The following is a 55,531-nucleotide window of genomic DNA, read 5'->3' as shown; positions in this document are numbered from 1 at the left end:
GCCTCCGGGTGGTTGTTTTTCACCGTGGAGCGCACCGTCACCACGTCCCCGTCCTGCAGGGCCATCTTCTCCGCGTCGGTCATAGTGTTCCCGTCTTCGTCCAAAAGCTCGGTGCTCACAAACTGGGGTTGGTAGTGGGTGTATTTGGTGGAGGAAAAGGTGCCGCCAACGCTGTACACCCTGTCCAGGCTATCGTGGTTGGATTTGGGCCAGCTACATGCGCCCATGATGGAAAGAGTGGCTTTTTCCTCATCTCCATGGGGGGTCTGATAGCTACACTCTGTTCCTCCAAAATTAATTGTCAGGGTTGAGGTTGACGCTTTATAACTTACAGTAAGTTTCTGTTCTCCGTTGAGTAAACTGTCGCTAAGTTTTGTCGTCGCACAGATGGTTTGATCTATATTGCTGGGGAAAAAAGTTATTTGTGTCCCATTGTTATATGTCAGATGAGCAACGCGCGCAAAGAAGCAATATGTAGAGCCTGATTTCAATGCTATATTGAGAGTGGTATAAGTCATTTGATCCATATATTCAATTGAAAAGTTGCCTTCAAACTGCCAGTCTGCGCGGAGAGAAACCATATTTTTACTATTTATAGTGCTAATAACCCCATTGTTGTCGGAATACCCCGGTGACCAGTGTGGTATAGCATAGCTGGTATCCGCTAGGTGCATATCATTTCCACTCACATATCCTCCGGGGAAGTTGCCATCGTCGTAGTTAAATATCTCTTCTAGAGTGTTGCTCCCCACAAACTCCGAGGAGCTGTCGCCCCCAGGGGCTTCCCCTTCCTCCCCGGCCAGGGCCAAAACGGGGGGCGACCCCAGGCAGAGCGCCGCCGCCAGCCCCAGCGCCGCCAGTCTGTACCAAGATGGCCTTTTCAAATGGTGCTTCATCTCCAAACACTTCCTTCAAAATATTTTCCATCTGCCTACAAGTGTACGGAAACTTCCATTCGGCCGAAAAAAATTGCATTTTCCCGGTAAATTTTTCTCCCGGCCGCTTTTTCTTGTCTTTCCCCTTCCAATAGTGTACGCTTATCTACAGAATGCGACAATGTTTTGCGAGGTGGAAAATGCAGGAAGATTTGACCTACCGACGCCTGGGCGCCCTCTTGCAGCGCGCCCAGCGGGGGGAGGAAGACGCCTTTCCCAAACTGTACCGGGCCACCGTCTACGCCCAGCTGGTGCAGGCAGAGCTGCTGCTCAAAAACCCCACCCTTGCCGAGGAGGCGGTACAGGAGAGCTACCTGACCCTCTACCGCCGCCTGCCCGAGCTGCACAGCCCCCAGGCGCTGGTGGCCTTTTTGAACCGCACCACCTACCTGTGCTGCCAAAATCTGCGCCGGGTGGAGAGCCGCCGGGCCGTGGGCGGGGAAGAGCTGTTGGCCCTGGTGTCCGATGAGGACTTGCAGGCCCAACCCGAGGAGCGCGCCCTCCAGCGGGAGCGGGAGGCCGCCCTGCGCCAAGCCATCCTCACCCTGCCCGACAGACAGCGCCAGGCGGTGGTGCTGCGCTACTACCAGCGCCTGCCCCTGCAGGCGGTGGCCGACCAGCTTGGCTGTTCCCTGAGCACCGCCAAGCGCCAGCTGCAACTGGCCCGGCAGAGCCTGCGCCGGCAGCTGCGGGGCTACCTGCCGGTCTTTCTCCCCCTGGGTTGGGCGCTGTCCCGCACCGCCGCCCAAGGGGGCGCTGCACTGCCCCAGCCGCCCCGGCAGCTGTCTCTCCCCCAGGCCGCCCTGGCCGGCGCCGGCGCCATCGGGCTGGCGGCGGGTCTGGCCCTGCTTCCCTGTCCAGACATCCAGCGGGTAGACAGTGTCCCCGCGGGCGGGGGCGCCCGGGTCACCGTTCAGGCCACCGGTGCGGCGCAGCTGGTGCTGCGCACCCCCCAGGGGGATCTGGCCTTTGCCGCGCTGGGGGCGGGGGAATACGCCCTCCCCGCTGCCCCGCCCGGACCGGCCACCGTGGTGGCCCAGGGCCGCAACGGCCGCCGGCGGGAAGTGGCTGTTCTGGTGGGGGACGGGGACACCAGCCCGCCCCAGCTGCGGGACTACTGGGTCGAGGGGGGGCGAGGGGCCGTCTCGCTGTCCGATCTCAGTGGGGTGGACTGGGACACCCTCTCCCTCACCGGGGCGGACGGAGCCGCTGTGCGCCCCGTCGCCCTCGACCGGGAGGCGGGCATCGCCTACTTCCAAATTCCCGACGGCCAGTACCGCTTCACCGTCTGCGACCTGCTGGGCAACCGGGCCGAAGGCCCCCTCTGGATGCAGCCGCCCGCCGCCGCGGAGGTGGAGTAGGCGCCGCCCCGTCCCCCACAAAAGAGAAGAGAGGACACCCGCCCGCTGGGCAGATGTCCTCTTTTCTCTTTTCCCCGCCGGCGGATCCCCCGTCAGGGGCGCAGACACGGGGGGATGGGCAGTGCGGGCGCTCGCCTGTCCTCTCCGGCGGGCCCGGTTGACAAACCTAGTCGGCCCAGTGGATGACCCCTTCCCGCCGGGGCTTGGCCGCCGGGGTCTCGGCCGGATGGCCCAGGGAGGCGACCCCCCAGACAATGTGCTCTGCCGGCACCCCAAAGCCCTGCAACACCGCGCGGACGCCGGGCTCGTCGCTGGTCTCCTTGAGCTGGTTGATCCAGACGCTGCCCAGCCCCAGGGAGTGGGCGGCCAGGAAGATGTTTTGCAGCGCGCAGGCGCAGTCGGCCAGGCCGTTGCCGTTTTCCCGGTCGTTGGAGGCCAGAATCAGCGCCGCCGGGCGGTACATGTCATACCCCTCTCTGCCCATGGCCTTCCCCACGGCCTCGCAGAGGGCGGCGATCTTCGCCCCGTCGGTGACGGCGGTGAACTGCCAGCTCTGCTTCCCCATCCCGCTGGGGGCGTAAGAGGCGGCCTGCAACAGGGTCTCCATCTCCTCCCGGGAGACAGGCTCCCCGGTGAATTTGCGGACGCTCCGCCGCTCCAAAATCGCTTTCAGCACTTCGTTCACAGCAATTTCCTCCTTTGCCTTCTCGGCTTTTTCTACGATCTCAGTATACTGCCGCCGCCAGGGGCGGTCAAAGGGCAGTTTGTAAACTTTTTCCCCGCCCTCCCTCCCCCTGGCACTTTTTTCAAAGGTGTGCTATACTGTCCCAAACTTGGCCTGGGCGCGGGGCCCGGGCCGGCCGCAAAAAAAGGAGGAATGCCTGTGTTTCGCCACTGGAAAGGGCTGCTGGCCGCCGGGCTGGCCGCCCTCTTGGGGGGAAGCGCTCTCTGGGCCCGCTTTGGGGAGACGGGCCGCCTGGTCCTGCGCCGGGAGGAAATCGCCCTTCCCGCCGCCACCCGCCCCTTTTCCATCGCCCTCTTTTCCGACACCCATCTGGGCCGCCACGGCGACGCCCAGACCCTGCGCCGGGTGGCGGATCTCATCGGCGAGCAGCAGCCCGACCTGGTGATCTTTGCCGGCGACTTTTTTGATTCCTATGACCGGGATCAGGCGCTGTTGGACCCGGACGAGCTGACCGCCATCCTGGCAGAGATCGAGGCGCCCTTTGGCAAATACGCCGTCTGGGGCAACCATGACCGGGGCGGCGGGGCCCACCGGGTCTATGGCGAATGGATGGAGCGGGGCGGCTTCGTCCTGCTGCAAAACCAGGCGGTACAGCTGCCCGAACTGGGTCTCACCCTGGGCGGGGTGGACGATGTGCTGCTGGGCCGCCCCGACTACCAGCTCCCCCTGGGGGATCAGCCCCTGCGCCTGCTGGTCTGCCACGAGCCGGGGCCCGCTGAAATCCGCTTTGACAGCGCCCACCTGATCCTCTCCGGCCACACCCACGGCGGCCAGGTGGGGCTGCCCCTGGTGCGCCGCCTCTTTTTGCCCCCCGGCTCGGGGTCCTATGCAAAGGGGAGCTACCCCCTGGGGGACGGCCGGTTTCTCCAGGTCACCAGCGGGGTGGGGGTCACCAAGGTGCCCGCCCGCCTCTTTGACCCGCCCGAGGTGGTGCTGCTGCAGGTCGTCCCCGGCTAAAAAGGCCCCCCGCAAAGCGCCCCCTTTTCCGCCCCCTTGGGCAGGGGCCGTCTCCGCCTTGGGGAGCGGCCGCCAGGGCACAACAGCCCGACAGCCGGGCGCTTTGCGCAGCAGAAAACGGCGCGGGCCAAAGCTGCGGGGGCGAGATCCCCCATTCCCGGCGGGAGACGGGGGAATCTCACCCCTTTTTAAGTCCCCCCTTCCCCCCCCCTTCTCCCGGGCGGGCCGTTTTCAAAGAGGGCTCCTTTTTTGTCCGCCGGCCGGCAACCATCCCGCGCCAGCCGGCGATCCAGCCGCCCTCTGGCCACCGGCAACGCCCCCGCCGGTCCCGGTCCACAGGGCCTCCCCCTCCGCCAAAGCAGCAGGTGGCACCACCCAAGGACAGGCGGGCAGATATGCCCCCTCACCGGCGGCGCGAACCGGTTTCGCGCCGCCTTTTTGCGCCCTTTTTTTGAGGGGAAAAGTGCTCCCTTGTCAGGCGGATCACCTGGGGGGAGAGCAGCAGCAGCGCCAATAGGTTGGGCACCGCCATCAGGCCGTTGAGGGTGTCCGACAGCTGCCAGACCGGCCGCAGCTCCACCGTGGCCCCCACCATGATCAGCACCAGAAAGACCACCCGGTACCAAAACACCGGCCCCTGCCGGCCGCGGCTGAGATAGGCCACGGCGCTCTCCCCGTAAAAGCACCATCCCAGCATCGAGGAGACGGCAAAAAACAGCACCGAAACGGCGATAAACCCGCTGCCCCAGCGCCCCAACACCGTGCCGAAGGCGGCGGTGGTGAGGGCCGCCCCGTCCAGCCCCGAGTCCCACATCCCGGTGGTGAGGATCACCAGGGTGGTGAGGGTGCAGGTGACAAAGGTGTCGGCAAACACCTCGAACATCCCCCAAAACCCCTGTTTGACCGGGCTGTCGGTCTCGGCCGCCGCGTGGGCGATGGGGGCGCTGCCCAGCCCCGCCTCGTTGGTGAACACCCCCCGGGCCACCCCGGTGCGCAGGGCGGCCTGCAGGGTGTACCCCACTGCGCCCCCCGCCGCCGCCCGAACGCCAAAGGCCGAGCGGAAAATCAGCCCAAAGGCCGGCCCCACCTGGTCGATATGTACCCCGATCACCCAGAGGGAGGCGGCGATGTAAAAGACGCTCATCAGGGGGACAAACTTTTCCGTAAAGGCCCCGATCCGCTGGAGCCCCCCCAGCACCACCAGGGCGCAGAGGACCATCACCCCCACCCCGGTGGCCCAGTAGGGGATGGAGAAGGACTGGCGCAGCGACTGGGCGATGGTGTTGGACTGGGTCATGTCCCCCATCCCGAAGGAGGCGCAGATGCACAGCAGGCAAAAAAGCCCCGATAGCCAGCCCCAGCCCCGGCCCAGCCCCTTTTTGATGTAGTACATCGGCCCGCCCCGGTGGGTGCCGTCGGGGCCGGTCTCCCGGTGGTGCACCGCCAGCACCACCTCGGCGTACTTGGTCATCATCCCAAAGAGGGCCGACAGCCACATCCAGAAGATGGCCCCCGGCCCGCCCAGGGTGAGGGCGGTGGCAATGCCGGCGATGTTGCCCACCCCCATGGTCCCGGCCAGGGCGGTGGTCATGGCGGCAAAGGGGGAGAGGTTCTGCCCCCTCCCCCGCTCCTTCTTTTCAAACAGGCTGCCCAGGGTGACCTTGCACATGTAGCCCAGTTTGCGCAGCTGCAAAAAGCCGGTGCGCCAGGTGAAGTAGACCCCCACCCCCACCAGCACCGCCAGCATCACCGGCCCCCAGACAAACCGGTTGACCGCCCCCTCCGCCGCCCAGAACCACCCCATTCGACCGTCTCCTTCCCGCGCCCACGGGCGCAGAGAATGGATATGCGGGAAAAACGCGGGCTATGCAAAAGCGCCGTTCCCCGCCGGCGCCCAGGCCATGGGGGCCCTTCTCCGCCAAAAAACGCCCTGCCGGCAAACCGTCTTGCCGGCAGGGCGCCCCTCTTCGGCCTATTTTCTCCACCGCTGGATCAGCAGCCGCCCCAATGCGCAGAAGGCAGCGCCAATGCCCAGCACCCACAGGTATTTGTGTTCCACAAGTTCCCAATTCACCTGGTATGCCGTGCCAAAGATCGTCCATTGGCTCTTTGCCGGTTCTTCCAGCATCTGCCCTGCGATGCCGTATCCCACCGAGATCATCAAAGGGATAGAGGTGGAGCGCAAAACAGCGATCAAAAAATAGCACAGCCCCCACATGAACACAATTTGCGCGCTGGTCTTTACCAAATGGACCAAAAATCCCCCGTCGGCCACAAGGAGGGATCCCCCCAACGCCCAGAGGTGAAAGAGGTACCAAATGAGGGTGGAAAAATCACAGGCGGTCCTCCTCCCCCTCTGTCCCATGTGCACAAAGAGCAGCTCGCTCCCCGCGCCCTCCACCTCCTCTTTGAGGGAAAGGCAGGGCCACCAAACGGCAAACAGGGCCCCCATCTGTTCCAGGTATCCGGCGGCCTCGACCAAACCGCCCGCCATCCCCTTTACCTGCTGGTAGGACAGCCAGCAGAGCAGGGGGAGCAGCCCCCACAGCGCCAGAGGCACCACAAAGTAGAGCTTTCCCATGGAGCGAAAACGAAGGTATAAAAGCTTCCCCATTCCAACAAGCCCCCTATACCTCTTTGATGATCGTCATGTAGCCGTCTTCCACCGTGGGCTCCGCCGGCTCTCCCCCCTCTACGGGGGCTGAAGAGAGCACCCGCAGGCGGACGCCGTCCCCCTCTTCCGACCGCTTTTCCACATAGCTCGCCGCCGGCAAATTGGCATTTTCGCAAACCCAAAACACCTTGTCCCGCGCCCATTCGCGCAGCCCGGAGTCCCTGCCCGAATAGGCGATCAGCCCTTCCTTCATCACCAGGATGTGATCGCAAAGGGCCTCCACATCCTCGACAATGTGGGTGGAGATGAGAATGGTCTTCTCCCGCCGAATAGAGGAAATGATATTTTTAAACCGCATCCGCTCCTCTGGGTCCAGCCCGGCTGTCGGCTCGTCCAACAAAATGACCTGCGGATCGCCCAAAATCGCCTGCGCAATCCCCATCCGCCGAATCATGCCGCCCGAAAAACTCCCCACCCGATCATGTAGGCGATCGCTGAGGTTGACCACTTCGGCACTTTTCTCAATTGCCTCCCGCTGCCTGTCTTTGGGAATATTTTTCAAAGTGGCAAAATACTCCAGCATGTTGTAGGCCTTCAGCTCTTTAAACAGGCCAAATTTCTGGGGAAGATACCCGACCCGGTTCAGAACCTCGCTGTGCTTGGCCAGGTCCAGCCCGTCATAGGCAATGACTCCGCCCTGCAAACGGTAAAGGCCCACCATACAGCGCATCAAGGTGGTCTTGCCCGACCCGTTGGGGCCCAGCAGGCCATAGACCCCCTCCCCCAGCTCCCCGTCGATCCCCTTGAGAACCGTCTTTTTACCGAATGATTTTTTGACCCCATCCAGCTTGATCACCGTCTACTCCCCCTTCATCAAGTCCTGTAAAAATGCCTTTGCGCTGCGGCTGTCCCCTTGATCGGTCATATATTGCCCGGCCGCACGGCAGAGGGTGTCCTCTCCCAACTGCTCCCTTGCCTGGATGAAAAGCCGGTATGCCTCCTCGTCCTCTCCCATAAAGCGCCAGGCCATTCCCATGCCGGCCCCGCCAAATTCCGATAGGAATACCTGCCGCATAGAGGGGTCAAAGAGATAGGAGACCGCCGTCGCAACTGTCCGCTTTTCCACATTGTCCCCCGCCAGCATGGGGACAAACTGAAACACACTGCCCCCCAGCCTGTTGCGCACCAACACGTGGTCGCTCATCTGCACATAGGAGGGGTGCCCCAGGGCATTGCCGTACTGGGTGATGTCCACGCAAAACAGGGGGGTGCGCTCCAAATACCCCGCCAAGTCTGTCCCCAAAGCCGCGTCCAGCTGATCGACCGCCGCCGCGTCCTCCTCACCAAACGAGGCATACCCGTGGTGGTACAGGGGGCGCACGATCGAAACGCCCCCTTCTTCCGCCTCCTCCAAAAAGCCCGCCATGATGGTGGGGCCGTTGCAGAGACCGCTGTACACCCCCTCCTCCACCTGGGGCAGAGAGAGGTAGAGCGGGTGCTTGCCGTAATGCAGCCGCACGGTAAACGGTTTTTCTTCATCCATGAGCGGCGCATAGATGAAATCGCCCGCATTTTCCTCCTCGTCCGGCTGAATGGAGAGCAGCCGGAATCCCTCCACCGGGTAATAGGGCACGTCCCCCGGCAGGTAGATGCCCTGGTTGTTGCTGTAAAAGGGCCCGGCGCTGCCGCCGTACTGCAGGGTGATTCGCTCTGTGTCCATGGCTTTGGACTTGTCCACCGTCAAGTAGTCGCCGTCCTGCGCAAAGGGAAGAGCGGTCCCATCTTCCGCCCGCACCTTTTTCACCCGGTAGCTGTGGTAGAGGGTGAACTTCAGTTCCTCTTCCCCCTCTGCATCTGCCAGCCCGAGAGAGGCGGTCATCCTCATCCCGTCGCCGACGCGCAGATCCAGGTCGTAGTCGGAGATGGAAAAGGCGGCCTTCTCCTCTTTTCCCCCGTTGAAGTAGTAGTAGCTGTAGGTGCTTCTCCCATCGATCCGGCTGTCCTGGGGAACGTAGCCCTGTTTTCCCAAAAAGGCCGCAAGACAAGAGAAGGAAAACAGCAGACATATACCGATTTTCCACCGTCTGTTTTTTATGGTTCTGGCCGCCAATAGATAGCAAAGCCCCAGCAATAAAAACAGCCAAAACCCACCTCGGGCAAGGCGATACCACTCGGTTGGAATTCCGTAAGTAGAATTGCTGACCAACCTCCCTATGTCTGCAATCGAAAAAAGATCTCTTAGCCAATACCCAATAGAACCCATTTTTACCTGGGAAACGAAAAGAGGATCATACAGCAACGTGGAGCCTACATATCCCCATAGTGCAATGACCGCGTATGACGGCAACCTGCCGACCCGCAATGCCAAAACAGTTCCCAAGGCAACGGCAACCGCTCCCGGCAGCAGAAGGTAGATGCCAACCGCAGCACAGAGATTTCCCGCTACCTGCCAGGGTATCCCCCCAACCAAAATAGCGCCATAGATGAGATAACCAGAAATATTGAAAACAGATAACAGCAACACTGTAGACAGTACCAGCATCTGACTCTTGATTGCCCAAAGAGCACCGTTCGGAACGACTTTTACTGTTTCCAACATATCTTGATTCTTTATCTTCCCCATATATTCATACGACAGAAAAGCCAAAAACAAAAAGGAAATAATTGGAACTTGCCGAAAAATGACCGCTGAAAAAGAGATCATATCATGGTCTTTTACCAGCGAAGAGAGGACAAATTCCATTCGTGCAGAAAGGAGCACATGCGGAAATAGCAAAATACAAAGAGTGCCAACCCACATCAGCGGAGAGTGAAAGAAAACAATAAAGCTATTTTTAATGGTGCGCGACATTTTTCTTTCCCCCTAGCTTTTATCTATATATGCAACGGGAGAGTTTGAGTTTCCTCAAACCCTCCCATCACAGTCTATCCAGTTACCAAGCGGCAATACTTGCCTCTCCTGAACTCTGATAACCAGCTGTATCGCACAGGATACTAATGCGGTACTCATCTTCGGTAACACCTTGTCCCGGGAAGTTGCCCGACTGTCCACCACTTAAATAGCGCGTATAGATGACGCCGTGGTTGAACCCGTTGACTACAATGTGATTAAGCGTAGACGAGCCAGAAGTATTCTGTCCGCTGGCATTCAGATTTCCATTTGGACTGAGATAACGTCCAATGGTTTGTTGTGAACCCTTTGCTTTGCTAATATTATAGTAATCATAGTACCTCGGCTGTACCTGCGCCAGTGCCACCGCCGAAACCGTCAGCACCATCACAAACGCCAAAAGGCCCGAAAAAACCTTCTTAAGACCGAACTTCTTCATTTTTCCCATCCTTTCCTCTCCGATACCCGTCAGCCTTCACTTACAGCCTACCTGGGCCGTTGGTAACACCTCCCTTTATTACCTGTATCTGTTATTATATTACCATAATTTCCTGTTTTGTAAATACAATTATATGCATATCTCTTTAATTGACAGTTTTAAACGCGCAATTTATGCAATATATATATTTTTATATAAATATAAAAAATAAGTTTATAAATCATTCAACTATCCTTCTTGTTATGCTATACTGAAGTTGCACAAATGGCTGCTTCCATCTGTAAAAGGGGGGACTTTCTGTGAATAAGAAGAGGGTATGCACCTGTATTACAGCCGTCCTGCTCGCCGTCTGCCTGATTGGCGTCGGCTTGTTTTTCCTAAACAAAAAAGGCCCCTCGCCCCTCAGGCCCGGCGAGGCAAAGTACGACTTTGCCCCAAGCCGGGAACACTGGGCCCAACTGATGGCCGAGACAGAGGGCCGCCCCGTCCACTCCGCCACCGGCCTTATTTTTGGAAGAGGGGGGTACATCGGTTCTTTTTCAGTAGCCATAGAGCCGAGATTTCAAAAAAAAGACTACAGCGATGACGATTGGGAGGAAATCAATCGAATCGCAGAAGAAGACCCCGGCACTGTGTATTCCAGTTGGTATTACACCGATATAGAGGATCTGAACGGAAAACCGCTCTTTTACCTGGACCCCTGTCTGTTTAACCTCTACCATTTTACCTATGCCAGTGAAAACATCCCCGTCACCGTCCACTGGGTGGACGATGACCGGGGCAACCACCTGCTCCTGGGGATCGAGTCCCCCGAGATGGAGGAGGCCTACCGCGCCTTTTGGCTGGAGCAGAACGAAAAAAAGGGCGTCCGCCCCGAAATCGACGAGCTGAACATGGGCCTCAAGGGAGACATCATCGACGAATAGCAGCCGCACAACAAGAGCGCGCGCCTTTTCGCACCGGGCGAAAGGACGCGCGCTCTTTGGCGGTCTCTCAATTCAATCTGTCCCCTACCACTCGATGCGCTCCACCAGCCGCACCCCGTTTGCCTGCATCGAGGCGGCGAAGACCGCGTTGTAAAAATCGCGGTTGTGCACCCCGGGGATGTCAAAGGTGTCCACGCAGTCCAGGGGGACCACCACGTCCAGCGCCCGCCCCTCGGCGTTGGCGTAGGCCTTGCAGGTGGTCGCCAGCTGGTAGACGCAGATGTCGGTGACGCAGCCGGTGACGATCAGGTGCCCCACCTCGTAGCGGTCGAGGAGCTCCTTGACATACCAGTTGAGAAAGCCGTTGGTGGAGGCCTTCTCCACGATCTTGATGCCTGGCACCGCGGCGATCTGCTCCACCACCTTCTCCTCCCCGCTGCCCTTGACGCAGTGGGGAGGGTAGGCGGAAAACTCGGGAGAATCGTCCCGGTGGCAGTCGGTGTAGGCCAGGGTGTAGATCTGCCTCTCGGCGCAGGCCCGGGCCAGGGCCGCCGCCCGGGGGACCACCGCGTCAGCGTAGGGGCTGGCCAGGGCCCCCCGGCGGCAAAAGCCCACGTTCAAATCCACCACCGCGCAGACAGTCCCCTCGGCGGGGAAGTCGTCGAGGCGGGCGGTGGGCAGGTCGCGCAGGCTTTCCTCCACCTGCTTGGCGGCCTCGGCAAAGGCGGACGGGTAGTCGATGGCGTGCAAATCCATGGGGCGTTTTCCTCCCGTTTTTTCTTTTCAGTATACCCCTTTCGCTCCCCTTTTTCAACCGGCTGCGCGCCGGCACAGACCAACTGCGCAAGAGCGGTGGACGCCCCCGCCCCGCCGGGGTATACTGGTGCCAGATCAAAAAAGGAGGGATGGCCGTGGAGGTGGAGATCAAATTGCAGCCCGGCCTGGCCGAGCCCCGGGCGGTGATCCACCTGCGCTTCAAAAAGGGGGGACGGGGGCCTTTATTTCCCGCCGGTACGTGGCCCGCATCAAAGAGCGGCTGGGCCTGTGAGAGAGGGGGCGTTCTCTGTAAACCGTGCAAAAAAAGCGGCTGTCCGGGCCGTCGTCGGCTTTGGCTGGGGGGGCTGCACCTCCACCGCCATCTGCCACTTCATCTCCCTGGGGGTGGGGGAATACTGGCCGGTGACCCCCGAGCTGTTGGCGGCCTTGGGGGCGACCTGCTGGCCGCCGTGGGGCTGCAGCTGCTCACCTCCGGGCTGCTGGGGGCCGTCTGCGCCGCCATCTCGGTCTTTTTTGAGGTCGAGCGGTGGAGCCTGGCCCGGCAGACCGCCCTGCACGGCTGCTGTTGCACCGCCGCGGTCATCGGCACGGCGGCCGTCAACCGCTGGGTCGCCCTGAGCGCCGCCGGGCTGGCCAGCTACCTGGTCGTCTTTCTGGGCATCTACCTGGTCCTCTGGCTGGCATTGGCCCACCACTGGCGGCAAAAACTGCGGGCCATCAACCAGGGGCTCAAGGGGCTTTAAGGGCCCCAGATACAGAGCGGCGTTGCCGGGCAGCGCCGCTCTGTTGTGTTTGGGGACAGCGGGAGGGGATCAAATCCCCCTCGGTTGGGTGTGGGCCTTTGCCCCCGCAGCGGCTACTTGGAGTGTGGCGGCACAGCGAGGGCGCCTGCCCAGCAACCGGGTGGTCGCGCGCGCTCCCCTGGGCCAAAGGGGGACTGGGCCGCCGGCCCCATGGCGACAGGCGAACAAGGGGTCCCGCCTTTTCAGACGATCTGCCCGGCGAGCCGGCCGCCGCCAATCCACTGACAGCGGCGGGGGGCGGTAAAGGCGCCGCACGGCGCAGTGCCGGCGGACTGTCAAAAAAAAGGCAACCGGGTTGGTGGCGGTGCCGCTCGCCCAAGCCATTTCGGGGAGGGGCGTTGTCGGCAGCCCCAGGGATCGCCGCAAGCCCGCGGTACACCACTCGACGGCGGCCCGCGCAAAAAATCACCTGTCACCACGCGATCCCCGCCGAACAGTCCCGAAAAGCCGTTTTGACAGATGGGCCATCCCATCCGCACTGCACCGCGCCCAAACTGCGCCAAAAATCCCCCGCCCACTCCCGCGATCTGCGCGGTTGGGCGGGGGATGCGTTTCACTTGGCAACGGCATTTTCGGCACAGCGGCACAGACTAGACCCGTCCGCCCCCCTCGTCGTCCCCAAAGGGGAAGAGGCCCAGCTGTTCGTCCCGCTTGCCCACGGCTTTGGGCGGCTTTCGCATGCGGCTCAAGGCCACCAGGATCAGCGCCACCACGGCGATCACCGCGACAAAAATCAAACCGTACTTGATCCACAGACCAACGCTCACGGTCCCTCCTCCTCTCAGCCGCACTGGGCGGCAGTCAGTCCCGCTTCTGGGCCGGGCCCAGCAGGCGGGCGATGGCATAGCCCAAAAAGAGGGCCATGATCACAAGCCCCGCCGTCACGTACCAGCGCCCCAGGGGCGCGCCGAAGGCGGCGGCGATGACGGCCGGGGCAAAGACGGCGGCCACCGCGGCCCGCAGAATGACCGCCGCGTCCATCCGCCGGACGTAGTAGCCCCAGTCGCTGTTCCCGTCATAGCGCAGGGGGGTGCCCCAGAGGGTCAACTCAGGGCGCTGGTAGATGGGCTCTTGGGGTTTCCCCCCCGGCTCGGGGTGGGCGAAGACCGCCGTAAAGCCCTGAAAGACCGTCAGTGCCAGGTAGGCCACCCCGCCGATGCGGGCGGAGGTGGGCAGCCCCTCGGCCGCCACCCTCTGCCAGTTGATCCCCAGGCAGAGGGCGCAGAGCCCGACACAGGCGAGACCGCCGGTCTCCCAGATGCGCTGAAAGCGGTTGTAGCGATAGCGGATGCGCACGGCCTCCCCTCCTCTCTGTCTCCCCCGGCGGGCGCGCTAGCGGGCCCCGTCGGGCTTTTGCCCCTTCAGCTTTTTGAGGGCGCGGTCGATCTCCCGGTTGGTGGGTTCCTCGTAGTTGGGGCCGTAAAAGAGCTGTTTGCCCGGCCGGTCTGTCCGGTCCAGCGAGCGGGGCGCCCCCTTGCCCACCCGGCCGATCAGGCAGGGCAGCAGCACCAGGGCCACCAGGGCCAGCACCAGCACGGCGAGGTAGAACCACTCCTTCCCGCTCAGGCCGGCAAACCAGGAGAGGGAAAACCCGCCCTCGCCCAGAAGCGCCGGCGCCAACAACAGCCCCGCTCCAAAGAGGAAACAGAGCACAATGGCCGTCGTCTTCCACACTTTTTTCATCTCAAACCCTCCTTTGTTCGGCCCCTTATTTTTTCAATTTCTTTTCAAAATGGGGTCTCCCCCTATTTTGTCCCTCCATCCGCCCGGGCGGGTAGCTGTCGTATCCGTAGAAGGACCAGCCTTCGCCCTTGGCGGCCTTGCCGGCGGACAGCTCCCGGCCCTGGGTGGCCCGGCCGATGAGCCCGGCGATGACCAGCAGGAGAAGCAGAATGCCGCCGATGCCCGCCACGATCCCCAGCAGGTACCGCCACTGCTCCCCGCTCAGGGGGACGCCGCGATTTTCCTCCAGCTGCACCGTGTAGAGCAGGTAGCCAAAGCCCGTCAGCGCCCCCAGCGCCAGCAGGGCCAGCACCGACCGCCCAATCCACTTTTTTGCCTTCATCGGGAAACACCTCCCGCCAATTGGGGCAAACTGCTGTTGCCGGTGGATTTCTAGCTTTAGTATATACCCCTTTTTCCCAAAAGGGTATCTCTTTGGCCCCGAATCAGCGCTTTGTCCGGAAGGGGTGTCACAATTTGTCGATTTTGCCGACACTGCCGCTGCCCACAACCAGTTGCGGCGCGGGCGCGAAGCCGCGCTAGCTCCCCCGCCGCCCGGCGTGGGCCGCCAGCGCCAACAGGGCCAGCAGAAGCCCGGCCCCGACCGGCTGCGCCGCGGCGGGGGACAGGGGGGCCAGGCCGCCCCCCAGCTGCCAAAAAAGCAGGGCCGCGCCCCCCGCACCGGCGCCCCAGGCCAGCAGGCGCCCCCCCTTCTCTCGCATCTGTCCACCCCTCTTTCAGTCGGCGCAAGCCCTCTCTGGGGAGAGTTTGTCCCCTCCGGTGGCGATCATACCCCGGCCAAAGGGGGGCAAGCTATCTGCAAAGGCCGCCGCAGCACTGCCCCCAACGGCGGCCCGCTTGGGGAGAGGAGGTGAGAGGATGACCGAGAGAGCGCGGGAGGAGCGGCGCAAAAAAGCCGCCCAAAGCCGCATCATCACCGACCCCCAGGGCTCCTGGACCGGTGTGCCCCTGAACCCGGACGAGACGCCGGTGCAGGACGCCGACGATCTGTAAAAGGACATTATCGCCAAATCAAAACACATTTCTTTAGCTCTTTTATGCATATACAACACCCTGCAAATTTGCTATACTACAGATGCAGAAACAGATTCCGATGAAACGGAATCCTCCTATTTCTCACCTTCTTTTCATACTTTTATCTTTTCATCCCACAGGGAAAAAGGCCCCACTCCGCGGGGCCTTTTTCCTTTTGTCGTTTTGTCCGCCCCCGGCGGGGAGGGCAGCGCCCCCAGCCCCTGGCAAAGGGGGCCGGGGGCGCATTTTTTTAGAGGGGCGGCCCTACACCAGGTACCACACCCAGAGCCAGCACTTCACCGCCCCTTCCAGGGCGGGGGCCGGCTGGCCCCGGCCCCCGCGGCGCGCGGCAAAGGCAAGGCCGTCGCCCCCCGCCTCTCCCTCCAGGGCCAACTCCTCCCCGCAGGGGGGATCGCACCGCCAGACGCCGCCGATGGGGGCCGAACGGGGGGGCAGGGGCAGCCCGGTGAGCCGGAAGCCGGGCTGGCAACCATCCAGCTCCACCTCCCCGGCCAGGGCCACAAAGTCCCCCTGCCGCCGCCAGATACAGGACTGCCCGGTCACCCGGCAGCCCTCCCCCACAAAGGCGCAGTCGCCTCCCGCCGCCGGGGCGTAGTCCACCCCCGGCCGGGCTGGGAGGGGGACGCCGGCGGAAAACCGGGCCAACCCCTCTAAATCCGCCCCCAGGGCGGCGGCTCGCTCCGCGCCCCCCAACACCGGCCCCTGGGGGGCAGCGCCCCAGGTGTAGGGGTAGTGCTGCAACTTCTGCAGCCACTGGACGGCATCCAGGCCGGCGCAGTCCGCCGGCACCGCAAAGAGAAGGGCACAGTCCAGGTAGCCCCGCCCCGCCGCCACCGTAAAGGTCAGGGGGGCCGCCGTCGCCGCCTCCAGGTGGAGGAGCCCGGCGTAGAGGGTGAATTTGCTGTTCATCCGCCCCATCTCCACCTGGCAGTCCCCCGCGGCGGCAAAGAGCCGCCCCGCCCCCCGGGCCACCGCCGCCACCAGGTAATCCCCCGGCTGCCAGCCCAGGGCGTCCGCCGTCCTCAGGGTGTGGCCCAGCCCCACCGCCGCCCCGTAGCGGCCGTGCAAAGGGCTGGGCTGTTCGCTGCGCTCGGTGAGGGTCCAGCCCTCCTCCCCCTCCTCAAAGCTGGGGTTTGGCAGCAGGTTTCCCGGCAAAACCCCGCCCTGGGCCAGGGCCCCGGCGGCGCTCTCGGCGTCGGACGCGGCGGTGGATGCGGCAGTGGCCGCCGACTGGGCCGCCGCCGCATCCGCCTGGGCAGAGTTGGCACAGAGCTGGCTCTGTTCGGCCGCCTCGGCGCAGTTTCGGGCATCGGCCGCCGTCTGTCCCTTCGCCGTCTGGGCCGCCTGGGCGGCGGCCACCACCTCCTGCCGGTCGGCAGCGCAGAGCTGCTGGTACTGGCGGGCCTGGTTTTCGCTCTCGGCGGCGCGGGCGGCCGACTGGTTGGCCAGGTTGCCCGCGTTTGTCACCGCCGCCTGGGCGTTCTCGGCCCCCAGGGCCGAGAGGGAGGCCGCCTCCGCCGCCGTCTCGGCCCGGCGCTGGGCGGCGCTGACAGACTGCAAAAAGCTCTCAAACAGGCTCTCCCCCGCCTGGGCGATGGCCTCGGTCCGCGCCCCGGGCACAAAGCGCAGGGCGGTCTTGCGGGTGGCCAGCACCCGCTGCCCGTCCCGCCCCTCCAGGGAGAGGAGCACCTCGTCCCGCAGCCCCTCCAGGGAGCAGTCCAGTTCCAGCACACAGCGCACCGCCCCCTCCACCCGCTCCGATCGGGCGGCGGCCAGCTTGTGGCAGCCGGCGGCGCTCTCTAGGTTGGCGGTGAAGGAAAAGCCGTCCAGCGCCATCCCCCGATAGGGGTCGGGCAGGGTGAAGATCAGCCGGTCCACCCCCTTCTCCCCCTGAATCAGGGGCGGGGGCGTCCCCACCTCCAAGCCCTTGTCCTCCCGCACCGCAATTTGGTAGTCCATCTCGTCTCCCCTTCCCTCTTCCCCGGCCGGGGCTCAGTAGAGCCGGGCCAGGGCCTCTTCACTGGTGTAGGCCGCCGGTATCTTCAGGTAGTCTGCCAGGGCCCTCGTTTTCTGCGGGTCCCCGTCCACCTGGGCGTAGAGCCAGCGCACCTGCTGTTGGTAGCCAAAGCTTCTGCCCCGCTCCTCCCCGCCGCTCTCCTTTCCCCGGCTGTACCCCAACAGGTACTGCTTGTGGCTCTCGGCGGCCAGGGAGCGAAACTTGCCGCTGGTCTCGTCAAAGGCGGCCGCGGCCTTCTTCTGGGCGCTGGAACCAGCCGCCTTCTTCTGGGTGGCAGACCCGCCGCCCGCCGAGCGGCCAGCCTTCTTGCTGGCGGCCAGCCGGGCGGCCTCCACCTTGGCCTGGGCGCGGATGCGCTCGATTTCCAGCTTGTTTTCCTCCTTGATGCGCAGTTCCTCCTGGCGCTGGGCCTCCTTGCGCGCCCGCTCCTGGGCGGCGGCCCGCTCGGCGGCGGCCCTCTCCTCCTCCTTGCGCACCCTGTCCTTCAGCCTGTCGCGCTCCTTCTCCATCCCCCTCACCCGGGCGTCATAGGCCTTTTTGGCCTGTTGCCCGTACTGCTGGCGCAGGGCGCTGTCCGCCTCGCCCCGCTGCCGCTCCAGGTAGGCGCGCATGGCCCGGCCGTAGCTGGTGTCCGCCCCGGCGGCCCGGGCCCGGTCGTCGGCGGCGGCCCCGTCCTGCCGGGCGGCGGTCTGCTCTTTGCCCGCCCTTCGCTGGCGGATGTAGGCGGGGTCGTCGTCCACCGCATAGGTGAACTTGGTCTCCTCCAACTGCTTGAGGACCCGCTTCAGATCCTCTTTATAGCCCATCTTCCATCACCTCGACAATCCGCCCCTCTTTGATTTGCAGCCAGGTTCCGCCCAGCCGCAGTTCGCCGGTGTAGCCAGCCGTCTCCGACAAGCGGGCGGCCGCCCGGTTCACCGGCCCGCCGCCCAGGGTCTGGGCCAGGGTGGGGCTCAAATTCCCCGCATCCAGGTTTTGCAGGGCGTACTCCAGCTCCTTGCGCAGCCGCAGTACCGTGTTTTCCAGGGCGGCAATTCGCTCCTCCGCCCCGCCGGAGGAGAGGCGCGCCGGCGACAGGTTCACCATCCGCTCTCCCCCCCTTTGACCTCCACGGCCATCCCCGCCACCTCGGCGTCGGGGCCGCAGCGCAGGGTGAAGAGCCCCGGCTCCCTGCCGCCCCGGGCCACAAAGCAGCGCAGCAGGGCAAACTCCCGGCTGTGGCTCTCGCCCAGGGGGCGGCCCTCCCAGGCGGCGGCCACCTCGCCCCGGCACTCCACCCGGTACTCCTCCCAACTGCCGCCGGCAAGGCCGGTCTTGACGCCCACCTCGTAGGCCTGCCGGGGCCCGGCGAGAAACCGCCAGCAGACCCCCTCGCCCCAGTCCAGGCCGTAGACCTGCCCGCCCTCGCAATAGAGGCGGTCGCAGTGCAGCCCCTCCTCCAGCTCCAGCAGGCAGCCGTCCTGCCAGAGGTAAACGCCCTCCGGCGCGGCGATGAGCAGCCCCCCGCCAAAGGCCTGCAGGGCGCAGTCGTCAAACCGCCAGCCCAGGTGGCCGAGCAGGTCGCTGACCCCGCCCCCCTGGTAGAGCCAGACGCGGTTTTGGGAGAAGAAGTAGAGCCGGTCGTCAAAGGCCGTCAGGTGCCGCGGCTCCTTTACCCCCAGCCCCGCCACCTGGGTGAGGGCGAAGTTGGAGGGCCGGGTGCCGTAGAGCTCGAAGAAATCCCCCTCCCGAAAGAGCACCAGGTGGTTTTGAAAGGGGAGCAGGGCGGTGAAGGGGGCGTCCTGCAGCGTTAAGGTAAAGGCCCCGTTTTCCTTGGGGGAGCCGTCGGGGTTTTGAAAGTCGTCCCAGCAGTTCTCGTTGCCCACCGAGCTGGCCAGCAGGGTCCCCCCGCGGATGCCGAAGACCCGGTTTAAAAACACCGCCGCCCAGTCGATGGCCGGGGCGCTGAAATTCCCCGCCTCCCCCCTCTCCCGGTCGATGTAGACCCGGTCGGGGAAGAGCAGCAGCCGCCCGCCAAAGGGCACCGCCGACTTCTCCCCGGCGGCGATGGGGGCGGCCAGGTCGACGCCCTGCCAGTAAAGGCGGTTTTGGGCGATCATCCAGCCCTCGCCGCACTGGGTCAGGCCGGGGGCCCGGCGGGCCTCCACCTTTCCCCTGGCCCCCACCAAATGCCCCTGGGGGGTGATCTCGCAGCGGCGGCAGCGCTGCAAATACCCCCCGGCGGGGGCCAGGGCGCTCAGCCCCCGAAAGGGCCGCACCGCCCGCCGCTCCCCCGCGAGGGGGCGCAGATGGGGCATCCTCATCCCTCACACCTCCGACACAAACCGCTGCCGCGACCCGCTGAGGGTCTGCACCGCCGCCCGGGTGTACTGCCCGGTCAGGCTCTCCAGCAGGGCGCTGTAATTGTTGTACCCGCCGATGTTTCCCCGCCAGAGTTCCAGCTTGGCCAGGGCATAGTAGAGGTAGCACCCGGCGTAGCCGTCGTCCAGGGTGAGCTCGCTCCCGGGGGCGAGGGCGGGGGGCGGGCGGCGGTAGACCACCCGGGCCCTCTCCGCCCGCCGCCCCGGGGGGAGAAAGACCCCGTCGCTGGACTTGCAGGCCCGGCCGGTGCCGGGGGTCAGGGCCAGGGGAAGGCCGTCCACCTGCTGCACCATGTAGGGGCGCACCCCCGCGGGCAGCTCCACCCGCCCCTCGCCGTTTACCGGCAGCCACTCGCAGGCAATGCGCAGGGGGTCCTCGGCGCAGAGGCGGGCCTCGGCCTCCTGCAGCAGGGCGAGGATGGCGCTGTCGGGCAGGGTGGAGGGATAGGCCTCCTTCACCCGCGCGATCATCTCCCGCGCCGTCACCGCAGCGACCCCTCACAGCGGCCCATCAGCGCCCTTGCCGCCTGGCGCTGGCGCTCGGCGTCGCGCAGGGCCAGGGCCACAAACCGGGGGACCGCCACCGGCTCCCCCCGGCGGATGATCCAGGTCTTGCCGTTGACGATCACCACCGCGTCGTCCCGGTACTCCCCCCCGTCCCGAAAGAGGGTCACCGGCACCAACTCCCGCAGAAAATCCCGCTTTGCCATCACAGCATCTCCCCTTCCCTGGCGGCGGAGGAGCAGCTCTCCACCCGCACCAAAAAGGGCTCGCTGAGGATGGCGGCGGTCTTGGTGGCCTTCCAGCCCACGGTGGCCCGCTGGTCCAGGGGGTCGGCGCTGCCGGCGCTGCCCAGCTGCTTGATGATGGTCTGCAGGCCGCCGCCCTCCACCTCGGTCACCCCGTAGGCGTTGGCCCCAAAGATGAGGGTGGCGTAGACGTCGGCACCACCGGCTCCCGCCTCCCCGCCGTAGACGGGGGTCCCGGCCGCGGCGGTGCAGGCTCTGTCCAGGGTGAGGGCGCTGCCCTGTTGGGAGAGGATGGCGTAGCACTCCCCCCCGACGAGCAGCTGGCGGCCGGTCAAATCGCCCCCCAGGCTCTCCTTGACGGTGAGGGTGCTCCCGCTGGCGCTGGCCACCTCCAGCCGCTCATGCCCGTCCAGGGGCGGGGCCTGAAAGACCTTGGCCTCGGTGGTCTCCACAAACCGCACCCCGAAGAGGCGGCCGATCTCCCCGTCGTAGAGGTCCTTGGGGTCATAGCTCTTGACCTGTTCCCAGAGGGGGTCGGCAGTGAGGTCGTGGGCCACGTTGGGGTGGATGATGGCGATGTAGCTGCCCTGAATGGGGGCGGCCAGGTTGTTTTTCAGGGCGGTGACCGCCCGCTTCACGTCCTCCACTGTGAGGTAGTCGCTCCCGCTCTCCGCCCCGCCCACCAGGGTGTGGCGGGCCAGCTTCTTCCCGGCGTAGAGGACGTTGTGTCCCCCGCAGATGACCTCGCGGGTGATCTGGTCCAGGGTGCGGCCGGCCTGGTCGCCCAGAATCTCCTGCGCCTCCAGCAGGTTCTGGTCGATGGCGGTCAAATCCAGCATGTCCGAGACGCTGACGTAGTCGCCGTACTGGCTCACCGTGGCCGAGAGGGTGGACCAGTCCAGCTTCTGCCCCGCCGGGGTGACCCCCTCTTCCAGGGGCTTTTTGGCCGGGGGAAAGGGGTTTAACTTGCGAAATTCCACCGTCTTCCCCCGATTTTGGGGGATGGGCTTTTTCTGCGCGAACTGGTCGTGCACCAACCGCGGCCTGGCGTTGCGAATGAGTTCCTTGTCGTAGTAGGTCTTCATCTGGGCCGAGAGGATCTCCTGGCCCTCCCCGGTCTGTACCGTGGTGTTCACCTGTTGCTCCATCTTGTCTTCCTCCTCGTGTCGGGGCGGTCTCCCGCCCGGTTGTCATCCGTTCCCTCTGTCCTCCTAGATGGCGCTTCCCCCTCTCTCCCGGCGGCCGCTAGAGGCGGATGCGCCGCCCCCGCTTCACCGCCCGGCTGATCTCCTCCAGCTGCCCGTCCGTAAAGGCGGACACATCCTCCCCCAAAACCCCGGCAGGGTCCCCCTCCAAAGCCCCCTCCCGGGGGCGGGCCGGGGGCTGCCACCTCTCCAGCACCCGCTCGGCGTAGCAGGCCAGGTAGCCCGCCAGGGGGGAGAGCCCCTGGGCCAGCAGGGAGACAAACTGCCGGTTGCCCGCCAGCTCCTCCAACCCCACCCCCTCGGTGAGGGAGGGGGCCCGCCGGCAAACGGCCTCCCACTCCCCGGCAAAGGCCTCCTTAAACTCCTCCACCAGCTGGGGGCTGGGCAGTTCCAGCACCTCGTCCAGGCTGGCCACCCCCAGGTGACGGGCCACCTCCTCCCCCCGGGCGGCCCACCGGGCCCGCTCTCCCTCCAGGGCGGCGTCCACCTCCCTGGCAAACGCCTCCTCGCTGTCAAACACCCGGTAGGGGGCGTCCCGCTCCTGCAACTCCTCCCCGGCGGCGTCCCCCGGGACCTCCGTCTGGAACACACTCTCCTCGTCCATCTTCTCCTCCTTCTCTCCCGGCGCGCCGCACAGGGCGGGGCCGGGAACCCTCTCTGTCAAATATCTGCCAGGGCGGCGGCCCCGGCGCAAAAACTGCCTCTCCCGGGCGCTATGCGCTCCCCCCTCTGGCCCCTCTCCATCCGCCGCCAGGGCCTTTTTCCCATCCGTCAAAGGGTGGGGAATGCAGAACTCGCTTTCCCAGGCAATGCACTTTCTCTCCGGCCCCTCTCTGCCTGTCGCTGGGGCCCTCTCCATCGCCTGCCGAAAAAGGGAAGGCATGGCCAACTCCCCAACAGCCGTTTTCACACCGGGCAGACGTCCTCCCCCCGCCCCGTCCCCTCCGGGACAAGGGGAGCCCCTTTCTCACCCAGCCCGTCCAGCGCCTGGAGGATGGCCTCCTTCCCCTCCAGGGCCAGCGCCTGCACGCAGGCCCTGGCCCCCTCGGCCCGCCCGGCCTCAAAGCCCCCCTGCTTGTACAGGTCCAGCACCAGCTGGTTGTGGGCGGCGGTAGTGAAGGGGTTTTTCTTCTGGGCGGTGATCTTGATGTCCAGGTGGGGGGTCACCCGGGCCCCCTCCAGGGTCAAAAAGTCCCCGCCCACATAGAACAGCCGGGGCCCGGTGTAGAACTGGCGGATCAGCCAGACCATCTGTTCCACCACCTCCCGAAAGGCGCGGTAGCTGCCGGCGATCAGGTCGCGGGAGAGCTTGCTCCCCGCCTCCTGCAGGGCGACAATGGCCCCGTAGGCAGTCACCCCGCCGGCGACCCCGCCGGTCATAAAGTCCTTGTTGCCCAGCACGTCCTTGAGCTCGGCGATCTTCTGGTCCCGGTGGGCCTGCACAAAGCCAGGCAGGGGGGCCGCCTGCAGGGGGCGTACGGCGCTGTCGTCCACCGACAGGTCGCAGCCGATGAAGTTGCGGGAGAGGTCGGCCAGCGCCCCCTCGTCCACCCCGGCCCCGTTTTTCACCAAGAACCGCTGCCGCCCGGCGATCAGGGCGTTCTCCTCAATGAGGTAGTCCAGCCGGTCGATATAGCTCTGGGTGGAGCGGCCGATCTCGGCCATCCCCATCCCCAAGGGGGTGCCCGCCCGGGGGATAAAGGGGTCGAGCACAAAGGGGTAGCGCCCGTGGTCGTAGAGCCCCCGCTCCCGGTAGGCGGGCTCCTCCTCCGAGCAGTAGAGCAGCCGCTCCCCCGAAAATTTGGCCAGCTGCACCGCCGTCTTCCCCCCCGGCAGGGGCCGCTTGTAGTAGCAGTCCACCAGAGCCACCTTCCCCTCCAGCTCCCGCTGGCCCTTGCCGGCAAAGTAGTCCCGGCAGGTGAGGGCGGGCTGGGGCCACTCCCCCCCGTAGCGGCGCTGCGCCTCCTCCCGGGGCAGCAGCGAAAGGCAGAAGAGGTAGGGCGAATCCTGAATGCTGGCCGCCCCCGGCGCGAAGTAAAGCCGCATCAGCTCGATGTTCTTCACCTGGATCTCCTCGCGCTCCGGGTCCCAAAACACCCCGTAGCAGCCGGTTCCCTGCTTGAGCTTGTACCACCACAGGTCGCTGTACACCCCCTCAAACCCCAGCTTGTCCAATAGCACCGGCACCACCCGGCCCAGCAGTTTCGCGCCCTCCCTGTCCTCCGGCCGCCGGGGCAGAAAGAGGGGCGTCGGGTAGTTGTCCATGGCGTCGGCGTGCTTGTTCCAGATGGCGTTGAGGAGGAAGGGGGTCTTGGGCTCCCGCCCGCTGAGCTGCCCCCTCTTGATGTACTTCCAGTGGTTGCCGCAAAAGTAGTCCTCGTTGACCAACACCTCCCGGTGAAACCCCTCCAGTCCGTCCCGGTACCGGCGCAGCGCCCTGCGCATCTCCTGCAATCTCTCCAATTTCTCCCTTCCTCTCCTCTTTCTCTGTCCCGCCCGGTGTCCGGGGGGGCTTCCATCTGTCATCGCCGGTCGAATCGCAGCCCAGGCGGGGCCCGGCGGCCAAGCGCCCCCAGCGAGCGCAGGCGCGGTTAAACGGCAAAAACTCTCCTGCCGGGCCCAGTCCAAGCCACTCCCGCGGGGCCTCTTTCCCCTTTCAAGCGGGGTTGGCCACCCCACAAAAGCAGGGCCGCCCCCTGTCACAGGGCCTTTTCCCAGGGCGGCGGAATCCCCCTCGGCGAAAAGGGGGACAGGGCCGCCTTCCCTCTGCCTCCCGCCGCAGTGAGAGCGCGGCCACCACCCCCTCAAAACTAGGCGGTCCGCCAGCCCTTCCCCCCGCGGCGGCAACGGCAAAGAGAGACAGCCAATACCCTCCTCGCCACAGCGTCCCCTACCCCGGCCAACCCGGCGTTTTGCCGACCAACATCCCGTCGTAGGGGCCGTTCCCCCGCAGCGGCGCAGGGTCGATCTCCAGCGGGCCGCCCCCCGGTGGGTGGGGCCGGGCGGGGGGCGGCGGGGTGTAGAGGGGGTTTGCCATGCAGACATACCGCGCCTCGTCGTAGACGTGGTCCTCCTGGCCGCTGTCCACGTCCTCCGGCCGCAAAGGGTCGTAGCAGAGGGCGGGCAGGGTGCGGATAAAGGCCCGGCAGCAGGAAAAGACATAGAGCCCCGCCAGCCCCTGCCCGTCAAAGCGAAGCCGGGCGTGCAGCTGCATCTTTCCCGGCAGGCGGCGGTTGTCCCCCTTTTCGAAGTAGAGCCCCTCCCTGGCAAAGAGGGCGGCCACGCACCCGTCCTCCCCCCGGCTCTCGTCGAAGATGCTGGGGTCGGCCACCCCTACCACCCGCCGCCCCGCCAGGTTCTCCCGCTCAAAGGCCGCCACCTGCCGGGCCACCGTCCGCGGGTCCAGCCGCAGCCCCCGGTCCGCCTCCCCCGGGCGGCAGCCGTAAATCTCAAAGAAGCGGTAGAGCACCCCGTCGGGGGACTTGGCCCAGTACCCCACCGAAAAGGGGCGGGTGTACCCCCAGTCAAACCCCCGGTACACTGTCCAGTCCGGCGGCAGGTCGAAGGGGTCGATGACGTGGCTGAACCGCCGGCTCCGGTACCCCGCCGCGTCGTCCCGAAACTCCTCGAATACCTGGCCCTCAAAGGCGTTCCAGTCCCCCAGCAGGAGGGCCCGCCGCAGGGCCGGGGGCTTTTGCTCCAGCTCCTCCCTGTATCCGGGGGCCAGGTGGGGGTTGTCCGCCACGGTGGCGGGGATGTACTGGCGGGTCTGCCCCGCCTGGCCCTGGCTGCCCTTCCCGCCAAAGGCCCGCACCTCGCCCGGGGGCATGGGGTCGATGAACCGGGCCCGCACCCAGGCGTGCCCAATCCCCCCGGGGTTGGCGGTGCACCGCACCCGGGGGGTGACCCCCAGGCTGGCCTTGGCCCGCAGCCGGGTCTTTAAGTAGTTGTACTCCCCCTCGGTGAAGTGGGTCAGCTCGTCGATGTAGAGGCGGTTGATCTCCGCCCCCTGGTAGCGGTAGCAGTCGGCCATGCTCCGGCAGTGGCGAAAGTGGAGCACCGAGCCGTTTGCCAGCTCCAAATCGTGGGTGGTCTGCCGCAGGTTGCCCGCCCCCGGCGGCAGGGATTCCATCACCTCCCGCAGCAGGGTGTCCCGCAGCTCCGGGTAGGTGCGCCGAAAGAGGTAGCTGTGCACCCCCGGGTGCTCCAGGGCGTCCACCAGGGCCTCCATGGCGATGGCCTTGGTCTTTCCCCCGCCAGCCGCGCCGCCGTAGAGCACCTCAAAGGCGGCCGAGCGGTGAAAGGCGGCCTGCTTGGGGGTGGGGCGGTAGTCCAGTGTCAACTGCATTTTCCCGCCTTCGGCCGGGGCACCTGGTGAACCACCTCCACCCCGCCCGGCTTCCCCCCGCCGCCAAAGAGGTCGGGCAGCAGGGCCCCCAGCAAAAGGGTGAGCATCTTCTCGCTGGGGGGCAGGTACCGCCGCTGCCGGACAACCTCCACCCGCTCCCGCTCAAAGACCTTTTTGCCCCCCTCGTACTCCACCTCTTTCAGGGTCACCGGATGCTCCTCCTCCACCCAGCGGCCGGTGGCCTGTTCCATCGCCGCCTGAAAGAGCCGTCCCTCTGCGGTGCGGCGGTTTTGCCGCAAAGCCTCCCCCAGGGCGGCGTCTCCCCTGGCCCGGGAGCGCAGGGTCTTCTCCCCCACCCCCAGGGCGCGGGCGATCTCCCCCAGTGTCGCCCCCCGGCTGGCCAGCCCCCAGACCGCCCGCAGGTCCAACGCCTGCTCCTGTCCCCGCGACCCCCGCCCCTCCGGCGCGTTCTCCACTGTGACCCCTCCTCTATCCACTGTAAAACAAAATCCATTCAATTTATTGCCGATTTGCAACCCTCAAGGAGCTCCTCCACAGGGCGAGGGAGAGCCTCCCCCCACAGATGGCATCCGGCGCCTCCCCACCCCCGTTCAGCCCCCTGCAAAACCGGTTCTCCCTTGCCCCGGCAGCCCCGCCGTCCACTCGTCTCCCTGTATCTGCCTGCAGGTGAGCGGCGACAGCCCGCGCCGGAAAGGGGCCAGCTTATCCGCAGTTCCCCCAAGAGCGCGCACCGCCCCCCAAACCGCCTTTTCCCTTTACCGGACATCTCTTCCCCCTGTTTTGCGGGGCCTTTTCCACCGTTGTCAAATGCCCTTCACATCGCCAATTGCGGCTCCCGTCCACCGCGCCCCTGCCGTCGCCGCCCCCTTTTCAGCCAGCCGCCCTCCCCCGCAACAGACTGCCGCCACGCCACATTGGAAGAAAGCAAAAGTTCCTCTGAAAACAGCCCGCCCCGCCCCCATTTCCAACCCCTCACCCTGCCAAGCCCTCTAAGCAAAGGCCATCAAAACCAACTCTTTACCCCTCCCCCTTCTGGGGTCACCCCCTAGAAACCGGGCCGCGTCTCCTTCCGCGCCCGGTCCGCAATTCCCGCTCTCACCAAAAAGGCTGCCAGTGCCACTCCATCCCCCCTCCCGCAACAAAGTCCAAAGTATCAGTTCTTTTAAGCAACTATATTATCCCATTATTGTTTCTTAAAGTCAACGAGTTGAGGGGTATTGGACGCCCTGAACCGCTTTTCCCGCCCGCCTCTGTCCCCCCGCCGTCGTTTCGTTTTTCTGCAAAAATGCGCAAAACGCCGTTGCATATTTGCAAAAAATCTGCTACACTGTGGGTATCCTGGGGAAGTTGAAACAACCGTCCCCCATTCCCGGCGGGCTCTGTTCCCCGCCTTTGGAGGAGTGTCCTATGACCATCAACGAAAAGATCAAAAACCGCCGGCTGGAGCTCGGCCTCTCCCTGGAGGACGTGGCCCGGAAACTGGGCGTCGCCAAGAGCACCGTCTACCGCTATGAGACCGAGGAGATCAAGAACATGGGCGCCGACAAGATCGCCGCCCTGGCGCGGGTCTTGCAGCTCTCCCCCGGCTACCTCATGGGGTGGGAGGGCAAAGACAGCAACCTCTACTACCACTTCAAATCCATGACCGAAGATTTGGACCTGTCCGAGGACGACATCGACTTTCTCGTCACCATGGCCCAGAAGATCGCCCGCAAAAAGGGCGAGGGTGGCGGCGATGCCGGGGCCTGAGGCGATTCGCGGCCGCCAGAGCCTCTACCGCCGGGTGGACCAGATCCGCGGCCAGCTCCCCGCCGGGGACCTGCTCTACACCGCCCAGGCCCTCATCCCCGTCTACTTTCACCCCTTTGACGGGCGCTGTCTGGGGGCTGTGATCATGGGGGAGGACTGTATCCTGGTCAACTCCTCCTACCCCCGCACCGCCCAGCGGTTCTCTCTGGCCCACGAGATGATCCACCTCTTTTTGCACATCCGCCCCCACGCCTCCCGGGGCCGGTGGGACGAGTGGCAGGCCAACGAGGGGGCGGCCCAGCTTCTGGTCCCCTACCAGAGCTTTCTGCCCGAGGTGGCCCGCCGCCGCGCCCTCTACAGCCAGGACCGCCGCGCCCTGGAACGGCTGCTGGCAAAGCGCTACGGGGTCAGCCCCACGGTGATCCGCAACCGCTTTTCCGACCTGTGCGCCCCGCTGGAAAACCACCTGGCCGGCTGCCCGCTGGAACAGGTGTTTTCCCCCGGGGGCAGGGCGCTGCGGCCCGCCAGCGGCAACATCGACGTCTTTCGCTGACCCCCCGTTTCAGGGGGGCAGGCCACGGCCGGCGGCTCCGCCGGCCGTCCCGTCAGCACACACCGCCCGTGCCGGCCCACTCTTCGCGCGTCCGGCCGCAGAGGGGAGGAGACCGCCCTGTGACACCGCCCATCAACCCCGCCGAAACGGCGGCCTTCTCCGGCTACCGGCCGGAGAAGTTCCCCTTCCCCTACACCCCCGACAGCCCGGCCTACCGCGCCCTGCGGGAGGCCCTCTACCGCGCCGTGGTCGCCGCCTGCCAGGCGGGCCGCCGCACCTTTCTCTGCGGGATGGCCCCCGGCTTTGACACCCTGGCGGGGCTGCAGGTCCTCAGGGCCCGGGGGGCAGGGTGTGGGGCGCGGCTGGTCTGCGCCGTCCCCCACGCCGGGGTGGCCGACCGCTGGCCCCGGCCGGACCGGTACGCCTTTGAACACCTCTGCCGGGAGGCGGGCGAGGTCGTCACCCTCTCCCCCCGCTACTTTACCGGCTGCTTTCACGCCCGCAACCGCTGGCTAGTCGACCGCGCCGGTCTCCTCATCTGCTACCACTGCGGGGTTCCCGGCGGCACCGCCTACACCGTCCGCTACGCCCAGAGCAAGGGCCTCCCCATCCAAAACCTGGCCGAAGAGGGGCCGGTGCAGCTCACCCTCGCCCTGTAAGCCCCGCTCAAAGGGCAAAATCCGCCGCCAACCTCCAGACAAAAAAAGAGAGGACGCGCCTGCGTCCTCTCTTTTTTTCGTCTCCCTATCCCTCCAGGTGCCGCTCAAACCAGGCGGTGATCTCGTCGAGCCGGCGGATGCGGTGCTCGGGTTTGCCGGAGCGGGAGAGCTCGTGGTTCTCGCCGTGAAACACACACATCCGAGTCTCCACCCCGTGGAGTTTGAGGGCGGTGAACATCTGGTACCCCTCGGGGATCCAGCAGCGGTAGTCCTCGTCCGAGTGGATGAAAAGGGTGGGCGTCTTGCAGTTGTCGGCGTACTTCAGGGGGGAGTGCCACCAGAGCTTCTCCGGGTCCGACCAGGCGTCGGCGGCCATCTGGTCGGTGCCGAACCAGTAGCCGATGTCGCAGATGTAGGTGAAGCTCAACCAATTGGAGATGCTGCGCTGGGAGGCGGCGGCCCGGAAGCGGTCGGTGTGGCCGATGATCCAGTTGGTCATAAAGCCGCCGTAGCTGCCGCCGGTGACCCCCACCCGCCCCTCGTCAATGGCGGGATAGCGCGCCAGCACCAGATCGCAAAACTGCATCAGGTCGTCGTAGTCGTAGGTGCCGTAGGCCCCCCGCAGCTCCGCAAAGGCGTTGCCCTTGCCCTCGCTGCCCCGGGGATTGCAGTAAAACACAAAGTACCCCCGGCTGGCCCAGAGCTGCATCTCGTGGTAATACACCTCGCCAAAGGCCGCCTTGGGCCCGCCGTGAATGTCGAGGATGGCCGGCCGCCGCTCCCCCTCCTTCACGTCGCGGGGGACGAGTACCCAGCCGTCCACCTCCACCCCGTCGGCGTCGGCAAAGGTCAGGTGCTGGGGGGCGATGGGGGGATACTTCTCCAAATAGGCCCGGTTGAAGGCGGTCACCGGCTGCAGCTGGTCCCCCTCCACCCGGTACACCTCCTGCAGGTTTTGCCCCACCATGGCCACGCAGAGAAGCCGCCCGCCGCAGACCGAAAAGCCGTCCACCGAGCCGGAGAGGTGCACCCGCTCGGCAAAATCGCCGCTCTCCAGCTCCAGGGTGTAGAGGTGGGCGGAATAGCCGTCCAGCCCGGTGAAGTAGAGCTTGCCCCCCTCGCAGGCAAAGGTGGTGCAGCCGCCCAGCCGGCAGTCGCTGGCCACGGCGTCGCAGAGGCTGCGGTCCCGGTCAAGCAGGGTCTGTACCTCCCCGGTGTCGGTGTCCAGGCGAAGGATCTCCGGGTTCTGGTTGATCCCCCAGCGGTCTGTTTTGGCCGCCGCCAAAAAAACGCCCTCTTTGGCCATGGCGAACTGCAAAACGGTGTACTCCCCGCCTAAAAAGGTGCGGGTCTCGCCGCTGTCCAGGTCGTAGAGACAGAAGGTGTGGCCCAAGGGCTGTACCCCCTCAAATCCCTGTACCGTGTAGCCCACAAACCGCCCGCACCCGGCGACCCGGGCCTGGCAGACCTGTTGGGTGGGGGCGGTGATGGGCGCGCAGGTCCCCGCCTGCGCGTCAAAGAGGTAGAGGCGGCGGCGCTTGCCGTTTGTAAACCCGGCCCCGTTGCCCCAGTAGGGCAGCTCGTCGATCACCTGGTAGTCGCCGGCCCAGCGGTCCTCCTCTGGGGGAGCGGCTTCGTCCCGCTCCCCCAGGGCGGTCACCAGGTAGCGGCTCCCCCCGATCCGCTGCAACTCCACCGCCTTGAGGGGGACGGTGAAGGCGGGAACCGCCTCTCCCCCGCAAAGTGGCAGACGGTAGTAGGTGGTGGCGTCGGTCTGCTCCTTTTCGGCCTTGGTCCGCGCCGCCGGGAAGAGGAGGTGCCCCTCGTCCTCCCACAAGAAAGCCCGCTCCTCCCCGCCGGCAGTGAGGGGGCGCACCGCCCCCTCGTCCACCAGCCAGAGACGGCTGTCATAGCCGTTGTCCCCGTTGGCCCGGCTCACCACCGCGGCGGCGTGTCCCCCCTCCGGGGAGTGGCGGAGCGCGGAGACAAAACAGATCTCCCGCAGGCTGCCGGAAGTCATCTTTTCCAATTGCATTTCCCTCCATTTGGCGTTTGTTTGCCTGTTTTTTGGCCCCACAGGGCAGCCGGACCGGCAATCCGCCCCGCCGCCCCAAACGGCCTTTCTCTCCCGCCCAGCACACAGGCCGGCCTTGTAAGAGAATCGCCCTCCTCCCGAACAGCGGCGCCTCATCCCCTAAATCAGCGGGCGCACCGCCCGGGAGAAGAGGGAGACAAGGGCCATGATGGCCCGCTTTTTGGGCGTCACCGGCGCGGGCTCCACCGGGCCGGGCAGGTAGCCGCCGTCCGGCCCCACCTGGGCGCACTGGGCAAACAGCCGCTCCAACTCGCCCTGCAAAGCGCGGCAGAAGGCCGGGCTGTCCACCACCAGGGCGGTCTCGGTGTCGATGGAAAGGCTGCGGTCGTCCAGGTTGAAAGAGCCCACAGCGGCGATCCGGCCGTCCACCGTGCAGGCCTTGCCGTGGATGGAGTCGGCCCGCTGGTACTCCCAGAGGGCAAAACCGGTATCCAAAAAGGCCTCCTTGCCGCACTCGTACCCCGAAAAGGCGGGGAAGTTGGGGGAGGAGTAGGCCGAGTTGGTGAGCAGCCGCGCCCGCTGGGCCCCGCCCGCGATCTGCCGCAGCGCCTCCAGCAGCCGGGGGTTGGCGGTGGCGTAGGGGGTCTGTATGTCCACCTGGCGCCCCCCCTTGAGCAGGGCGGCCAGGGTGGCCCCCAGCACCGGCGGCTTGGGCCCCGGCATCACCGGATTGGCCACCAGGGTGACCCGGTTGGCGGGGAGGGTCTCCTCCCCCGCCGGGCGGGCGGGATGGCAGTAGTCGGGCCAGCGCGCCTCCCAGCGGGCGGCGATCTGCCGCAACCGCCGCTGGGCGGCCCGCCCTCTCGCCGGGTCGGCCGCCCGGGGGACGGCGGTCTCCCGGGCCGACCAGAGGGCGTCCATGTACCCCCTGACCTGTAAGACGGCGCTCTCCCCGCCCCGCGGGGTGCCGGCGGCGGTGTTCTCCACCAGTACGTCCCGGTCGTAGGTGACCGGCCCGGCGTACCCCGGCGGGTCGCAGTACTCATCTCCCAGATTGCGCCCGCCCAGGAGCATCAGCCGGTCGTCGGCGACCAAAAACTTGTCGTGCAGCAGGGCGTTCCAGCGCCAGGGCCGCAGGGGGTCGACCGGGTTGTAGAGCCGAAAGCGGATGTTGGGGTGGCTCAAAAGGGCCACGGGGATGGCGCGGTGTTCCCCTTTCAGCCCGCCCACCTTGCCGTCAAAGAGGACCCGCACCCGCACCCCCCGGTCGGCGGCCCGGATGAGCTCGCCGAAAAAGGCCTCCACGCTCTCCCCCGCCTTGGCGCAGTGGCAGCAGAAGTCCAGGGTCTTTCGCGCCGCCCGCATCACCTCTACCCGGCGGGCAAACCCCGCCCGCGGCTCCTCCACCAGCAGCACCCGGTCCACCCCCTCCCCGTCGCCGCGAAAGGCGTCGGGGGGAAGGGCGGGGGCCGCCCTTTTGGGGAACCAGTAGGCCAGCACGCCCCCCGCCAGGGCGTAGCCCAGGTAGCCCCCCAGGGCAATGCCCGCCGCCCGGGCCAGCCGTCGGCTCATCGGGCGCTCTCCCGCCACATCCGGCGAAAGACCGGGATGTAGAGCCCCAAAGTCGCCGCCATCACCGCCGCGCAGAGGAGGGCGATCCCGTTTTGCACCCCGCCCGGCAGCCCCGGGAAGAGGAGGAGGGCGGCCGCCGCCAGGTAGAGGGTGGCGGTGCAGACCTTGCCAAACCACATGGCCCCGTCGAGCTTGCGCCCCCGCCGCAGCAAGAGCAGCCCCATCACCGCCATGAACCCCTCCTTCACGGCAAAGAGGGCCATCAGCGGCCAGAGGGCAGGGCGGCGCAGCGCCATGCAGAGGAGGAGGGCCCCCAAAGTGAGCTTGTCCGCCAGGGGGTCGAGGAACTTGCCCAGCTCGGTGACCATCTGAAAGCGGCGGGCGATCTTTCCATCAAAGAGATCGGTCAGCCCCGACAGGGCCACGATCCCCCCCGCCAGATAGTAGTCGGCCGCCGTCTCGGCGGTGGCAAAGCGCCAGACAAAGAGGGGGATGAGGAGGATGCGAAAGTAACACATGCAATTGGGGATGCTCAGCGCCTCCTTGAGGCGGGGTCTTTCCACAGGGGACCACTCCTTTTTCAATTGGTTTCCTCCCCTCATCTTAGCACAGCCCGGGGCGGGGGACAACTGCTGGGCCGGGGGGTTTCTCCCCCCGCCGCGGTTTCCCCCTCCCGACCCAGCGCCCGCCAGCCTCCAAATGCCCCTGTATTTCGCAAAGGCCCTTTCTCCCCCCGTCCCCCTTCGCCGCAACAGGGCGCTTTTTCCCGCCCTCCACAAAAAGCGCCCCCGCTGCCGTTTTGGCAGCGGGGGCGCGGCGAAAACACCACAGATCCAGGGAAAAAAGGCTTTCGCCCATCCCGAAATTCCAGCGGGATCAGACCATCCGCGCGGCCTTTCCCCTCTTGGCGGCCTGGGCGATGTTGAAGGAGTGGTCGCCAATGCGCTCCAGGTCGTTGAGCACCTCGTCAAAGACTAAGCCGGGCTCGGTCTGGCACTCGTTGCGGCGCAGCCGGGCCACGTGGTTGTCCTGGGAGGTGAGGACCAGCCCGTCCACCCGCTCTTCCAGATCGTGCAGCTCCCCCTCCTCGGCGTCGGTCAAGTCCTGGCGGAGGAAAGCGCCGATGGAGCGGTCAAACAGGTAGAGGTCGGCCTCGTAGATGGTCTCCAGCTCCTCAATGGCCATGGGGGAGTAGAGCAGTTCCCTGTCCACAAACATCTCGGTGCGCTCTAACAGGTTGAGGGCGTGATCGCCGATGCGCTCGATGTCGCTGACCACGTGGAAGATGCGGCTGACATAGAGGGAGATCCGCCCGGGCATCTCCTGTTTGGTGATCTTCACCAGAAAGTCGGTGATGCCGTGGTTTAGGTAGTCGATCAAATCCTCCTGGTCGCGGATCAGTTCGGCCTGGGAGACATCCGACTTGAGCAGCCCCTCGGCGGCCCGCACAAAGTTGTTGCGGGCGACCCGGCCCATCCGCTCCACCTCTTTTTGGATCTGGGCCACCGCCGCGCTGGGGGAGGTGGCCAGGTTCTTGTCGATGAAGAGGAGGCGGCGCTCGTCCTCGTGGGCCTTGCGGGGAACAAATTTGTAGGACAGCTTGACGATGCCGTCGGTAAAGGGCAGCAACACCAGCCCGGTGACCACCTTAAAGGCGATGTGGCAGAGGGAGACTTGCACCATGGGCACGGCGGTGAGCATCTCGATCCAGTCGGTAAAGGGGGTAAACAGGGTGATGGGCACAAAGAGGAGGGCGCCGATGACGTTGTAGATGAAGTAGATACAGGCCGCCCGCTTGGCGTTGTTCTTGGCGCTGATGGCCGAGAGGAAGGGCGGCACCGAAGAGCCGATGTTGATGCCGCAGATGATGAAGGAGGCGAAGTGGATGGGCATCAGCCCCTGCAGGGCCAAAGCCTGCAATACCCCCACAGCGGCGGAGGAGGACTGGATCACCGCACAGAGCAGCACCCCCACCAGCACCCCGACAATGGGGTTTTTGGCGGTGGTGATGAACTGCTGAAAGGCGGGTACATCCTTGAGGGCGCCCATGGCGCCGCTCATGGTGTCCAGCCCCTGAAAGAGGATGCCAAACCCCAGCACCACCTGGCCGATGTGCTTGTAGGTGCGCTTTTTGCAGTAGAGAAGGGCGGCCGCGCCGATGAAGATGCAAAAGGGCGCCATGGCCGAGATGTCCAGCGCGATGAGCACGCTGGTGATGGTGGTGCCGATATTGGCGCCGATGATGACGCCGGTGGCCTGGGCCAGGTTGAGGATGCCGGCGTTGAGAAAGCCCATGACCATGACGGTGGTGGCGGAGGAGGACTGAATGGCCACCGTCACCAAAACCCCCAGCAAAAAGCCCCGCACCGGCGTCCGGGTCAGGGTCTCCATCAGGTTGCTCATCTTGGGCCCGGCAGCTGCCTCCAGCCCGTCGCCCATGTACTTCATCCCAAACAGAAATGCGCCGAGGCCCCCCAAAAGGGCCAGAATGTTGCCAATTCCCATCGTCACACAAACCCACTTTACCACAATTTTAGGGAGGTTCCCCTCCCCGCAAGATCCGTCGGACTTTTCTTAGAATTTACATTCTTTTTACATGCATTATATATTTTAATGATATAGAAATTAGCCGGCAATTGCAATGGGTTGCCGACAAATTTCCACACAAATTTCGGTCTCTCCCCCTGTGTGGGAAACAGGCGGCGCGCGAAACGGGGGCCAAGCGGCCAAAGCCACCGCCCCGCAAGCGGTCATTTCAAGCGCGCGGCCCCCAAAGGCGGGCATGGGGCCCAGGGAGGGGCGTTGTGCCCGCAAGCTCTCCCGCCCCCTCCCCGCCTACCCGCTCAAGTGGGCCAGGCCGTCCAGGTGAACAGCGGCAAGCAAGTGTTTGCCCGCGCCGAAAAAAGCCAGCCGCGCACGGCAGGCAACATCTCCTTCGGCCCAAAACTTCCCCCGCGTCAAAGGGAGAAGGTCCCCCGCTCCTCCCCCCACAAACAGGCGGCGGGCCGGAACGCGTCCGGCCCGCCGCCTCAGGGGTCACGGGGAAATTCGCCTGGCCACCACTGCCAGGCGGGCGTTCTCCCAGTCGTACACACAGGTGGAGAGGGTGAGAAAGTCGTCGCCGTAGCCCGCCTCCACCCCGGTGTCGTAAAGGGCGTTCCCCTTGATGTTCTCGTAAAAGTGGGCGAAGGAGGCCTCGTCGGGGAAATCGGTCTCGGCGTAGTAGCGAAAGCCCTCCTCCCCCTGGCGGTAAACCCGGGAGAGGAGCACCGCCACCACCTGGTACTCCCCCGCCTGGGCCAGGGTGTCAAAGCGCAGGGTGGAGTGCGCCCGGCAGAAAGCCGGGTCGCGGTACCCCTCCAGCGGGCCGAACATCTGCTGGCTGTGGGGCATGTTGTGGCCGTAGACGATCAGGTTGTCCGGCCGCTCCTCCAAAGAGACCCCGTGCTTGATGAAGGGGGTGCCAAAGCGGTCCTCCTCGCGGGCAAAGTTGTGGGTCAGGTAATAGGGGGCGGCCCGCTCCCGCACCACCGGAAAGTCGATCCCCGTCCCCTCAATGGCGATCCAGCCCACCAGATCGCTGTTCTGGGCATAGAGGGGCTGCAGGTAGGCCAGCGGGTCCCGGGGCAGGGCGTTCAGCGCCTCCCCCATCGCCTGCAAACGCGGAACTGCCGCCGCCTGGGCGCCGGCGGGGAGAAGTCCCACCAGGGCTGGCGCGGCCGCCGTCAGCAGACAGAGGGCGAGGGCGGGCCCCGCCGCCCGTCCGCCCCTCGCAGCCCGCCCCTCCGCCCGTTTCAGGGCGTCGCCGGCCCGGCGAGCCAGGGCGAGACCGCGCTCCCCCAGCCACTCCCCCAGGGCCAGCAGGCCGTACCCCGCCGCCCGTCCCAGCAGCGCCAGCCGTTCCAGCCCCCACTCCCCCAGGGCGGGGAGGGCCAGCAGGGCCACCCGCGCCAGGAGCGCCGCCCGCTCCCCTCCTGCCGGCTGCGGGACCGGTTTTTCGCCGCGGTCCATCCCGCCGTCCCCCTTTCTCTGCAAAAGAAAGGATGTGAGCACCTCACACCCTTTCCCCGCGGTCTCTCGCCGCGCCCTCAAACAAAACTTACCGGGCTGTGCCCTCTCCGCGGCGCAGCTTCCAGAAGAGGAGGGCTCCCGCCGCCAGGATCCCCAGGCCGGCAGCCCAGCCAGCGCCCTGGCCGGCAGCGCCGGTGTTGGGCTCGTCGTCCAGCCGGTCGGCGGGCGGGGTCGGCGCCGGGGCCTCCCCGGTGTCCCGGTAGCCCACCACATAGGTGGAAAACCGGCAAACGGTCAGATCGATGGCGGTGCCGTCGCTGTGCAGGGCCATCTTCTCCCCCTTGTCGTTGGGGGTCTCGGTGAGGGTGTCCACCTGGCCGCCGTGGCTGCGGTAGACCACGTAATCGGTCTTGCCCTGCGCGCTCTCCGGCAGGGCGATGGTGAACTGCACCATGCTGTCCAGCTCGTCCACCGGGCCGGAGGCGGCGTCCACCGTCTGCCCGGCGGCGTCCTTCACCTCTTTGGCCAGGGAGATGTCAAACATCAGCCCCAGGGTGTTGCCGTCCCGCTCGGCGCTGGCCTGCAGCGCCTCCAGCTCAGGGGGCGCGCTGTTCTCCCCCACCCAGATTTTCAGCTGGGTGGTGTGCCCCTTGGTGGGGTCGGCCAGGGCCTTGGCCACCGCCTCCAGCCCGCTGACCGACACGGCGCTTCCGGGCAGGTTCTGGCTGCCGGCCACCACCACCTTCGCCTGCACCGCCGCGGGGATGAGCTCGCTCATGGTAAAGACCGGCACCTGCAGCGCGTTTTTGACCACGTAGTCCACCCGGTAGGAGGTGTACACCTCCGGCGGTCCCGGCAGCGAAAAGGTCTGGCTCTCGGTGTAAACCGCGCCGGCGGTAAAGGCCACGTCCGCCTGGCTCCTGCTGCCCACCTGGCGCACCTGGCTTCCCTGGATGTCCAGCTCCTTCACGGCGTACTCCACCTGGTAAACGCCGTCCTTCTCCGCCTGCAGCGACACCGAAGCGGTGATCTGCTCCCCCTCCAGTGCCGCGGTGATGCCGGCGCTGTCGCGGTCAAACTCGCCCCCGTCGGCGCCGCCGCCCATCACCAGCACCATGGAGCGGATGTAAACGATCCAGCCGTCGTTGGTGGTCATGGAGATGCTGTTTTCCCGCCCGTCCTGCAAAGAGGCCAGGGCCGCGCCCGAGACCTCCAGCACGGTGGTGTTCCACTCGCCGTCCATCCCGGTGAGGATGCCCAGGGAGTGGCCGTTGAGAAACACCTCGTCGAGTTCGTCCGGGGCGTCCACGTCATAGGCGTAGATCACCAGCTGGGCGCTGGCCGCCGTCCCCTGCGGGTCGTCAAAGGTCACCGGCGCAAAGGGGTCGTATTCGGTGTTGGTGAGGTCCTGTCCCCCGCCGTAGGGACTGGTCTCGCCGCTGTTAAAAACCTCCACCGTAGCGCCGGTCCCCGCCCCCGCCGCCAGCGCTGCCGTGGCCGGAAAGGCCAGAAGGGCCGCCAGAAGAAAGCTGACCAGCCGTTTTGCCGGGTGTTTTTTCATGTTGCCGCAATCCTTTCTCTTCTCCCAAATCATCGGGATTTCTTTTTTCATCATATCAGCGGCATATGGGGAAAACAATCGGCCCGCCCCTTCTTGTGAAACCTTGTCAACTGGCCCCGGCACTGCACCCGCGCCGGGCTGGTCACGGCTTTTATCCGCCCGTTTCTGCCCCGTGACCTTGGGGGTGGCAAACTCCAAAAGGCGCAGAAAAAAGAGGGCCGGTTGCCCGGCCCTCTAACTCGCGAGGTAGCGCTTGTCCTCGATCCAGCCGCCCGCCCAGCAGACGGCCGCCAACGCAGTTAAAATCACCAGTCGAACGGCGGGGTCAGGCGCAGGGGATATGTCCGTCCCCTCCCCCGCGCTCCCCAGTGCGGGGAAGAGGGACAGCCAGCTGGGAAGAACCGCCATCACATGGGCCACACAGTGGTAGAGCACCAGCGCCAGAAAAGCCACCATGGACGAGTGAAAGCAATAGGAGAGGAAGTAGAGCAGCCCCAGCAGCACTGCCGCCGCCAGCACCTGTAAGCGCCACTCCGCCGCGACCTCGGCGGAAAAGTCGGAAAACTGCTTTTCGATCCAGAAAAACAGGGCCGCCAAACCCGCCAGGTAGAGTACCCCGCAAAAGGCCGTCAAGCGCCACTGCCGGGTGTAAGCGCCGGTGTAGGCGCGGGCCATTTCACAAGTCCCCCCCTCGACATAATCCCGCAGGGCAAAGGCCGGGCACCAGATGGCGCAGATCGGGAGAATCATCCGCAGCAGCTGTACAGTCTGTTCCAGGGTCTGGGGGGTGGGGCCGTCCCCCACCAATATTTTCTGTATGGACAGGGGCAGCAAAAGCCCCATGGCCAGCACCGGCACCGCCAGCCGGTAGCGCAGGTAGAGGACCGCCAGCGCCAACCGCCTGCCCTCCAACAACAGCCGCTTCACAGCTTCTTGATGGCGCAGAGGTAGCCATCCTCCGTGGTGGGTTCCAGCGGCCGCCCGCCCGCAAGGGGTTGCGCCGACAATACCCGATACCACTTCTTTCCGCCCTCTTCCCGAATGCCGACCACCATCTCTCCCTGGTCGGAAGAGTCCACCTCGTACACCTTTCCCTCTGCCAGCTCCGCCACCTCTGCCGCCGGCAAGTCGTAGAGGATCTGCCCCTCATTGAGGATGATGATCTTGTCGCAGATGGCGTCCACGTCCGCCAGGATGTGGGTGGAGAGCAGCACCGTCTTTCCGGGGCTCACCTCCTCCACAATGGTCTTAAAGCGCATCCGCTCCTCCTGGTCGAGGCCGGCGGTGGGCTCGTCGAAGAGGAGGATTTCCGGGTCCCCCAGCAGCGCCGCGGCAATGCCCAGCCGCCGCGCCATCCCGCCGGAGAGGGTGCGCACCCTGCTGGTGACCCGCTGCTCCAGATTGACCAGCCGCAGCACCCGCTCGATCTCCTCGGCGGGGTTGGCCAACTTTAGCCGGCGGATGGAGGCCAGATACTCCAGTGCCTCGCAGACCCGCAACTCTCCGTACACCCCAAATTTCTGGGGCAGATACCCCACCTGGGCGGTCAGGTCGTTTTTGCGGCTGATGGGCGCTCCGTTGTAGAGAAACCGCCCGCCACTCAAGGGGTAGATGCCCAGCATACAGCGCAAAAAGGTGGTCTTTCCCGCCCCGTTGGGGCCCAAAAAGCCGTAGACACCCCTGTCCAGGGTGAGATTCAGCTGGTGGAGTACCTCTTTGCGGCCAAATTTCTTGCTCACGCCTTCGGCTGTAATCATTTCAGTATCCCCCCTATAATCGGGTTGACCCGGTACTCGTTGAGGTAGAGACTGTCAAAGGTGACGGTGATCTCCCGGGTGCGGGGACGGGCCACCAACCGGGCAAAGTCGTCCGGCTGGTCAAAAAAGGTCATCCCCACCCGCAAGCTGATCTCCCCGTTTTCCACCCAGGGGGAAATCTCTATGTACTTGGGGTGAAAGGTCTCTCCCCCCACTGCGATGGTGACGTTCTCCGCCGGGACGCGGTAGGCCGATCCGCGGCCCAGGTGGTCCTCGTGGGTAAAGGTGCGGTAGTAGAGGGCCGGCCCCCCCGGAGAGTCAGAAATTCCGCAGGCCTGGTAAAAGGGGGACTCCAGCGGCGGAAAGGCAAAGGGGGCGGGGACGCTGGCGACCCCCTTTTTCACCGTCCCCACAAAGTCCAGGGTCAAGCGGTATTGCATGTCCACGTTTCCTTCTGCATAAGCGTTTTCCCCGTAATGGTAACCTTCGGGACCGCGCACCACCATCCGCACCCCGCAGTCGCCGTCCTCAAAGAGGGTTTTCCCCCGCTCCGGCTCGCTGTCTTCCTCCGGGTCGAAGGTGTAGGAAAAGGACCAGTCCTCCCGCTTCGTCACCGCCGGGGCGGTGGTTTTGAGCACGTGGGTGAACACGTCGGGCTTTTCGGCCAGGTAAAAGCGCAGGTCGGTCAGGGAAAACAGAGAAACAATCCCGCCCGTGACGGCCAAAACAGTCAGCAAAGGCAGCCACTTATAGAGCAGATAGCGCCGCTTCATCGGCCTTCACCTCCTCTTCAAACCCGCTGATCTCCTCCAAAAATTCTCGCGGGGTGCGGGTGTCTGTGTTGTCGAAGAGATACTGATAGGCCCGGCGCATTGTCTCCTCTTCACCCCGCCTTCTCTCTGCCTGTGCGTATAAATTTGTCAACATGGCGGCGCGGTTGCTCATATAGCGCATAACCCGTAAGGAGGGGTAAGGCGTCTCGCCCCCCGGCCACAGGTTCCCCTGCACCGCCTGCAAAACCAGCCGTTTCTCCGCCGGTACCCCGTAGTACTCGCAGAGGTAGGCGAGGGCAAAGGCATCGGGGGAGAGGTTTTGGTAGACCAGCACGTGGTCGGCAAACACCGCCGTGTTGGCCATCACCGGCAGGGTCGCCGGCGCAGTAAACACCGTGTACTGTTCCGGCAGGGAGACAGGGGCCACCCCCATCTCCGCGCTGCACCTGTCGATGGCCCCCTGCAGGGTCTGGCGGCTCACCCTTCCCCTCTCCTTCTGAACGGCAGGGTGAAAGAGGGACACTCCTTCCCCCAGGTCCCGGGTCTCCCCCAGGTCTCCCCCCGCAAGGGAGAGGCTGGAGGCCCTGCCTTCATAAACGCCCTGCTCTCCCGGCAGGCTGACGGTGAGCGGGTAGGGCGCGCTCACCCGCAGGGTGAAGTGGGTCTCCCCCTCCGGCTGCACCGAGGCAATGCTCTGCTGGTCGGTGTCAAAGAGGGGATAAAGGCCGGCCATGGGGTAGAAGGGAAAGTCCCCCGGCAAAAAGGTGGCGGTGTGGTTGGAGTAAAATTCCGGGATGCTCCCCTTATAGGCAATGGTAATCGGGTTGTCCGCCCCCGCCGTCACCCAGAGGTAGTCGCCCTCCCGCCGGTAGGGGAGGGCCGTCCCGTCCGCCCCCCGCACCCCCGTGACCCGGTAGCCGTGGTACAGGGTAAATGCCCGTACTTCCCCGCCCCCCGTCGTGGTCAGGGTGGCCTCGGCCTTCATCTCCAGGCCGATGTCCAGCTCCAGGGCGCAGTCGCTCACCGCAAAATCCGCCTCCTGCTCCTCCCGCCGGGCGTTGCCGAAGATGTAGTAGCTGTCGATCTGCGAATAGGCGTAGTCCCGGGGAATGTTGTCGCCGTACTTGTTGGTGGAGCCGGTGCGCCAAAAGGCGGTGGGGAAAAGCAGACAGCAAACAGCCGCCAGCGCCGCTGTGAGCCCCCACCGCAGCGGCCGCGCCCTGCACGCCATCCGGCAGATGGGGATCAGCAGCAGGGCGATCCAAAAGCCGTTTAAAAACAGGCGGAAGGGCTCCCCCGGCGTGCCGTAAAGGGGGTCGGGCATCCAGATCATCCCCTGGGCAAACAGGGTGAAAAAGTCCTTGATCCGCCCCACCGGCAGCGCCCCCGCCAGCCGCGCCAAAAAGTAGTCCGACGCGGGGGAGAGAAAAAACGCCAGCGCAATCAGCGCGCTGTACCCCGCCAGCCGCTTCAGCCGGGTGGCCATCACCATCCCCAGCAAAATGGCCACCGCCAGCGGCAGCAGGTAGTGCAAGAGGTGGCCGTCACCGCCTGCCACAGCAAAAGCATTGGCAAACCGGCCTTGAAGTGCCAGTACACGTCATAGGCCAGCACATTCAGCCCCAACAGCACTGCCAGCGCTCCGAGGATGACCCCCTTGGCCAGCAGCACCCGCCCCCGAACGCCCCGGCCAAACTGGGTGCACTCCTCCAGCCCGGCGTCGGCGATCTTGACGGTAAATTCGTAAGACAGCACCACAAACCCCAAAAAGCAGAGAAACCCAAAGTCCTGGTTGTAGTTCCCCGGCAAAACCGGGTTCATCTCCCGTGTCCCGTCCAGTTTCAAAAATTGCGCCACAAACCAGCCCAGGTAGTAATTGAGCGCGCCGAACAGCAGGGCGGTCAAAACCGGCAGGTAAAAGGTGCGCCCAAACACCCGCATTTCGTTTTTGAATACGCTCTTCACCGTAACACCCTCTCTCGCAGGTTGAGTGGGTCTGCAAGGCGGTCCCTAAAAAGCAAGAAGGGCTGCGCACCCTTCCTTGCTTACACAGGCAAATTCAGTTTAAGATGCTAGTTGACGTACAGGGTGCCGTAGCCCGACTGGTAGTCTGTGCCGTGAGTGACCAGCCACCCCCGATAGCTGGCAGTCCTGGCATAGGTCGGGGTGGATGCGGATCCCCCCGCGGCCACATCCCGCGAGTAGACGGTGCGCTCAGGCTGCAGGTCCGCCACCCGCAGTTCGATGTGGGCGCCGCTGTGGCCACCAGTCATCCTCCCCCACATGTAGCCGGAGTTCCCGCTCAGATAGCCCGTCCGGTATGTGCCTGTGGTTCCGTGGGCTGTGGGCGTGCTTGAAGATGCAGCCATGGCCGGGCCGATGGCGAACATGGCGATGGCCAGAACAGCTGTGAAGATGGCGAACAGTTTCTTTTTCATAGTCCTGCTCCTTTCGATTGCGCAGCCCTTTTTACACCCTTATTATACCGCTATAGCCGTCATTTTACAATACTTTTATAAATAAAATTGAATATTTTTATACATATCTTAACATGTTGCTTTTTGTCGAAAACAGTTTTTCCCCTTTACTGGTAGCACTGGGCAAGGGTATCCGCCAGGTCAAAGGCAGAACGGCCACTGAAAAAAACCCACTGCACCGGGCCGCCCTCCCCGATTGTAAAGGTCGTCCGCCCCCTGTTGGGGCCTGTGCTGGTGTCGCAGGTGACCCTGCACCAGTCGTAACAGCGGCGATCCCAATTGTTCTGATAATCGAGGTCATTATCGGCTTCATCCTGGTTGAGCCAGAGAATGGGGTAGACCGAATAGAGGTAGTTGCCCAGCCAGGACTTCCCAATTCCCGCATAGAGGGGGGCCATGGCACTGTCGGGGTACTTCTCCGCCAAAACGTTCAGGGTGCTGGTGTAGCGCCCGTCCTTGGTCGTCCCCATGTCAAACCCCCAAGAGGCCTCGGTTGTCTGCTGGTCGTAAATGGTCAGCCGCACCCCGCTGTCAATGACGTACTGCAGCGCCTCCGGATCGTTTTTGGCGTTGAACTCAATGGGATGGTTCTCTCCCCCCTCCCCGCAGGCAGCCACCACACGGGCAATCATCTCTTTCAGTTCCGGGTGCTCCTGCAGCGCCCGGGCCACATTGGTCAGGGGGCCCAGGGCCACGATCTGCAGCTTCCCCTCGCAGGCTTGCGCCTCCTGCCAGATCAGCTCGCTGGCCGACAGCTCACTGAATTCCATCTTGGGCTGGGGCAGCTCCACCGATCCCAGGCCGCTCTCCCCGTGGTTGACCGGGTCGGTGATCGGCTCCCCCACCAGCGGCCGCTGGGCCCCCAATGCCACCGGCGCCTGCAGCCCAATGTGGTCGCAGACCGCCAGGGTGTTGGCCCCGGCCTGCTCCAAGCCCACGCACCCCTGCACCACCGTCACCCCACGCACCTCCAACCCTTCGCTCTTCCTGGCCATCGCCAGGGCAATGGCGTCGTCGGTGCCGGTGTCCACGTCGATGATCACCGGGATCACCTCTTCCCGCGTCGTCTGCATCTTTTTCTCCACCTTTTTCCCGCAGCCGCAAAACAAAACGGCCGCGCAGACAAAAACGGCAAACACTCGCTTCATTTCATCGTTTCCCCTTTCGATGAGATGCCTGCAATCGCAGATTGATCGATCTTTCCTTTTTACTGGTAGCACTGGGCAAGGGTGTCCACCTCGAGAAAGGCAGAAGTGCTGCTAAAAAAAACCCACTGCACCGGGCCGCCCTCCCCGATTGTAAAGGTCGTCCGTCCCCTGTTGGGGCCTGTGCTGGTGTCGCAGGTGACCCTGCACCAGTCGTAACAGAGGCGAACCCAATTGTTCTGATAATCGAGGTCATTATGGGCTTCATTCACATTGAGCCAGATGATAGGGTAGACCGAATAGAGGTAGTTGCCCAGCCAGGACTTCCCAACCCCTTTGAAAAGGGGGGTCATGGTGTTGTCGGGGTACTTCTCCGCCAAAACGTTCAGGGTGCTGGTGTAGCGCCCGTCCTTGGTCGTCCCCATGTCAAACCCCCAAGAGGCCTCGGTTGTCTGCTGGTCGTAAATGGTCAGCCGCACCCCGCTGTCAATGACGTACTGCAGCGCCTCCGGATCGTTTTTGGCGTTGAACTCAATGGGATGGTTCTCTCCCCCCTCCCCGCAGGCAGCCACCACACGGGCAATCATCTCTTTCAGTTCCGGGTGCTCCTGCAGCGCCCGGGCCACATTGGTCAGGGGGCCCAGGGCCACGATCTGCAGCTTCCCCTCGCAGGCTTGCGCCTCCTGCCAGATCAGCTCGCTGGCCGACAGCTCACTGAATTCCATCTTGGGCTGGGGCAGCTCCACCGATCCCAGGCCGCTCTCCCCGTGGTTGACCGGGTCGGTGATCGGCTCCCCCACCAGCGGCCGCTGGGCCCCCAATGCCACCGGCGCCTGCAGCCCAATGTGGTCGCAGACCGCCAGGGTGTTGGCCCCGGCCTGCTCCAAGCCCACGCACCCCTGCACCACCGTCACCCCACGCACCTCCAGCACCGCGCTCTTGCGGGCAAAGGCCAGGGCAATGGCGTCGTCGGTGCCGGTGTCCACGTCGATGATGACCGGGATCACCTCCTCCCGTGTCGTCTGCATCTTTTTATCCACCTTTTTCCCGCAGCCGCAAAACAAAACGGCCGCGCAGACAAAAACAGCAAATACCCGCTTCATTTCACCGTTCCCCCTCTCTCAAACTGGCGTCAGATCGGTGGGGCTTCTCTCCTACTGTCAGTATACGACAGATTGGCCGCACAGGCAATTGTAAACGAAAACTGTAATATTTGAGTAATCTTTATAGCATTACTTTGCCGTAAAAAGAGCCGACAAACTGTGCTTTTTCACAAGTTTGTCGGCCCTGCATCTATGTGCCTGACTCTCTGTTTCTCCGATTTTTTTGACAATTTCTTAAATTCATTCTCTTCCATCAATCAAATTGGGGCAGCAAACTCGAACAGCACTCCAAAAGTCAATGGTCCTTTTTGCTCTTTATCTTTCCGAAAGACAGCAGGGCAGAAAGTGGATTCTATTTTACAAAAGAATTCCCCCTCACAAAAATGAGGGGGGATCGCCTGGAACTCACCCTGCCTTCACCAAGCAGAGGGGGTGCCCCGCGGGGTCGAGAACGGTGGTGAACACCTCGCCACCGAACTGGGCGTCGGCCTTTCTGCCGCCCAGGGCCTCGGCCTTGGCAACGGCCTCCGCCACGTCGGGCACAAAAAAGTCAAAGTGGACCTGCTTTTGCTGGCAGCCCTCCTCCTCCGGCCACACGGGGGAGACGTAGTCCTCCTCCTGCACAAAGAGAAGGGTGACCCCGGCGGCGCTGGTGAGGGTGGGGTGGCCGAACATCTCCCCCCGCTTCCAGCCGAGAAGGCCCTCGTAAAAGGCGCAGAGCTGCCCCTCGTCGGCGCAGTCCACCACAATGTCGGCAAGTCGAATTTCAGCGGACACAACAATTCCTCCTTTGTCTAAAGACGGGTTTTTCCTCTTGTTTTAGTGTAGCACAAAGCGGTGGCGGCTGGCAAGGGCATCCGCCCCTTCCCGGGGGGGCGCTCAGCACCCTTCTCCCCAGGCCTTCCCCAGCAGCCGCACCCCTTCGCCGATCTCCCCCTCCGAAAGGCCGGCAAACCCCAGCAGCACCATGTCCCCGCCGTAGCGCTCCCGCTCCATCCAGTAGCGGGAGACCGGGTAGACCCGCACCTGCCGCTCCAGGGCGCGGCGGATGAGCTCCTCCTCTCCCCGCCCCTCTAGCGACTGCACCATCAGGTGCAGCCCCGCGTTCTCCCCCCGCACGGCAAAGCGCCCGCCCAGCTCCTCCTTCAGGCAGCGCACCAGCAGGTCGTGCTTTTTGCGGTTGGCGGTGCAGACCCGGCGAAGGTGCGCCTCCCACCGCTCCGAGGCCAAAAACTGCTCCAACACCCTCTGCTCCAACATCGAGACCGAGGCCGGGTACTCGGCAAACTCCCGGTCGTACACCTGGGCCAGCGGGGGCGGCAGCACCATGTAGCTGACCCGCAGCCCCGGCGAGAGGATTTTGGAAAGGGTTCCCATGTAGACCACGTTGTCCCCGGGGCTGAGGCTGGCGATGGAGGGGATGGGCCGGCTGTGGTAGCGAAACTCGCTGTCGTAGTCGTCCTCGATGACGATCCCGCCGGTCTGCCGGGCCCAGTTGAGCAGCCGGTGCCGCTTTTGAATGGAGAGCACCGCCCCTCCGGGAAACTGGTGGGAAGGGGTGGTGTAAACCGCCCCCGCCCCGCTGGCCGCCAGGGCGTCAACGCAGAGCCCGTCCCCCTCCACCGGGATGGGCAGCAGCCCCAGGCCGCACTTGGCAAAAACCTCCTTGGCGTTGGGGTATCCCGGGTCCTCCATCGCCACCTGTCCCCACCGGGGGCGCAGCATCTGCCCCAACAGGGTCAGGGCGTAGGTGGTCCCGGCGCAGATGAGCACCTGTTCGGGCGCGCAGACCACCCCCCGGGAGCGGCGGAGGTAGCGCCCGATCTCCCGCCGCAGCCCGTAGGACCCCTTGCCGTTTCCGTACCCCACCAACTCCTCGGGCCGCAGCTCGTCCAGGGCCTGGGCCGTCCACCGCCGCCAGGGCCCCAGGGGGAAATCGCGGGGGTCCAGCTGTCCGTACTGAAAGTCGATGCGCACCCGCTCGCGCAGGGGCGGGGGCGGCGCCTCCCGCCTCTCGGCGGGGGCCGGGGGCGGGCAGGGCCCCAGCTCCACCAGCTGCTGCACCTCGTACCCGCTGCCCTGGCGGCTGCTCACATACCCCTCCACCGCCAGCTGGGCGTAGGCGCTCTCCACCGTGTTCCGCCCCACCGCCAGGGTGGCGGCCAGGGCCCGGGTGGAGGGCAGCCGCTCCCCCGGGCGCAGCTGCCCGGCGGCAATCATCCCCTTTATCTGGCGGTAGATCTGCACGTACAGGGGTTCGCCGCCCCTCTCCTCAAGTAGGATGAGCACCTCACATCGCCTCCAATTGGTCCCTATAAATTCTCTCAAATTGGCTCTTTCTCACAAGCCAATAATACCCTATACTGGTGCCAGAACGCAAATTATCCCGCAATGAAATGAGGAGGACTGCAACATGCTGGACAAAAAACTGCTCGACATTCTCGCCCACGAAGGGGTGGTGGCCATTGTCTCCTGCCGCGAGAACGAGCCCCACGTGGTCAACACCTGGCACAGCTATGTCAACATCACCGAGGACGAGCGCCTGCTCATCCCCGCCGGGGGGATGACCAGCATCGAGAGAGACACGTCCGCCAACAACAAGGTGCTGTTGGCCCTGGGCAGCAACCAGGTGGAGGGCAGCGGCGGCTCCATGGGCGCCGGCTTCCGCCTCGAGGGGACCGCCCGCTTCCTCACCTCCGGCCCCGACTTTGAAAAGATGATCGCCCAGTTCCCCTGGCTCAGCCGGGTACTGGAAGTCACCGTCACCTCCCTCAAGGAGACCATGTAGCCCCAACCGCCCAAAACGAGCCGCCGGCAACACTGCCGGCGGCTCGTTTGCTTCCCGCCTTATCGGCTGGGCATCTCAAAGGTGGCCAGGGCCTCGTTTAAAAAGGCGTTAAAGGGCCGCATCTTCAAAAAGAGGTCGGCGGCAAAGCCCACAAAGTCGGGGGCGAGAAGCTGCTCGTCTCCCAGCGGGTACTCCAGGTACCAGCTCTTGTTCTTCAGGTACTGGGCCTGGGGGTGGTCCGGGTCATAGCCCCGGGGAACGTTTTTGAGGGCGCTGCCCCCCACGGTGAAGTGGGCCTGAAAGTCGGGGTCGGCGAGGATCTCCCCCCAGCGCTCCCCCTGGGCGGCAATGGCGTCCCGCACCAGGGCCGTGGCGTCCCGGAACATGTCGGCAAAGAGCCCCCCGCCCAGAAACGACCGTCCCCCCGGCCGCAAAAAGAGGTAGTACCCCACCGGCACCGGCAGCTTTCCCCTAGGGCCGATGTGGGCGCGAAACGACGGGTTGTAGGGGGACTTGTCCCGGCTGAAGCGGGTGTCCCGCATCAATTTAAAGGTGAGGGTCTTGGGCTCGGCCAGGGGGATTTCCGGGTCCCCCTGGCGCAGGGCGAGGTTCAGTTCCCCCACCAGCTCCTCAAAGGCGGCGGTGGCCTGCCGGTACGCCTCCCCGTGGGCGTGAAACCAGTCTTTGTCGTTGTGTTCTTCCAGCTCCCGCAAAAAGGAGAGCATCTCCTCCATCCTCATCTCTGCGCCCCCTCTGTCTCCATCACGGTGGCAAAACTCCCCGAGGCCAGCAGCCCCTCCACCCAGTCGCGCACCTCTTCGGGGGTGCGGTAGGCGGGCAGGTCGGCAAAGACCTGGGAGAGCCCGTCCAGCTCCTCCATGGCGTCGGTGAACTGGGCGATGTCCTGGTACCGGCACTCCTCCAGCCCGGGGAAGACCAGGTGCGCGGGGTCGATGCGGTGGGTGGCAATGGCGTAGTTGGTCCGCCGCTTGCAGGAACAGCTCCCGCCGCCCAGTCCGCAGTATTCCCCCAAAAACGCCCCCACCTTCTTGCGGATGCGGGAGAGCCGCTGCCGGTAGGCCTCAGGGGTCAGCCCGAGGATCTCGGCGGCCACCCGGCTGTCCAGGCGGAACATGGTCCCCAGCACGTAGATGCAGCGGCTCTCGGCGTCCAGGCACTGGAGCATGACGTTGGTGCAGGAGAGCTTGAGTTCCCGCTCCAACAGCCCCTGGTCCACCCCGCCGCTCAGGTCGGGGACGTCCCGCTCCCGGCCGGAGGCAATGTCCTCACCGTAGATTTCAAAGCTCAAGGGCCGCTGGGCAAACATCCCCTTTTTGTAATCTCGCAGGTGGTTGATTGCAATGCGAAACACCCAGGTGGATAAACTCGCCTCCTGCCGGAAGGAGGCGAGCCGGGTCATCACCTTGATGAGGATCTCCTGGGTGGCGTCCTCCGCGTCGGGCAGGGTCCCCAGCATCCGCAGGGAGAGGTTGAATACCAAATCCTGTACCCCGGCCAGCACCTCCTCCAGCGCCTTCTGGTCGCCGGCGACGGCCCGCTCAATGGTCTGTTTTTCCAGTGCGGTCAAATCATTCATGCGCACACCTCCTATATACAGTTAGACGGGCCCCGCCGCCGGTTGTGACAGCCCTTTTCAAAATTTTGTCCATTTTTGTCGGCGCAGCCCGCCCACCGGCGCTCCCGTCTCCCGCAGCGCCACCGCAAAGGTGCAGGGGGCCGAGAGCACCTCCTCAATGATCCGGCGGCTGTCCTCCACGCTGGTGTGGGGCGGCCAGCCCGCGGCCGGGCCCACCCGGGGGTCCTTTGCCAGCTGGTAGAGCGCCGGCGCCTCCTCCGGCCGCCAGGGCCGCAAAACCAGGCGCGGTGTTTTAAAAGCCACCGTGCACTCCTCCTCTGTGTCCCCCCTCCCGCCTTTGACGGCGGAAAAAAGGCGGGGTAGCCCGGCAGGTAAAACCCAAAACAAGGCCGCGGCTCCAAGCGATCGCGGAAAAAAAGGGGAAAACAGAAGCCCCCCTCTCCCTTCCGCCCAAATCTCCGCGCAGAGCGCGGCGCGATCGCCCCATCTCACCGGTGCTCGAGACCGCATTTCAATCTGCACGCCCGCGGAATGCGGCGCAGTGGCGAGGGCAATCCCCCCTTTCTGCAAGCATTTCAATCCTCGCACTCGCGCAGGGTGCGCCAGGCAGTCGCCCACCAGTGCGTACAGCTTGTACCCATTTCAATCCGCGCCCCTCGCGCGGGGGGACGACCAGAATACGCGCAGGACAAAAACGGGGAAATCCTCATTTCGATCCACACCCCCTCGCGAGAACCGCCCGCCACTTCCCCGCCTACATGGGCTTTAAATTTCCGTTCAGCCGCTCGATCATCCAGGCCAGCCGCTTGGCCCGGCCCGCCTCGGTCTTGGCGGCGTAGTAGCCCCGGGCATAGGTCCGCCGCACCGAGGGGGACATCCTCAAAAAGTTGCCGTAGGCCGGCTCCTGTCCCCGCAGCAGTTCCTCCAACGAAGCCATCTGCTCCGCGGTGATCGCCGGGGGCGCAGGGGCGGCCCATCGGCCGTCCGCTTTGGCCTGCTCTACCTCTTTCCGGCCCCGCTCGTCCATCTGTCCCTCCCGCAAAAGCCGCTCGGCCAGCGCCCGGTTTTTGGCCGACCAGTTGCCCCTCGGCCTGCGGGGGGCAAAGCACTTGCGGTAGCGCCCCTCGTCGATGCGCTGTATCTGCCCGTCGATCCAGCCAAAGCAGAGGGCTTCCTCCAAAGCCTCCCCCGCCTTCACCGTCTGCGCGCTTCCCGCCTTGCCAAAGACCAGCCAAACCCCCGCCGAGGTCCGGCCATTCTCCTCCAACCACCGGCGAAAGGCCGCCCGGTCGGCAAATGTCAGTTCTCCCTTCATCTCCCTCTCCTCCTTCTCCTGTCCTCTGCCATTGCCATTTCTATTTCTATTGCCCTCATGGGGAGGGCATAGACCCGCTAAAAATACCGCCGGACCCGGCCCGCGTACTCCCCGTACACCTCGCCAAATCGCTGGGCGCACCACCGCTCCTCCGCGCGGATGAGCCAGTGGGCCGCCACCTGAAAGACCGCCGTCAATCCAAGCAACAGCGGCGACCGGCCCAGGGCCGCACAGCCGGCAAAAATGAGAAAATAGGCCAGGTACATGGGGTTGCGCGAGAATCGGTAGACCCCCCGCCGGCAAAACCCGCCCGCCGCCGGGGCCAACGCCCTGGCCCCCCGGCGGGCCCACCGCGCCCTCCGCATCGCCCGCCCCCAGCGGGCGTAGGCCCGGTTCGCCTTTTCCAGGGAGGGCGGGTGGTAGATGGGGCGGCAAGAACCCGCAAGCGGGCAGCCGCGGCGCGTGCTCTTTTTCACAGCTTTGCCTCCTCGTCTGCCATACAGGAAGTGTCCCTGTGCAATTAGAGGGTGTTGCAATCTATACCGCATTCTGCTAGTCTTTTAGAAGTTCGTTGACAGCGACGCCTAAAACATCGGCCATTTTGAAAAGGGTTTCCAGTGAGACCCCCTTTGTGGTGCCCACTCCCTCAACCTGGGAGACGAAGTTGTTGCTTCTGCCGATCTTTTCTGCAAAAGCCTCCTGTGTATAACCCGCTCGCTTGCGGTAATAGGCAATTTTTAGCCCCAATATCCGGTAGCGCTCCGGGTAATCGGTTCTCACAACATCACTTCCCCTCCCCACTATTGTACCAATACTGTGAGCGCGTTTTAACAAACCAATGGTAAGGATTTCCTTACTTTGAGGGAACCTTGTCTTTTCCTGAAAACTCCCGGAAAGCAGAACACCCCTCCATTTATCTTATATCGCATGGCCTATATTTTAAAAAAGCACTACAATTCTGTTGCATTTTGTAGAAACTTCTCCCCAATGGATGTACTGTGAAAAGGAGCTCCCCATGACCGTCGTCGACTTCACCCCGTCCCACCTCCCCGCGGCCAGCGCCCTCGCCCTGGCCGATTATCGGGAGCAGCAGCGCCGCCTCCCCGTCCTGCCAAGGGTGGAGGCGGCGCTAAACCTGGCCCCCTTTGCCGCAGCCGGCCTGGGCGTCGCCGCCTTTGAGGGCGGGCGGATGGTGGGCTTTCTCAGCGTCGGCCCGCCCTTTGACAACGCCTTTGGCTCCACCCGCTGCCGGGGGGTCTTTTCCCCCATGGGCGCCCACGCCGCCGCACCGGGCCGGCAGGGGCCGGTCTATGCCGCCATGTACCAGCGCGCAGCCGCCAAGTGGGTGCGCGCCGGGGCTCTCAGCCACGCCGTCGCCCTCTGCGCCCAGGGGGAGGAGGCCCAGCGCCAGTTCTTTCAGTACGGCTTCGGCCTGCGCTGTGTCGACGCCATCCGCCCCATGGAGCCGATCGACTGCCCGCCCCCCCAAGGGTACTCCTTCTTTGAACTGCCCCCCGCCCAGTTTTCGTCGGTCTACCCCTTTGAGGCGCTGCTCAACCGCCACTTCCGGGCCAGCCCGACCTTTATGAACCGCCCGCTGGAGGACTGCGCCGCCTTCTGCCGCTCCTGTGTGGCCGCGGGCGACCGCTGCTTTGCCGCCGCCTTTCAGGGGCGGCTGTGCGCCTACCTCAAGCTGTCCGCCCAGGGCGAGACCTTTCTCTCCCCCTCCCCCCGCTACCGCCACATCACCGGCGCCTTCTGCCTGGGGGAGCACCGCGGCAAAGGGGTCGTGCAAAATTTGATAAACTGCGCCGTCCGCACCCTAAAGGGGGAGGGGTATACCCACCTGGGGGTGGATTTTGAAAGCATCAACCCCGCCGCCCACGCCTTTTGGGGCAAGTATTTCACCCCCTATACCCACGGCCTGGTGCGCCGCGTCGACGAGGGGATTTTGGCCCCCCTCTGATCTTCCCGCCCCCCTCGCGGGGAAATGTGTGCTTTCCGCCCCCCTTCCCCGCCATCTGCCTGCCCCCGCGCCGCCCATTCGCCCCTGCCCCATCCCCCAAAATACAAAAAAAGCGCGGTCTCCAGGCCGCGTCTTTTTTTGCCGGACTCACCGGAAAAGGGCGCAAAACAGGGCAGAATACCGGGAATTTTGTTATATTTAATCAATATATTCCAATTTGTATAGTACAAAGAGGGCTCTCCCGCCCTTTTCGGCGGGGGAAAATTGTGCTATATTGGTAGGGATACAGGAAAACGCCAGAGGGAAGGGAAGCGGTGTCATGCTGCCGGAAGAACACGACGAGCAGGCCATGCGCGAAGTGGCAGAAAAGAAAAAAGCGCTCCTGCGGGAGGTCGTCAGCTGGGTCAAGGTGTTTGCGGTGGCGGTGGCGCTGGCCCTCTTCATCGGGCTGGTGGTCATCGTCAACGCCCAGGTGCCCACCTCCTCCATGGAGGACACCATCCGCCCCGGGGATCGGATCATCGCCCTGCGGCTGGCCTACACCTTCGGCGAGCCCCAGCGGGGGGACGTGGCGGTCTTCTACCCGCCGGATGAGCGCCGCCTCTACGTCAAGCGGGTGATCGGGATACCGGGGGACGAGATCGAGATCGAGAGCGGCGTCCTCTACCGCAACGGCGAGATGGTGGAGGAGCCCTATGTCAAGGGCATCCCCCAGGGGGACTACGGCCCCTACACCGTGCCGGAGGGGCACTATTTCCTCATGGGGGACAACCGCAACGACTCGCTGGACGCCCGCTTTTGGAGCACCCCCTACGTCCCCAAAAAAGACATGCTGGGCAAGGTGCTCTTTCGCTACTACCCCTCCATCAGCAAGGTGGAGTAGCAAAAGGGGGGAAACTGCCGTGCAAAAGCGAATCTACGCCCGGGTGTCGGGCTGGGTGCAGGGGGTCGGCTTTCGCTACTTTGTAAAGTACACCGCCAGCCTCCACAGCCTCACCGGTTGGGTGCACAACCGGGAGGACGGGGAGGTGGAGCTGGAGGTACAGGGCCCCCCCGCCGAGGTGGACGCCTTTTTGGAGGCGGTGCGGGAGGGAAACCGCTGGTCCCAGGTGGAAGGGGTGGAGACCCGCCGCCTGGACCCCATCCGCGAAAACGGGTTCGAGGTACTCTGACCCCCGCCGCCCCCGACCGCCCTTCCCAAAGGCCGCTGCCTGTAGGCAGCGGCCTTCTTTAGTAGAATTCCTCCCCTAGCCATGCCGGGGACTAAAAACCTCCGGCACTCACTGGAAAAGCTGTCTCTGTCCCCCGCCCCATCGCCCTCCCCGCGCGAAATACCCACTTCCTAGGCCACAGGCGGCGCCCCTCCCCGCGCCACACCCCTTCGCCCCCTCCTCCCAAAGGCCACCGCCAAAGAGCAGCGGCCTTTTTCAGTGAAAGCCCTCCCCCAGCCACACCGGGGCTAAAAAAGCCTTTGCCCCTCGGCAGAAAGGGAGGGAAAGGGGGCACAGCGCATGGCAAATGGCCCCCCAAAAAAGGCTTCAGCAAAGGGCTACACCCAGAGAAAGTGCAGTAGAGTCTGACCTTAAAGCGCAAATCAAGCCAAGGGGAGACGGCGATCCACTCTGCCCGCGATCCTCTCCGGGAGGGGCGCCTCTGCAACCGCCCCTGGTCGTGTGCGCCCTTGAGGCACCGCCAACGGCATAGCGCCCCCCTCCCAGCCAGGACAATCCTCCCCTCAGAAACGCCTGCCGAACGCCCTCCCCACAAGCCGCCCAACCAGCCCCCTCTTTTCCCTTCCCCCGCAAGGGCCCACCTCTCCACCCCCTTTTAAAAACCGCCGCAACCACAAGCAGTCGCCCGCCTCCCTCCCCTCTGCCCGCCCCCTGTCCTCCGGCAACAAAAAGGCCCAAGCAAAAAAGGCCGGGGGGGGCGTCCTGCCCCCTCACGGCCCGCAAACAGCCCCTCCTCCCCAAAAAAGGGGCGAACAGGCCGTTTCCCTCGGTCCGTTCGCCCCTTTGGCGCTATTCTCTCAAAAATCGCTCTGACCTTCTGCCCTCATCCATTAGCCCTCGGCCCGCTCTTTCCGGCGGCCCCGCTCCGGCGCTGCCATGTCAAGCACAATGGCAGCCGCCCAGAGCAGCAGCGCCGGCAGGTCGTAGCCGCAGCGCATCCGGGTGGCCAAAAAGGCCGCGGCAGCGGTGAGGAGGGCCAGCAGCAGAGCCCGGCCCAGGCCCACCCGCCGGGTGGACTGCCCCTCCTCGTCCTCCTCCCGGCGGCGGGACAGCAGGCGGGAGAGGCCCAGATGGCCGAGGGTGACAAGGGTCCCCAGCAGGGCCAGCCAGTGGATGGGGCAGCCGTTTTGCAGCCCGCCCCGCAGGCCACCGCCACTGCCGCCGCGTCCGTCGGACCAGTCCGCCCCCTCCATTCCGGTAAAGGGCGTCTCGCTCTCCTCAAACCCGCCGGCAATGGTCCCCTCCTGCAGCCGGTACTGCAAAAAGAGGGAGGTGCGGTTGCCGGCCGAGTCCTCCAGGGTGTAGGCGATGAG

Annotated in this window: 58 protein-coding genes and 1 pseudogene; 12 read left to right on the top strand and 47 right to left on the bottom strand. The window is 64.8% G+C overall.

Annotated features, from left to right (window positions below; translation table 11 throughout):
- On the bottom strand, positions 1-896 hold an 896-nt coding region (locus HJY11_RS12315; protein WP_208076253.1), incomplete at its 3' end, for a hypothetical protein.
- A 179-nt stretch (positions 897-1,075) separates the two neighbouring features.
- On the opposite strand from HJY11_RS12315, the gene HJY11_RS12310 reads away from it, so the two are divergent.
- A complete protein-coding gene (locus HJY11_RS12310; protein ID WP_208076252.1) occupies positions 1,076-2,296 on the top strand; it encodes an RNA polymerase sigma factor in 1,221 nt (406 codons plus the stop codon).
- 166 nt (positions 2,297-2,462) lie between these two features.
- Here the strand turns inward: HJY11_RS12310 and HJY11_RS12305 are convergent, their stop codons facing one another.
- Complete coding sequence (locus HJY11_RS12305; protein WP_208076251.1) at positions 2,463-2,981, bottom strand: nitroreductase family protein; 519 nt, start codon at positions 2,979-2,981, stop codon at positions 2,463-2,465.
- Positions 2,982-3,179: 198 nt separating this feature from the next.
- Between HJY11_RS12305 and HJY11_RS12300 the strand changes: the two genes are divergently transcribed.
- Entirely contained in the window at positions 3,180-3,998 is an 819-nt protein-coding gene (locus tag HJY11_RS12300) for a metallophosphoesterase (protein WP_208076250.1), read from the top strand.
- Positions 3,999-4,401: 403 nt separating this feature from the next.
- Here HJY11_RS12300 and HJY11_RS12295 read toward each other — a convergent pair whose 3' ends face one another.
- The 5 genes from HJY11_RS12295 to HJY11_RS12275 form a co-directional block, all read right to left on the bottom strand.
- Complete coding sequence (locus HJY11_RS12295) at positions 4,402-5,802, bottom strand: alanine/glycine:cation symporter family protein (RefSeq protein WP_208076249.1); 1,401 nt, start codon at positions 5,800-5,802, stop codon at positions 4,402-4,404.
- A gap of 168 nt (positions 5,803-5,970) precedes the next feature.
- Positions 5,971-6,612 (bottom strand): hypothetical protein, encoded by a 642-nt coding sequence (locus HJY11_RS12290; RefSeq protein WP_208076248.1) that lies wholly within the window; start codon positions 6,610-6,612, stop codon positions 5,971-5,973.
- A 13-nt stretch (positions 6,613-6,625) separates the two neighbouring features.
- Positions 6,626-7,468 (bottom strand): ATP-binding cassette domain-containing protein, encoded by an 843-nt coding sequence (locus HJY11_RS12285; RefSeq protein WP_208076247.1) that lies wholly within the window; start codon positions 7,466-7,468, stop codon positions 6,626-6,628.
- Between the two features lie 3 nt (positions 7,469-7,471).
- Positions 7,472-8,641, bottom strand: coding sequence for a hypothetical protein (locus HJY11_RS12280; protein WP_208076246.1), 1,170 nt, complete (start codon positions 8,639-8,641; stop codon positions 7,472-7,474).
- A 904-nt stretch (positions 8,642-9,545) separates the two neighbouring features.
- On the bottom strand, positions 9,546-9,950 hold the full coding sequence (locus HJY11_RS12275) for a hypothetical protein (RefSeq protein WP_208076245.1): 405 nt from the start codon (positions 9,948-9,950) through the stop codon (positions 9,546-9,548).
- A gap of 290 nt (positions 9,951-10,240) precedes the next feature.
- Here HJY11_RS12275 and HJY11_RS12270 point away from each other — a divergent pair, with 290 nt between their 5' ends.
- On the top strand, positions 10,241-10,867 hold the full coding sequence (locus tag HJY11_RS12270) for a hypothetical protein (RefSeq protein ID WP_208076244.1): 627 nt from the start codon (positions 10,241-10,243) through the stop codon (positions 10,865-10,867).
- An 84-nt stretch (positions 10,868-10,951) separates the two neighbouring features.
- Here the strand turns inward: HJY11_RS12270 and HJY11_RS12265 are convergent, their stop codons facing one another.
- Positions 10,952-11,623, bottom strand: a complete 672-nt coding sequence (locus HJY11_RS12265) for a cysteine hydrolase family protein (protein WP_208076243.1) — start codon at positions 11,621-11,623, stop codon at positions 10,952-10,954.
- Positions 11,624-11,778: 155 nt separating this feature from the next.
- Here HJY11_RS12265 and HJY11_RS12260 point away from each other — a divergent pair, with 155 nt between their 5' ends.
- Positions 11,779-12,387, top strand: a complete 609-nt coding sequence (locus HJY11_RS12260; protein ID WP_208076242.1) for a DUF3021 domain-containing protein — start codon at positions 11,779-11,781, stop codon at positions 12,385-12,387.
- Positions 12,388-13,037: 650 nt separating this feature from the next.
- On the opposite strand, the gene HJY11_RS12255 is transcribed toward HJY11_RS12260, so the two are convergent.
- The 5 genes from HJY11_RS12255 to HJY11_RS12235 form a co-directional block, all read right to left on the bottom strand.
- A complete protein-coding gene (locus HJY11_RS12255) occupies positions 13,038-13,214 on the bottom strand; it encodes a hypothetical protein (RefSeq protein WP_208076241.1) in 177 nt (58 codons plus the stop codon).
- 34 nt (positions 13,215-13,248) lie between these two features.
- Positions 13,249-13,743, bottom strand: coding sequence for a hypothetical protein (locus tag HJY11_RS12250; RefSeq protein ID WP_208076240.1), 495 nt, complete (start codon positions 13,741-13,743; stop codon positions 13,249-13,251).
- A 36-nt stretch (positions 13,744-13,779) separates the two neighbouring features.
- Entirely contained in the window at positions 13,780-14,130 is a 351-nt protein-coding gene (locus HJY11_RS12245) for a hypothetical protein (protein ID WP_208076239.1), read from the bottom strand.
- A 25-nt stretch (positions 14,131-14,155) separates the two neighbouring features.
- Positions 14,156-14,512, bottom strand: coding sequence for a hypothetical protein (locus tag HJY11_RS12240; RefSeq protein WP_208076238.1), 357 nt, complete (start codon positions 14,510-14,512; stop codon positions 14,156-14,158).
- Positions 14,513-14,708: 196 nt separating this feature from the next.
- Entirely contained in the window at positions 14,709-14,891 is a 183-nt protein-coding gene (locus HJY11_RS12235; protein WP_208076237.1) for a hypothetical protein, read from the bottom strand.
- A 157-nt stretch (positions 14,892-15,048) separates the two neighbouring features.
- On the opposite strand from HJY11_RS12235, the gene HJY11_RS15525 reads away from it, so the two are divergent.
- The gene (locus tag HJY11_RS15525; protein WP_279571097.1) at positions 15,049-15,183 is read left to right on the top strand and encodes a hypothetical protein; all 135 of its coding nucleotides are present in this window, start codon (positions 15,049-15,051) and stop codon (positions 15,181-15,183) included.
- 285 nt (positions 15,184-15,468) lie between these two features.
- On the opposite strand, the gene HJY11_RS12230 is transcribed toward HJY11_RS15525, so the two are convergent.
- The 11 genes from HJY11_RS12230 to HJY11_RS12180 form a co-directional block, all read right to left on the bottom strand.
- Positions 15,469-17,184: a hypothetical protein gene (locus HJY11_RS12230; protein ID WP_208076255.1), complete on the bottom strand. Its 1,716-nt coding sequence runs from the start codon at positions 17,182-17,184 to the stop codon at positions 15,469-15,471.
- A gap of 33 nt (positions 17,185-17,217) precedes the next feature.
- Positions 17,218-18,048, bottom strand: a complete 831-nt coding sequence (locus HJY11_RS15520) for a hypothetical protein (protein WP_208076236.1) — start codon at positions 18,046-18,048, stop codon at positions 17,218-17,220.
- Positions 18,038-18,328: a hypothetical protein gene (locus HJY11_RS12220; RefSeq protein ID WP_208076235.1), complete on the bottom strand. Its 291-nt coding sequence runs from the start codon at positions 18,326-18,328 to the stop codon at positions 18,038-18,040. Before HJY11_RS12220 ends, HJY11_RS15520 begins: the two co-directional genes overlap by 11 nt.
- Positions 18,322-19,545: a hypothetical protein gene (locus HJY11_RS12215; RefSeq protein ID WP_208076234.1), complete on the bottom strand. Its 1,224-nt coding sequence runs from the start codon at positions 19,543-19,545 to the stop codon at positions 18,322-18,324. Before HJY11_RS12215 ends, HJY11_RS12220 begins: the two co-directional genes overlap by 7 nt.
- Before the next feature lie 3 nt (positions 19,546-19,548).
- Complete coding sequence (locus HJY11_RS12210) at positions 19,549-20,088, bottom strand: phage adaptor protein (protein ID WP_208076233.1); 540 nt, start codon at positions 20,086-20,088, stop codon at positions 19,549-19,551.
- Positions 20,085-20,312: a hypothetical protein gene (locus tag HJY11_RS12205; RefSeq protein ID WP_208076232.1), complete on the bottom strand. Its 228-nt coding sequence runs from the start codon at positions 20,310-20,312 to the stop codon at positions 20,085-20,087. The genes HJY11_RS12210 and HJY11_RS12205 overlap by 4 nt, the downstream gene beginning before the upstream one ends.
- Complete coding sequence (locus tag HJY11_RS15270; protein WP_243764489.1) at positions 20,312-21,499, bottom strand: N4-gp56 family major capsid protein; 1,188 nt, start codon at positions 21,497-21,499, stop codon at positions 20,312-20,314. The genes HJY11_RS12205 and HJY11_RS15270 overlap by 1 nt, the downstream gene beginning before the upstream one ends.
- A gap of 97 nt (positions 21,500-21,596) precedes the next feature.
- Entirely contained in the window at positions 21,597-22,160 is a 564-nt protein-coding gene (locus HJY11_RS12195; RefSeq protein ID WP_208076231.1) for a hypothetical protein, read from the bottom strand.
- 302 nt (positions 22,161-22,462) lie between these two features.
- Positions 22,463-24,019: a hypothetical protein gene (locus HJY11_RS12190; RefSeq protein WP_208076230.1), complete on the bottom strand. Its 1,557-nt coding sequence runs from the start codon at positions 24,017-24,019 to the stop codon at positions 22,463-22,465.
- 427 nt (positions 24,020-24,446) lie between these two features.
- A complete protein-coding gene (locus HJY11_RS12185; protein WP_208076229.1) occupies positions 24,447-25,904 on the bottom strand; it encodes a phage terminase large subunit in 1,458 nt (485 codons plus the stop codon).
- A complete protein-coding gene (locus HJY11_RS12180; protein ID WP_208076228.1) occupies positions 25,895-26,380 on the bottom strand; it encodes a hypothetical protein in 486 nt (161 codons plus the stop codon). The genes HJY11_RS12185 and HJY11_RS12180 overlap by 10 nt, the downstream gene beginning before the upstream one ends.
- A 952-nt stretch (positions 26,381-27,332) precedes the next feature.
- Here HJY11_RS12180 and HJY11_RS12175 point away from each other — a divergent pair.
- From HJY11_RS12175 to HJY11_RS12165, 3 genes are all read left to right on the top strand, one after another.
- The gene (locus HJY11_RS12175) at positions 27,333-27,674 is read left to right on the top strand and encodes a helix-turn-helix domain-containing protein (protein WP_208076227.1); all 342 of its coding nucleotides are present in this window, start codon (positions 27,333-27,335) and stop codon (positions 27,672-27,674) included.
- Complete coding sequence (locus HJY11_RS12170; RefSeq protein WP_208076226.1) at positions 27,661-28,227, top strand: ImmA/IrrE family metallo-endopeptidase; 567 nt, start codon at positions 27,661-27,663, stop codon at positions 28,225-28,227. Before HJY11_RS12175 ends, HJY11_RS12170 begins: the two co-directional genes overlap by 14 nt.
- Before the next feature lie 119 nt (positions 28,228-28,346).
- Positions 28,347-28,886: an SLOG family protein gene (locus tag HJY11_RS12165; RefSeq protein WP_208076225.1), complete on the top strand. Its 540-nt coding sequence runs from the start codon at positions 28,347-28,349 to the stop codon at positions 28,884-28,886.
- Between the two features lie 85 nt (positions 28,887-28,971).
- On the opposite strand, the gene HJY11_RS15265 is transcribed toward HJY11_RS12165, so the two are convergent.
- The 16 genes from HJY11_RS15265 to HJY11_RS12085 form a co-directional block, all read right to left on the bottom strand.
- Complete coding sequence (locus HJY11_RS15265; RefSeq protein ID WP_243764500.1) at positions 28,972-30,906, bottom strand: alpha/beta hydrolase family protein; 1,935 nt, start codon at positions 30,904-30,906, stop codon at positions 28,972-28,974.
- Between the two features lie 174 nt (positions 30,907-31,080).
- Positions 31,081-32,493 (bottom strand): phospholipase D-like domain-containing protein, encoded by a 1,413-nt coding sequence (locus tag HJY11_RS12155; RefSeq protein WP_208076224.1) that lies wholly within the window; start codon positions 32,491-32,493, stop codon positions 31,081-31,083.
- Positions 32,490-33,056, bottom strand: coding sequence for a CDP-alcohol phosphatidyltransferase family protein (locus HJY11_RS12150; RefSeq protein ID WP_368041592.1), 567 nt, complete (start codon positions 33,054-33,056; stop codon positions 32,490-32,492). Before HJY11_RS12150 ends, HJY11_RS12155 begins: the two co-directional genes overlap by 4 nt.
- Before the next feature lie 313 nt (positions 33,057-33,369).
- Positions 33,370-34,998: a Na/Pi cotransporter family protein gene (locus HJY11_RS12145; RefSeq protein WP_243764498.1), complete on the bottom strand. Its 1,629-nt coding sequence runs from the start codon at positions 34,996-34,998 to the stop codon at positions 33,370-33,372.
- A gap of 531 nt (positions 34,999-35,529) precedes the next feature.
- Positions 35,530-36,504, bottom strand: a complete 975-nt coding sequence (locus HJY11_RS15515; protein WP_208076221.1) for a class B sortase — start codon at positions 36,502-36,504, stop codon at positions 35,530-35,532.
- A gap of 88 nt (positions 36,505-36,592) precedes the next feature.
- Entirely contained in the window at positions 36,593-38,065 is a 1,473-nt protein-coding gene (locus HJY11_RS12135; protein WP_208076220.1) for a hypothetical protein, read from the bottom strand.
- A gap of 234 nt (positions 38,066-38,299) precedes the next feature.
- Entirely contained in the window at positions 38,300-38,992 is a 693-nt protein-coding gene (locus tag HJY11_RS12130; protein WP_208076219.1) for a hypothetical protein, read from the bottom strand.
- Entirely contained in the window at positions 38,989-39,822 is an 834-nt protein-coding gene (locus HJY11_RS12125; RefSeq protein WP_208076218.1) for an ABC transporter ATP-binding protein, read from the bottom strand. The genes HJY11_RS12130 and HJY11_RS12125 overlap by 4 nt, the downstream gene beginning before the upstream one ends.
- Positions 39,819-40,595 carry a hypothetical protein gene (locus HJY11_RS12120; RefSeq protein WP_208076217.1) on the bottom strand — a complete coding sequence of 259 codons (777 nt, stop codon included), beginning with the start codon at positions 40,593-40,595 and terminating at the stop codon, positions 39,819-39,821. The genes HJY11_RS12125 and HJY11_RS12120 overlap by 4 nt, the downstream gene beginning before the upstream one ends.
- Positions 40,570-42,129 (bottom strand): hypothetical protein, encoded by a 1,560-nt coding sequence (locus tag HJY11_RS12115; RefSeq protein WP_208076216.1) that lies wholly within the window; start codon positions 42,127-42,129, stop codon positions 40,570-40,572. Before HJY11_RS12115 ends, HJY11_RS12120 begins: the two co-directional genes overlap by 26 nt.
- On the bottom strand, positions 42,081-42,560 hold the full coding sequence (locus HJY11_RS12110; protein WP_208076215.1) for a hypothetical protein: 480 nt from the start codon (positions 42,558-42,560) through the stop codon (positions 42,081-42,083). Before HJY11_RS12110 ends, HJY11_RS12115 begins: the two co-directional genes overlap by 49 nt.
- Positions 42,561-42,667: 107 nt before the next feature.
- On the bottom strand, positions 42,668-43,033 hold the full coding sequence (locus tag HJY11_RS12105; protein ID WP_208076214.1) for a hypothetical protein: 366 nt from the start codon (positions 43,031-43,033) through the stop codon (positions 42,668-42,670).
- Between the two features lie 146 nt (positions 43,034-43,179).
- A complete protein-coding gene (locus tag HJY11_RS12100) occupies positions 43,180-44,220 on the bottom strand; it encodes a nucleoside hydrolase (protein ID WP_208076213.1) in 1,041 nt (346 codons plus the stop codon).
- Between the two features lie 59 nt (positions 44,221-44,279).
- Complete coding sequence (locus HJY11_RS12095) at positions 44,280-45,320, bottom strand: nucleoside hydrolase (RefSeq protein ID WP_208076212.1); 1,041 nt, start codon at positions 45,318-45,320, stop codon at positions 44,280-44,282.
- Positions 45,321-45,725: 405 nt separating this feature from the next.
- Positions 45,726-46,097 (bottom strand): VOC family protein, encoded by a 372-nt coding sequence (locus HJY11_RS12090; RefSeq protein ID WP_208076211.1) that lies wholly within the window; start codon positions 46,095-46,097, stop codon positions 45,726-45,728.
- Positions 46,098-46,199: 102 nt separating this feature from the next.
- Positions 46,200-47,609 (bottom strand): PLP-dependent aminotransferase family protein, encoded by a 1,410-nt coding sequence (locus HJY11_RS12085; RefSeq protein ID WP_208076210.1) that lies wholly within the window; start codon positions 47,607-47,609, stop codon positions 46,200-46,202.
- A gap of 124 nt (positions 47,610-47,733) precedes the next feature.
- Here HJY11_RS12085 and HJY11_RS12080 point away from each other — a divergent pair, with 124 nt between their 5' ends.
- Complete coding sequence (locus HJY11_RS12080; RefSeq protein ID WP_208076209.1) at positions 47,734-48,108, top strand: pyridoxamine 5'-phosphate oxidase family protein; 375 nt, start codon at positions 47,734-47,736, stop codon at positions 48,106-48,108.
- A 59-nt stretch (positions 48,109-48,167) separates the two neighbouring features.
- Here the strand turns inward: HJY11_RS12080 and HJY11_RS12075 are convergent, their stop codons facing one another.
- The 6 genes from HJY11_RS12075 to HJY11_RS12050 all read right to left on the bottom strand — a co-directional run bounded on the left by HJY11_RS12075 (position 48,168) and on the right by HJY11_RS12050 (position 51,800).
- Positions 48,168-48,848: a DUF2461 domain-containing protein gene (locus HJY11_RS12075; RefSeq protein WP_208076208.1), complete on the bottom strand. Its 681-nt coding sequence runs from the start codon at positions 48,846-48,848 to the stop codon at positions 48,168-48,170.
- Positions 48,845-49,705 (bottom strand): RNA polymerase sigma factor, encoded by an 861-nt coding sequence (locus tag HJY11_RS12070; protein WP_208076207.1) that lies wholly within the window; start codon positions 49,703-49,705, stop codon positions 48,845-48,847. The genes HJY11_RS12075 and HJY11_RS12070 overlap by 4 nt, the downstream gene beginning before the upstream one ends.
- Before the next feature lie 57 nt (positions 49,706-49,762).
- A complete protein-coding gene (locus HJY11_RS15700) occupies positions 49,763-50,008 on the bottom strand; it encodes a GNAT family N-acetyltransferase (protein WP_208076206.1) in 246 nt (81 codons plus the stop codon).
- Positions 50,009-50,459: 451 nt separating this feature from the next.
- On the bottom strand, positions 50,460-51,020 hold the full coding sequence (locus HJY11_RS12060; RefSeq protein WP_208076205.1) for a YdeI/OmpD-associated family protein: 561 nt from the start codon (positions 51,018-51,020) through the stop codon (positions 50,460-50,462).
- A 77-nt stretch (positions 51,021-51,097) separates the two neighbouring features.
- On the bottom strand, positions 51,098-51,496 hold the full coding sequence (locus HJY11_RS15250; RefSeq protein ID WP_368041591.1) for an isoprenylcysteine carboxylmethyltransferase family protein: 399 nt from the start codon (positions 51,494-51,496) through the stop codon (positions 51,098-51,100).
- A 76-nt stretch (positions 51,497-51,572) separates the two neighbouring features.
- Positions 51,573-51,800: a helix-turn-helix domain-containing protein gene (locus HJY11_RS12050; protein ID WP_208076203.1), complete on the bottom strand. Its 228-nt coding sequence runs from the start codon at positions 51,798-51,800 to the stop codon at positions 51,573-51,575.
- 235 nt (positions 51,801-52,035) lie between these two features.
- Between HJY11_RS12050 and HJY11_RS12045 the strand changes: the two genes are divergently transcribed.
- The 3 genes and pseudogenes from HJY11_RS12045 to HJY11_RS12035 all read left to right on the top strand — a co-directional run.
- A complete protein-coding gene (locus HJY11_RS12045) occupies positions 52,036-52,986 on the top strand; it encodes a GNAT family N-acetyltransferase (protein ID WP_208076202.1) in 951 nt (316 codons plus the stop codon).
- Between the two features lie 319 nt (positions 52,987-53,305).
- Positions 53,306-53,869, top strand: coding sequence for a signal peptidase I (gene lepB / locus HJY11_RS12040; protein ID WP_208076201.1), 564 nt, complete (start codon positions 53,306-53,308; stop codon positions 53,867-53,869).
- Positions 53,870-53,897: 28 nt separating this feature from the next.
- A pseudogene (locus HJY11_RS12035) lies at positions 53,898-54,158 on the top strand (acylphosphatase); the annotation flags it as partial.
- Between the two features lie 890 nt (positions 54,159-55,048).
- Here the strand turns inward: HJY11_RS12035 and HJY11_RS12030 are convergent.
- The coding region (locus tag HJY11_RS12030; RefSeq protein WP_208076199.1) for a hypothetical protein at positions 55,049-55,531 on the bottom strand (483 nt) is incomplete at its 5' end.

Source organism: Bittarella massiliensis (ex Durand et al. 2017) (genome assembly GCF_017566145.1).
In the GTDB taxonomy this organism is placed as follows: domain Bacteria; phylum Bacillota; class Clostridia; order Oscillospirales; family Ruminococcaceae; genus Bittarella; species Bittarella massiliensis_A.
Note: the sequence above shows the minus strand (reverse complement) of the source record. Positions and strands in the feature narration are given on the sequence as shown.

Coding starts and splice junctions, on each gene's coding strand:
- HJY11_RS12310 (WP_208076252.1), top strand. CDS start 1,076: ATGCAGGAAGATTTGACCTACCGACGCCTGGGCGCCCTCTTGCAGCGC.
- HJY11_RS12295 (WP_208076249.1), bottom strand. CDS start 5,802: ATGGGGTGGTTCTGGGCGGCGGAGGGGGCGGTCAACCGGTTTGTCTGG.
- HJY11_RS12290 (WP_208076248.1), bottom strand. CDS start 6,612: ATGGGGAAGCTTTTATACCTTCGTTTTCGCTCCATGGGAAAGCTCTAC.
- HJY11_RS12275 (WP_208076245.1), bottom strand. CDS start 9,950: ATGGGAAAAATGAAGAAGTTCGGTCTTAAGAAGGTTTTTTCGGGCCTT.
- HJY11_RS12265 (WP_208076243.1), bottom strand. CDS start 11,623: ATGGATTTGCACGCCATCGACTACCCGTCCGCCTTTGCCGAGGCCGCC.
- HJY11_RS12245 (WP_208076239.1), bottom strand. CDS start 14,130: ATGAAAAAAGTGTGGAAGACGACGGCCATTGTGCTCTGTTTCCTCTTT.
- HJY11_RS12240 (WP_208076238.1), bottom strand. CDS start 14,512: ATGAAGGCAAAAAAGTGGATTGGGCGGTCGGTGCTGGCCCTGCTGGCG.
- HJY11_RS12235 (WP_208076237.1), bottom strand. CDS start 14,891: ATGCGAGAGAAGGGGGGGCGCCTGCTGGCCTGGGGCGCCGGTGCGGGG.
- HJY11_RS15525 (WP_279571097.1), top strand. CDS start 15,049: ATGACCGAGAGAGCGCGGGAGGAGCGGCGCAAAAAAGCCGCCCAAAGC.
- HJY11_RS12230 (WP_208076255.1), bottom strand. CDS start 17,184: ATGGACTACCAAATTGCGGTGCGGGAGGACAAGGGCTTGGAGGTGGGG.
- HJY11_RS15520 (WP_208076236.1), bottom strand. CDS start 18,048: ATGGGCTATAAAGAGGATCTGAAGCGGGTCCTCAAGCAGTTGGAGGAG.
- HJY11_RS12220 (WP_208076235.1), bottom strand. CDS start 18,328: ATGGTGAACCTGTCGCCGGCGCGCCTCTCCTCCGGCGGGGCGGAGGAG.
- HJY11_RS12215 (WP_208076234.1), bottom strand. CDS start 19,545: ATGAGGATGCCCCATCTGCGCCCCCTCGCGGGGGAGCGGCGGGCGGTG.
- HJY11_RS12205 (WP_208076232.1), bottom strand. CDS start 20,312: ATGGCAAAGCGGGATTTTCTGCGGGAGTTGGTGCCGGTGACCCTCTTT.
- HJY11_RS15270 (WP_243764489.1), bottom strand. CDS start 21,499: ATGGAGCAACAGGTGAACACCACGGTACAGACCGGGGAGGGCCAGGAG.
- HJY11_RS12195 (WP_208076231.1), bottom strand. CDS start 22,160: ATGGACGAGGAGAGTGTGTTCCAGACGGAGGTCCCGGGGGACGCCGCC.
- HJY11_RS12185 (WP_208076229.1), bottom strand. CDS start 25,904: ATGCAGTTGACACTGGACTACCGCCCCACCCCCAAGCAGGCCGCCTTT.
- HJY11_RS12175 (WP_208076227.1), top strand. CDS start 27,333: ATGACCATCAACGAAAAGATCAAAAACCGCCGGCTGGAGCTCGGCCTC.
- HJY11_RS12170 (WP_208076226.1), top strand. CDS start 27,661: ATGCCGGGGCCTGAGGCGATTCGCGGCCGCCAGAGCCTCTACCGCCGG.
- HJY11_RS15265 (WP_243764500.1), bottom strand. CDS start 30,906: ATGACTTCCGGCAGCCTGCGGGAGATCTGTTTTGTCTCCGCGCTCCGC.
- HJY11_RS12155 (WP_208076224.1), bottom strand. CDS start 32,493: ATGAGCCGACGGCTGGCCCGGGCGGCGGGCATTGCCCTGGGGGGCTAC.
- HJY11_RS12145 (WP_243764498.1), bottom strand. CDS start 34,998: ATGGGAATTGGCAACATTCTGGCCCTTTTGGGGGGCCTCGGCGCATTT.
- HJY11_RS15515 (WP_208076221.1), bottom strand. CDS start 36,504: ATGGACCGCGGCGAAAAACCGGTCCCGCAGCCGGCAGGAGGGGAGCGG.
- HJY11_RS12135 (WP_208076220.1), bottom strand. CDS start 38,065: ATGAAAAAACACCCGGCAAAACGGCTGGTCAGCTTTCTTCTGGCGGCC.
- HJY11_RS12125 (WP_208076218.1), bottom strand. CDS start 39,822: ATGATTACAGCCGAAGGCGTGAGCAAGAAATTTGGCCGCAAAGAGGTA.
- HJY11_RS12120 (WP_208076217.1), bottom strand. CDS start 40,595: ATGAAGCGGCGCTATCTGCTCTATAAGTGGCTGCCTTTGCTGACTGTT.
- HJY11_RS12105 (WP_208076214.1), bottom strand. CDS start 43,033: ATGAAAAAGAAACTGTTCGCCATCTTCACAGCTGTTCTGGCCATCGCC.
- HJY11_RS12100 (WP_208076213.1), bottom strand. CDS start 44,220: ATGAAGCGAGTGTTTGCCGTTTTTGTCTGCGCGGCCGTTTTGTTTTGC.
- HJY11_RS12095 (WP_208076212.1), bottom strand. CDS start 45,320: ATGAAGCGGGTATTTGCTGTTTTTGTCTGCGCGGCCGTTTTGTTTTGC.
- HJY11_RS12080 (WP_208076209.1), top strand. CDS start 47,734: ATGCTGGACAAAAAACTGCTCGACATTCTCGCCCACGAAGGGGTGGTG.
- HJY11_RS12075 (WP_208076208.1), bottom strand. CDS start 48,848: ATGAGGATGGAGGAGATGCTCTCCTTTTTGCGGGAGCTGGAAGAACAC.
- HJY11_RS12070 (WP_208076207.1), bottom strand. CDS start 49,705: ATGAATGATTTGACCGCACTGGAAAAACAGACCATTGAGCGGGCCGTC.
- HJY11_RS12060 (WP_208076205.1), bottom strand. CDS start 51,020: ATGAAGGGAGAACTGACATTTGCCGACCGGGCGGCCTTTCGCCGGTGG.
- HJY11_RS12045 (WP_208076202.1), top strand. CDS start 52,036: ATGACCGTCGTCGACTTCACCCCGTCCCACCTCCCCGCGGCCAGCGCC.
- lepB (WP_208076201.1), top strand. CDS start 53,306: ATGCTGCCGGAAGAACACGACGAGCAGGCCATGCGCGAAGTGGCAGAA.